Source organism: Enterobacter sp., from assembly GCF_977039595.1.
Genome location: NZ_CDRQYH010000010.1, coordinates 1 through 57,671, shown reverse-complemented (window position 1 = coordinate 57,671; position 57,671 = coordinate 1). Strand labels below are relative to the sequence as shown.

The window sequence follows — 57,671 nt, the reverse complement described above, 5'->3', positions numbered from 1 at the left end:
GCCCACCCAGCGGGCTGTCGTCGGCTTTGACCCAGCCGCGGTGCTGTTGCATGGCGGTTTCCACAATCGCCAGACCCAGCCCCGTGCCGCCGGATTCCCGGTCGCGCGCCTCATCGGTACGATAGAACGGACGGAAAATCTGCTCGCGATCTTCCGGGCTGACGCCAGGACCGTCGTCGTCGACAATGACGGTGATCCCGTCTTTATCCACCGAGAACGCCACCTCAATCTTCGTATGCGAGTAGCGCAGGGCGTTACGCACGATATTCTCCAGCGCGCTTTCCAGCGCGTTGGGGTTACCGTAGAGCGGCCACGGGCCCGGCGGGAAGTTGACGGTGAAGGATTTACCCATCTGCTCTGCTTCGAATGCCGCGTTGTCCAGCACCTCGTGCCAGAGATGATTCGCTTTCACCGTTTCGCTAACCAGCGCGTTTTTCTGCTGATTACGGGACATGACCAGCAGATCGTTGATCATGCTGTCCAGGCGGTGAGCTTCGGTTTCGATACGTTCCAGCTCTTTGCTTTCCCCGCTGCGGCGGCGCAGCAGCGCGGTGCCAAGCTGTAAGCGCGTTAGCGGGGTGCGCAGCTCGTGCGAGATATCCGACAGCAGGCGCTGCTGTGCGGTCATCATGCGATCGAGAGCGCTCACCATCTGGTTAAAACTGGTCCCGGCGGCAAGGAACTCCTGCGGTCCGGCTTCCAGTTCAGGGTGTTGTCGCAGGTTACCCTGTGCCACCTCATCGGCGGCATTCTTCAGCTTACGCGCCGGTTTTGCCAGGCTCCACGCCAGCCATAACAGCAGCGGCGAGCTGACCAGCATAGTAACAATCAGCAGCAGGAGAGGGCGGTCAAACAGCAGGTTGATGAAGTCGGACTGGGAGCTGCTCGCGGGGCGAATCAGGTAGAGCTGATAATTATCCTCTCCGTCCCTGACGGAGAAAGGCCCCACCATCTCTACGCGGCCATATTTCTTCTTCTGGGGATGATCGGCGTTATCCGCCTGGCCAATGAAGTTGCGGATAATCTGCATTTCATTACGATCGGCACCAATGACGCGGCCTTCGCTGGTCACCAGCAGCAGGCGTTGTCCGGGCGGGGCCCACTTGTCGATAGCGCGAAACAGCCTGCGCCACCACATTAAATCGTTCGGCGGATCGTTTGCCAGCTCGGCTTCAACATGTTGCTCGATCATCACGCCCTGACGTTGCTCGCTGTCGAGAAGCTCCGTCATCTGGCGTGAGTCGAGTTTTGGCAACATCAGTACGAGCATTAAAACCAGTGCCAGCGTCAGCCAGAAGATGGCGAAGATGCGGGCGGTTAAGCTTCCTATCATGAAGCGGAAACCATCAGATAACCGCGACCACGCAGGGTTTTAAACCATGGGTGACCGTCTTTACGCTCAGGCAGCTTACGGCGCAGGTTAGAGATGTGCATGTCGATGGCGCGGTCAAACGGGGTGAGGCGTTTGCCCAGCACTTCCTGGCTTAGATGTTCACGCGAAACCACCTGGCCGAGGTGCTGCGCCAGCAGATATAGCAGGGTGAACTCCGTGCCGGTTAGTTCCAGCGTCTGGCCATCAAAGCTCGCTTCCTGACGGCCCGGGTTGAGGCTCAGGGAGTCGACTTCTAGAGTAGGTGAGCTGTTGTCGGTATTTTGCTGCTGTTCGCTCCAGTGGGAACGACGCAGGATAGCGCGAATACGGGCAACCAGTTCACGGTCATTAAACGGCTTTGGTAAATAGTCATCCGCGCCCAGCTCAAGGCCGAGTACGCGATCAAGTTCACTGCCGCGCGCGGTCAGCATGATTACGGGAGTCTGGTGTGTCTGGCGAAGTTCTTTCAACGTATCAATACCGTTTTTCTTCGGCATCATCACGTCGAGCAAAAGTAAATCGATGCTATCGTCAAGGAGACTCAGCGCCTGCTCGCCATCATGGGCAACCAGGACGTTGAAACCTTCCATGTCGAGCAACTCCTTTAAAAGGGATGTGAGCTCTCGGTCATCATCAACTAACAGGATTTTATTCATTGTTTAAATACCTCCGAGGCAGAAATTACGACATCAAGGCTATCTAATCCATGACTTTACGTTGTTTTACACCCCCTGACGCATGTTTGCAGCCTGAATCGTAGACTGTCTCTCGTTGAATCGCGACACGAAAGATTTTTGGGAGCAAGTGATGCGCAAAGTTACCGCTGCCGTCATGGCCTCAACGCTGGCGTTCAGTGCGTTTAGCCAGGCTGCTGAAGCTATCATCAGCGATAACAGTCCCTTACAAGAGGGCGCAACGCAGAACAGCAGCCAAAGCCATATGTTTGACGGCATAAGTTTAACCGAACATCAGCGTCAACAGATGCGAGATCTGATGCAGAGGGCAAGACACGACCAGCCCCCTGTTAATGTTAGCGAAATGGAGACAATGCATCGCCTTGTCACCGCAGAAAATTTTGATGAAAGCGCTGTGCGCGCTCAGGCCGAAAAAATGGCACAGGAACAGGTTGCCCGCCAGGTAGAGATGGCGAAGGTTCGCAACCAGATGTTCCACCTGCTAACGCCCGAGCAGCAAGCGGTTTTGAATACGAAACATCAGCAGCGAATGGACCAGCTGCGTGAGGTTGCACGGATGCAGCGAAGCTCAGAAACGACGTTTTTCAGTAGCAATAGCAGTACCCGTAGTAACCAGTAAACCCTGTTTTCCTTGCCATAGACACCATCCCTGTCTTCCCCCACATGATGTGGGGGTTTTTTTTGCCCTGCATCTCGTCTGTTAACCGTTTTTTCATCCTTTGACTCCCCATGCTTCCGTTATACTAGCGGCATAACATGACAGGAGCGTTTATGAATCAATCCTATGGAAGACTGGTCAGCCGGGCCGCCATTGCGGCGACCGTCATGGCCTCCAGCCTGTTACTGATTAAAATCTTTGCGTGGTGGTATACCGGCTCGGTCAGTATTCTGGCGGCGCTGGTGGACTCGCTGATGGATATTGCCGCCTCGTTGACCAACCTGCTGGTGGTGCGTTACTCGCTGCAGCCAGCGGACGAAGAGCACACGTTTGGGCACGGCAAAGCGGAGTCGCTGGCCGCGCTGGCGCAAAGTATGTTCATTTCCGGCTCTGCGCTGTTCCTGTTTTTAACCGGCATTCAGCATCTCGTTTCGCCAACACCGATGAACGATCCCGGCGTGGGCGTTGTTGTGACGATAGTCGCGCTTATATGCACCCTTGTTCTGGTAACGTTCCAGCGCTGGGTTGTTCGCAAAACGCAAAGCCAGGCTGTACGGGCGGATATGCTTCATTATCAATCTGATGTTATGATGAATGGGGCTATTCTTATTGCGCTCGGTCTGGCCTGGTATGGCTGGCATCGCGCCGATGCGTTGTTTGCGTTAGGGATTGGTATCTATATTTTATATAGCGCCCTGCGGATGGGGTATGAAGCGGTGCAATCACTGCTTGACCGCGCCCTCCCGGACTCAGAACGTAATGAAATTTTTTCTATCGTGACCTCCTGGCCCGGCGTCAGCGGTGCACACGATCTTCGAACGCGGCAGTCAGGGCCGACCCGCTTTATACAGATTCATATTGAAATGGAAGACAACCTGCCACTGGTACAGGCTCACGTTATTGCTGAGCAGGTCGAGCAGGCGATTTTGCAGCGTTTTCCTGGTTCAGACGTCATCATTCACCAGGATCCCTGCTCGGTTGTACCCGGTCATGTTGGGCTTTCGTAATTCGTTGTAAAAAAGTGAGCCAGGCCAGCATTTTGTGTATAAATTACCGCCGTTTGGTCTGACCTGAATCAATTCAGCTGGAAGGGATTGATATACTATTTGCAGTATTCGTTGGTCGATAAGTTTCTTCCGGCAACAGATTTCAATTTTGCATTCCTAAGTTCAGAGGTAGTCATGATTAAGAAAATCGGTGTGTTGACAAGCGGCGGTGATGCGCCGGGCATGAACGCGGCAATTCGTGGTGTTGTCCGTGCAGCGCTGACGGAAGGCCTGGAAGTTTTTGGCGTTTATGACGGTTATCTGGGCCTGTATGAAGATCGTATGGTTCAGCTCGACCGCTACAGCGTGTCTGACATGATCAACCGTGGCGGTACTTTCCTCGGTTCTGCGCGCTTCCCGGAATTCCGCGACGAACACGTTCGTGAAGTGGCTATCGAAAACATGAAGAAACGTGGTCTGGACGCCCTGGTGGTTATCGGTGGTGACGGTTCCTACATGGGTGCAAAACGTCTGACCGAAATGGGTTTCCCGTGCATCGGTCTGCCTGGCACCATCGACAACGACATCAAAGGCACTGACTACACTATCGGCTTCTTTACTGCGCTCGGTACCGTTGTTGAAGCGATTGACCGCCTGCGTGACACATCGTCTTCTCACCAGCGTATCTCTATCGTTGAAGTGATGGGCCGTTACTGCGGCGACCTGACGCTGGCGGCAGCGATTGCGGGCGGTTGCGAATTTATCGTCGTGCCAGAAGTCGAATTTAGCCGTGAAGATCTGGTTGCTGAAATCAAAGCGGGCATCGCGAAGGGTAAAAAACACGCGATCGTCGCTATCACCGAGCACATCTGTGACGTTGACGAGCTGGCGAAGTACATCGAAGCCGAAACCAAACGCGAAACCCGCGCGACCGTACTGGGTCACATCCAGCGTGGCGGTTCCCCAGGCCCTTACGACCGTATTCTGGCGTCCCGTATGGGCGCGTACGCGATCGATCTGCTGCTGCAGGGCCACGGCGGCCGCTGCGTCGGTATTCAGAACGAAAAACTGGTTCACCACGACATCATCGACGCGATTGAAAATATGAAGCGTCCGTTCAAAGGCGACTGGCTGGACTGCGCGAAAAAACTGTACTGATCGGCTCTGTTGCCCGGTGGCGCTGCGCTTACCGGGCCTACAAAGGCACGACTCGTAGGCCGGGTAAGGCGTAGCCGCCACCCGGCTTTTTTATGCGTGGACGCTTTTTTATTCCACTACGTTATAGCCAATCTTTTTTTATTCTTTAATCCTCGATTCGCTTTCTGGCACGCTGCATTCATCAAAACACTACACATGAGAGCTGGGCGATGAATAAATGGGGCGTGGGTTTAACATTATTGCTGGCATCGACCAGCGTTCTGGCTAAGGACATTCAGTTATTAAACGTGTCATACGACCCGACGCGTGAACTGTACGGGCAATACAACAAAGCGTTTGCGGCGCACTGGAAGCAGGAAACCGGCGATAATGTCGTAGTTCGCCAGTCTCACGGAGGTTCTGGCAAGCAGGCGACCTCCGTCATCAACGGCATTGAAGCCGACGTGGTGACCCTGGCGCTGGCCTACGATGTCGACGCGATCGCCGAGCGCGGTCGCATCGACAAAAACTGGATCAAACGCCTGCCGGATAACTCCGCACCCTACACCTCGACCATCGTCTTCCTGGTGCGTAAAGGCAACCCGAAACAAATTAAAGACTGGAACGACCTGATCAAACCTGGCGTTTCTGTGATTACCCCGAACCCGAAAAGCTCCGGCGGCGCTCGCTGGAACTACCTGGGCGCATGGGGTTACGCGCTGCATCACAACAACGGCGACCAGGCCAAAGCGCAGGAGTTCGTGAAGGCGCTGTATAAAAACGTTGAGGTGCTGGACTCCGGCGCGCGTGGTGCCACCAACACCTTCGTCGAGCGCGGGATTGGCGACGTGCTGATTGCATGGGAAAACGAAGCGCTGCTGGCGACCAACGAACTGGGTAAAGACAAATTCGAGATCGTGACCCCGAGCGAATCGATTCTGGCTGAGCCGACCGTTTCCGTAGTCGATAAAGTGGTTGAGAAGAAAGATACCAAAGCGGTGGCGGAAGCTTACCTGAAGTATCTCTATTCGCCAGAGGGCCAGGAAATTGCGGCGAAAAACTTCTATCGTCCACGCGATCCGGCTGTTGCGAAGAAATACGAAAGCGTATTCCCTAAACTGAAACTCTTCACCATCGATGACGAGTTCGGCGGCTGGACGAAAGCGCAGAAAGAGCACTTCTCTAATGGCGGTACCTTCGACCAAATCAGCCAGCGCTAACCATTAGCCTGTGACACGGTGACCCGGCGTGAGAAATCCGCCGGGTTTTTTATTTGGTCATCATTTTGCGTTACTCTTTTGCCTCAATCGAAAACAGGGAACGCGTTGTGAAAAAAATTATCTTATTGATCCTCCTTGTCATCGCCCTTGCCGCTGGCGGTGTGTACTGGATGAAGGCGGGTAATCCGAATGCGTTAAGACATATCGTTCTCGACCAGTGTGTGCCTAATCAGATCCAAAATCGTAACCCGGCACCGTGTGCGCAGGTGAAAATGGATGCAGGCTATGTGATATTTAAAGACCGCAACGGGCCGCTGCAATACCTGCTGATGCCGACCTATCGCATCAACGGCACCGAGAGCCCGCTGTTGACCGAAGCGCATACGCCGAACTTTTTCTGGCTGGCGTGGCAGTCGCGCAGCTTTATGACCCTGAAGCGTGGAGCCGAGGTGCCTGACAGCGCCATTTCGCTGACGATTAACTCCCCGACAGGGCGCACGCAGAACCACTTTCATATTCATATCTCCTGCCTTCGCCCGGACGTGCGCGAGAAGCTCAACGCGGCACAGGGAGAAATCAGCACCCAGTGGCTGCCTCTTCCTGGGGGACTGGAAGGACATGAGTATCTTGCTCGTCGGGTGACGGAGAATGAACTGGTCCAGCGCAGCCCGTTTATGATGCTGGCAGAAGAGCTGCCGGAAGCGCGCGACCATATGGGGCGTTTCGCACTGGCGATGGCGCAGCAGTCTGATGGTTCGTTTGTGTTGCTGGCGACCGAGCGTAACCTGCTCACGCTTAACCGCGCGTCTGCGGAGGAACTGCAGGATCATCAATGCGCTATCCTGAAGTAACCCCACCATAAATCGCGTTTACTCGGGCCGCCTGTCACCGTAGACTTGCTGAAAAATTCTACAGGAGACAGGTATGTCGCTCTGGTCAACGTATCCTCTGCTGCTGCCCTCACTGATCGTTGGCGTCACCATCGTGCTGTGGGCGACGTCGCTATTGCCGGAATTCATCACCGCGCTGCTGTTTTTCACAGCGGCAATGACTGCGAAGATCGCCCCGCCGGAGGTCATCTTTGGCGGTTTTGCCTCGTCTGCTTTCTGGCTGGTCTTCAGCGGATTCGTGCTTGGCGTTGCGATCCGTAAAACTGGACTGGCAGACAGGGCCGCCAGGGCGCTGTCGGCAAGGCTCACCGACTCCTGGGGGTTGATGGTGGCGAGCGTGGTGCTGCTAAGCTACGCGCTGGCGTTTGTGATGCCGTCGAATATGGGACGTATTGCGCTACTGATGCCGATTGTCGCCGCGATGGCGAAACGCGCCGGTATCTCAGACGGCTCCCGCGCGTGGTTTGGTCTGGCGCTGGCGGTAGGGTTTGGGACTTTCCAGCTTTCGGCGACGATTCTGCCCGCTAACGTCCCTAATCTGGTAATGAGCGGTGCGGCGGAAGGTTCGTACGGCATCCATCTGAACTATGTCCCTTATCTGCTGCTGCACACGCCGGTGCTGGGCATTCTCAAAGGCCTGATTCTGATTGGCCTCATCTGCTGGCTATTTCCTGGCAACCCAAAACCGCCTAAGGAACAGGCGCCGTCTGAGCCTATGGGGCGGGACGAAAAGCGTCTTGCCTGGCTGCTGGCGGTGGTGCTGGGGATGTGGGTGACGGAGAGCTGGCACGGCGTGGGGCCCGCGTGGACGGGGCTGGCGGCGTCGATCATCGTTATGCTGCCGCGCATTGGTTTCATTACCGGGGAAGAGTTTTCTGCGGGGGTGAATATGCGCACCTGTATCTACGTTGCCGGTATTCTGGGGCTGGCGATCGTCGTGACGCAAACCGGTATCGGAACAGCGGTGGGCGAGGCGTTGCTTCGCATTATGCCGCTGGATACAGACCGACCGTTCACCAGTTTCCTGGCGCTGACCGGTATTACCACCGCACTCAACTTCATTATGACCGCCAACGGCGTTCCGGCGCTGTATACCACTCTGGCGCAGAGTTTTTCGGACGCGACCGGTTTCCCGCTGCTGTCGGTGATCATGATTCAGGTGCTGGGTTATTCCACGCCGCTGTTGCCCTATCAGGCGTCGCCGATTGTGGTGGCGATGGGGTTAGGAAAGGTGCCTGCCAGGGCGGGGATGGTGCTTTGTCTGGCGCTGGCTATTGCAACGTATCTGGTGCTGCTGCCGCTGGATTATCTGTGGTTTAGCCTGCTGGGACGGCTGTAAAAAAGCCCGGTGGCGCTGACGCTTACCGGGCCTAGAGAACCGTAGGGCGGGTTAGCGAAGCGCCACCCGCCACAAAGGCAATTACGCCTGTTTAGCCGCTTCTGCCGCTTTAACGATCACCGCGAAAGCGTCCGCTTTCAGGGATGCACCGCCAACCAGCGCGCCATCGATGTCTGGCTGGGTGAACAGCTCAGCAGCGTTGGAAGCGTTAACGGAACCGCCGTACTGGATAATCACTTGCTCAGCGATTTTGGCGTCAGCTTTCGCAATGTGGTCACGAATGAATTTGTGAACAGCCTGAGCCTGTGCAGGGGTTGCTGATTTGCCGGTACCGATCGCCCAGACTGGCTCGTAAGCGATAACCGCGCCTTCGAACGCTGCCGCGCCCTGGGTTTTCAGCACTGCGTCGATCTGACGTGCGCACACTTCTTCAGTTTTGCCCGCTTCGTTTTCTGCTTCGGTTTCACCGATGCACAGAACCGGGATCAGACCCTGCTCTTTCAGCACGGCGAATTTCTTCGCAATGAACTCGTCGGATTCTTTGTGATAGGTGCGACGCTCGGAGTGGCCGATGATGATGTATTTCGCGCCGATATCTTTCAGCATTTCAGCGGAGGTTTCACCGGTGAACGCGCCAGACAGGTTAACGTCAACGTTCTGCGCGCCCAGAATGATGTGGCTGCCGTCAGCGGCACGTTTAGCCAGATCCAGGTACATATCCGGCGGAGCGATAGCAACCGCGCAGCCGGTCACGCCAGCCAGCTCTTTACGCAGGTTCGCAACCAGTTCGTTTACCATGTGGCGGCTGCCGTTCAGTTTCCAGTTACCCATCACTAAAGGATGTCGCATTTCAATTCTCCACGCTAAATAAGCGAATTAAGGAATATGGCCACCCTGTCGGGCAGCATGGTCTGTGAATCAGTATAGAGATTTTCCCTCGAAAGGCTTTGCTTTTTGTCATTAATTCGCCCCGCCGAGAGTGTCAGATAGTGCCAGCTTAATCGGTTCAACAGCGAAGGTCAGTCCTTTTTCGCCGTTGTCCGCCACAACATAGCGGGTCGCGCCTTCGGTATCGGCGTAGTAACGCTTGTTTTTCCCGGCGGTAAGGAGTTTCTGCAGCTTTTGCTGGCTTTGCTTTTTCGTCAGTGCCGGGGTAAACGCCTGCAGGACCGCGCTCATATACTCAAGCGCTTTCGCCTTAGCGGCTTTCTGCTCTGGCCCCTGTATCGGCAGCCAGGTGATTTGCATGCTTTTGATTTTTAACGTTCCGCGCTCCAGCGCCGTCGAGGCATACAAATTCTCATTAATCTTGCTTGCCGCACGAGTCAGTGTGGGGGTATCGCGGGAGCCATCAATGGCGCGAAACTCATCCAGCGGCAGCGTGGGGTTGGCCTGATTGAAGGCTTCACGAAACTGGCTGATGGACTGATCGAACGACGGGGCGCCCGCCAGCAGATACGGCGCTGTGGTGGGGGCAGTGGTTTCGGCGGCGTGCAGGGGAAAACCCGCGCTGAGCACCGCTAAACACAGGAAAAGAGAATGTGCCGAACTTTTCATCAACATTGTCCCTGGCCGTAAGTGCTCATGATTAAAACGATATCTGGTCGGCTTGTCAAAAGGTCACAACTCCAGGGTAAAATGCGCGCTATACGATAATAAGGAACCTTACATGACCATACAGCAGTGGCTGTTTTCATTCAAAGGGCGTATTGGACGCCGTGATTTCTGGATCTGGATGGTGACGTGGGTTGTCGCCATGCTGCTTCTGTTTTTCGTTGCTTACAACGCATGGCTGAGCACGCAAACGGCGGCCTTCGCGCTGGTCTGCCTGCTATGGCCAACGGCGGCTGTTGTTGTTAAACGCCTGCACGACCGCGGTCGTTCCGGCGCGTGGGCATTTCTGATTATTCTGGCGTGGATGCTGGTTGCGGGGAACTGGGCGATGCTTCCGTCCATCCTGCCGTGGGTTGTGGGCAGGCTGCTGCCTTCGGTCATCTTCGTGATGATGATTGTCGATCTGGGTGCGTTTATCGGCACCCAGAGCGAAAACAAATACGGTAAAGATACCGTTGAGGTGAAATACCGCTGATCACCAGTAGTGTTCAGCGGTCATATGGCCCGGCCGGCGGCGAAGATGTTTCGTCATCTGCCGGGTATCCTTCAGAAGCTGCTGCGTGTCCCGTACCATCTGCGGGTTGCCACACAGCATGACGTGGCTGGTTTCAGCGTTCAGCGGCAAACCCACCGCCTCTTCCAGGGCTCCACTCTCAATTAACGCCGGCACGCGACCGGTCAGCGTTCCAGCTACGGTTTCGCGGCTGACCACCGTCTGAATCTTTAACTTGCCGCCGTACTGCTGCTCCAGCGCCTGCATCTGCGGCAGGTAGCTCAGGTCTGCAGCGTAGCGCGCAGCGTGCACCAGCACGATGTTTTTAAAGCGCTCCAGATCTTTGCCGTACTGCAAAATAGAGAGATAAGGGCCGATGGCCGTACCGGTTGCCAGCATCCAGAGCGTGTCACAATCCGGGATCTCTTCGAGCACAAAGAAGCCTGCCGCTTCACTCACAATTTGCACGTCGTCGCCGGGCTTAAGGGCGGCAAGGCGCGGGCTGAGCTTACCGTCAGGAACGGTGACCAGATAGAATTCGAGATCCGGGTTATCAGGCGCGTTAACGTAAGAGTAGGCGCGCTGCACGCGCTCTCCGTCGACATCCAGTCCCAGCTTCGCAAATTGCCCGGCTTTAAACGGGTGAACGGGAGCATGTACGGTGAGACTAAATAGCGCATCGGTCCAGAACTTTACCTTTGTGACTTTACCTGTTACCCAGTCCGCCATGATCTTCTCCTGTGCTGTTTCTCTGTTCTATCTTCCGTACTTGTGGTGACAATTTCCAGCCCGTCAGGGCCGGAAAGCTCTATCGATCAAACGGTTTTACAGAATGTGCGTCTGCACGTCCGGGTCTTTGCGGTCGAGATAGTGGATAGACTGGATACGACGAATGGTGCGTGATTTACCGCGGATCAGCAGCGTTTCGGTGGTCGCCATATTGCCCTTGCGGGTGATGCCGTCCAGCAGATCGCCTTTGGTGATGCCGGTCGCCGAGAAGACCACGTTATCGCTACGGGCCATCTCGTCCAGCGCGAGCACTTTATTGGCCTCGATGCCCATCGCTTCGCAGCGCGCCAGCTCATTTTCTCCGATACGGCGGTTCTCTTCGCTGTCGCCTTTCACCTCGTGGCGGGGCAGCAGACGGGCCTGCATATCGCCATCGAGCGCGCGGATCACTGCCGCAGAGACCACACCTTCCGGTGCGCCGCCGATGCCGTACAGCAAGTCTACTTCGCTGTCCGGCATGCAGGTAAGGATCGAGGCGGCAACGTCACCGTCCGGAATGGCAAACACGCGCACGCCGAGCTTTTGCATCTGCGCGATGGTGGCGTCGTGGCGCGGTTTCGCCAGAATCGTCACGGTGAGTTCGCTAAGGGGTTTGCCCAGGGCTTTGGCGACGTTGTGCAGGTTCTCTTCCAGCGGCAGGCTAAGGTCGATTGCGCCTTTCGCGCCAGGACCGACAATCAGCTTTTCCATGTACATATCCGGCGCGTTAAGGAAGCAGCCTTTATCGCCCACGGCCAGCACCGCCAGGGCGTTGGCCTGACCCATTGCGGTCATGCGGGTACCTTCGATCGGGTCGACGGCAATATCCACGGCATCGCCTTTGCCGGTACCGACTTTTTCACCAATATAGAGCATTGGCGCTTCGTCGATCTCGCCTTCGCCGATCACGATGGTGCCGTCGATGTTGACCTGATTAAGTACAATGCGCATGGCATGGACGGCTGCACCGTCTGCGGTATTTTTATCGCCACGACCCAGCCACTTATAGCCTGCAAGGGCTGCCGCTTCGGTGACGCGGGAAAACTCGATAGCAAGTTCACGTTTCATGAGGTACTCGTGCAATCAAAAGGAATTGCACGAAGTTTATCACAGTGTGGGGAGGGGTGTTTTAAGTCCCCTCTCCCCAAAGGGGAGAGGGTTAGGGTGAGGAGAAAGTTTGTCTTACTCCTCGTGTTCTTCCCACGCCAGGGCGCGTTTCACCGCTTTCTTCCAGCCGCTGTAGCGGAAGTTACGCTCGGTGGTTTCGATGCCCGGGCGGAACTCGCGTTCGATAACCGCTTTTTCCTGCAGCTCGTCCAGGTTCTGCCAGAAGCCTACCGCCAGACCGGCAAGGTACGCCGCACCCAGCGCCGTCACTTCACGCACTTCAGGGCGCTCAACGCGGGTGCCCAGAATGTCGGACTGGAACTGCATCAGGAAGTTATTCGCTACCGCACCGCCGTCCACGCGCAGAGCGTGCAGACGAATGCCGGAGTCCGCCTGCATCGCTTCCAGCACGTCTCGGGTCTGGTAGGCGATGGATTCCAGAGTGGCGCGAATAATGTGGTTAGAGTTCACGCCACGCGTCAGTCCGAAAATCGCGCCGCGTGCATACGGATCCCAGTAGGGTGCGCCCAGACCGGTGAATGCAGGCACCACGTACACGCCGTTGGTGTCTTTCACTTTGGTGGCGAAGTACTCGGAGTCGAATGCATCGCTGATCAGCTTCATCTCGTCACGCAGCCACTGGATAGACGCACCGGCCATGAACACAGCACCTTCCAGGGCATAGTTCACTTCGCCGCGCGGGCCGCAGGCGATGGTGGTCAGCAGACCGTTTTCTGATTTCACCGCTTTCTCACCGGTGTTCATCAGCATAAAGCAGCCGGTGCCGTAGGTATTCTTCGCCATCCCTTCCTTGACGCACAGCTGGCCGAACAGCGCCGCCTGCTGGTCACCGGCGATACCGGCAATAGGAATACGGGTGCCACCTTTACCGCCGATGTTGGTCTGGCCGTAAACCTCAGAAGACTTGCGCACTTCAGGCAGCATCGCGCGTGGGATATCCAGCGCGTCCAACATCTTGTCATCCCACTCCAGGGTGTTGATGTTGAACAGCATGGTACGCGAGGCATTGGTGTAATCGGTGACGTGGACGCGTCCCTGGGTCATCTTCCAGATAAGCCAGGTGTCAACGGTACCGAACAGCAGCTCGCCGCGTTTAGCACGCTCGCGTGAACCTTCCACGTGGTCGAGGATCCATTTCACTTTGGTGCCGGAGAAGTACGGGTCAACCACCAGGCCGGTGGCGCTGCGCACGTACTCTTCCATACCGTCGCGCTTCAGCTGTTCGCAAATCTCAGAGGTACGGCGGCACTGCCAGACGATGGCGTTGTAAATAGGCTTACCGGTTTCACGTTCCCAGACGATCGTCGTTTCACGCTGGTTGGTGATACCAATCGCGGCAATCTCGTCGGAACTGATATCGGCTTTCGCCAGCACTTCGACCAGCGTGGAGCTTTGTGACGCCCAAATCTCCATCGGGTCGTGTTCTACCCAGCCTGGACGAGGATAAATTTGCTCAAATTCGCGCTGTGACACGCTGACGATGTTCGCGTCATGATCCATTACGACAGCGCGGGAGCTGGTAGTGCCCTGGTCGAGCGCAACGATATATTTTTTTTCGGTCATGGTATGTGTCCCGTAGTCAGATTACAGCGAAGCTTTTTGTTGTGCGGTAGAAGTCGTTTCCTTCTCATCTTCCACACAGGTGTCGCACGGTAAGTGGCGACCAATTAATTTGCGGTAGCTAAAGGCACCCAGCGCAGCCCCGACAACCGGCGCAAACAGCGGCACCAGGAAGTAAGGAATGTCTTTGCCACCTGTGAAGGCGACGTCGCCCCAGCCTGCGATAAAGGCGAACGCTTTTGGTCCGATATCACGTGCCGGATTCATCGCGAAGCCGGTCAGCGGGCCCATTGATGCGCCAATTACCGCAATCAGCAAACCAATCAGCAGGGGTGCCAGCGGGCCGCGCGGAATGCCGTTTCCGTCGTCGGTCAGCGCCAGGATAACGCCCATCAGAATAGCGGTAATCACCATTTCAACTGCGAACGCCTGCACAAAATTGATGTGCGGGTTAGGGTAGGTTGAGAAGATGCCTGCCAGATCCAGACTTTCGACGCTGCCGCGTACCATATGATGCGTCTGTTCGAAGTCGATGAAAAGATTGTAATAAAGCCCGTAAACTAACGCCGCTGCGCAAAACGCGCCGGCAAACTGAGAAAGAATGAAAGGTACAACTTTGCGTCCGTCGAAGCACGCGAACAGCCACAGTGCGATTGTCACCGCCGGGTTAAGATGTGCACCAGAAACCCCTGCAGTCAGGTAGATGGCCATCGCCACGCCCAGACCCCAGATGATACTGATTTCCCACTGACCAAAACTGGCACCCGCCACTTTCAGTGCAGCGACACAGCCCACTCCGAAGAATATCAACAACCCGGTACCAAGGAACTCGGCAATGCACTGGCCTTTTAAGGTTGATGTCTGACTCATAATCGGAATCCTGAAGAAATTGATGTTTATTGTTAGCATGGCCGCCCGTGACAGCCACGATGCCCTGTAGACATAGTGTTAATTTATCGTTAACGAGCAAAAACGAGAAATATCGAAATCAAAATGTGTGCTCTGTGTCAATAAAATGAGCGTTTTCGCGCCATAAAGCACATTTTTGCAGCAGTACAGGATCAATGCAGGAATGTGAGCTGAATCATTTCATTAACGAATCAGTTAACAATTTAGGGGTATATGACGCGAACACACCAGGACCAGACCTAAAAGTGTTGCAAACCGCGATCTGCGCGGTGTGTCGCTGGACACAGAGCGCCGCGCTCCATACAATCGACGGTATATGTCGTGCGCGTTTATGTTAAAGCGTCGCCTTGCAATTCAGGAGAGGTAGCATCATGTCTTTAGAAGTGTTTGAGAAACTGGAATCGAAAGTACAGCAGGCGATTGACACCATCACCCTGCTGCAGATGGAAATTGAAGAGCTGAAAGAGAAGAACAACAGCCTGGCGCAGGAAGTTCAGAACGCGCAGCACGGCCGCGAAGAACTGGAGCGCGAAAACAACCAGCTGCGCGAACAGCAGAACGGCTGGCAGGATCGCCTGCAGGCGCTGCTGGGACGTATGGAAGAAGTGTGATCCCCGCTGGGATAAACCAGGGACAAAAAAACCGCCACATTGCTGTTGGCGGTTTTTTTATGGTCCACGCTTACGGTTTTATTACTCGATATCCAGCGGATCTTCGGAAAGGATAATGCCGGTATTATCAGCGTAGAGATGGTCGCCTGAGAAGAAGGTCACGCCGCCGAAATTGACGCGCACGTCGCTTTCGCCGATGCCGTCACCTGCCGCCCCTACCGGTATGGCTGCGATAGCCTGAATCCCGATATCCAGGTCTTCCAGATCGTCCACCTGGCGCACGGAACCGTACACCACAAGGCCTTCCCACTCGTTCTGGACGGCAATGCCGGCCAGTTCAGCATCAATTAATGCCCGGCGCACGGAACCGCCGCCGTCGACCACAAGAACGCGGCCGCGGCCGTTCTGTTCGAGCAGATCGTACAGCAACCCGTTGTCCTCGAAACATTTCACCGTGACGATTTGACCGCCAAATGATGACCGCCCACCAAAGTTGGAGAACAGCGGTTCAACGACGTTGACATCTTCCTGGTAGATGTCACAAAGCTCGGAGGTATCGTATTTCATAGGTTTAACGCTCAGTTGCTGCGAATGTGTTCAGTATATCGTGCGAAATGCGTTGTTGGCAAAATCATCAATTGTTAATTGATATTTGTCAGCTAACGCAGCGTCTGGCTTAACACAATCCCGATGACGAACAACAGGTTAGTCAGCAGCGCACCTTTTACCGTGCGCTCCAGCATCGGCGGCATGGCGGACGGGCTGAGTTCACGCATCACAAAGCGGGCCTGCTTAATCAGCAGCGGCGCGGCAAGCACAAACAGCCAGCCCCACAGGCTTTGCAAGGAAATCAGGTTAAACAGCGCCAGGCAAACCAGCGCGCCAATGAGCAGGCAGGCATGATAGCGGCGGGCATTAACCGGCCCCAGACGAACCGCCAGGGTATTTTTGCCGTTCTCGCGATCGCTGTCGATGTCGCGCAGGTTGTTGATGTTGAGCACAGCCGTCGCAAGCAGACCGCAGGTGGTCGCAGGCAGGAACAGGGCAGGGATCACCGTATGCGCCTGCAGGTACCAGCTTCCCATCACGCTCAGCCAGCCGAAGAACACCAGTACGGAGATATCCCCGAGTCCAATATAACCGTAAGGACGCGTGCCGACGGTGTAGGTGATGGCCGCGATAATGGCTAATAAACCCAGCACCAGGAAACCAATAAAATCGCTGGTGGTTTTAGACGCCACCGTTACCAGCGCCAGGCCGGATACGCAGATCAGCACCACGGTGATGATCAGCGCGCGTTTCATCTGCGCCTGGGTAATCACCCCTTTCTGCATTCCGCGCAGTGGCCCTATGCGGTCCGGCTTGTCGCTGCCTTTTACCGCGTCGCCGTAGTCGTTGGCGAGATTGGAGAGAATTTGCAGCAGGCCGGCGGTAATCAGTGCCAGCGCGGCAACCAGCGGATCGAAATAACCCTGCCACCAGGCAAGGGCGGTGCCGACGATAATCGCGGCAAAGGCCAGAGGAAGTGTTTTAGGGCGCAGACTTTCGAGCCACGCCTGCGTACGGCTGATGTCAGTCATAAGTATTTAGCCAATAAAAATGGGGGCATTAGCCCCCATTAAACGTGATGAGAATCCAGTAACCGCGATTATAGGATAAAACGGCTCAGATCTTCATCTGCCACTAACGCATCCAGATGTTTACTCACATATTCTGCGTCAATGGTAACGGTTTGACCGTTCAGGTCGCTCGCGTCATAAGAGATATCTTCGACCAGGCGTTCCAGCACGGTGTGCAGACGACGCGCACCGATGTTTTCGGTGGTTTCGTTCACCTGCCATGCAGCCTGGGCAATACGTTTGATACCGTCTTCGGTGAATTCGAGGTTCACGCCTTCGGTCGCCATCAGCGCTTTGTACTGTACGGTAGCAGAGGCGTTTGGCTCGGTCAGGATACGTTCGAAATCTTCGGTGGTCAGCGCCTGCAGCTCAACGCGGATAGGCAGACGGCCCTGCAGCTCCGGGATCAGATCCGACGGGCTGGCAACCTGGAAGGCACCTGATGCGATAAACAGGATGTGGTCCGTTTTCACCATGCCGTGCTTGGTGGAGACGGTGCAGCCTTCAACCAGCGGCAGCAGGTCGCGCTGAACGCCTTCGCGGGACACATCCGGGCCGGAGCTGTTGCCGCCGCGCTTACAAATTTTGTCGATTTCGTCGATAAACACGATACCGTGCTGCTCAACCGCGTCGATAGCATCCTGCTTCAGCTCTTCCGGGTTCACCAGCTTCGCCGCTTCTTCTTCAATCAGCAGCTTCATCGCGTCTTTAATTTTCAGCTTACGCGTTTTCTGCTTCTGGCCGCCCAGGTTCTGGAACATGGACTGGAGCTGGCTGGTCATCTCTTCCATGCCCGGAGGTGCCATGATTTCCACACCCATTGGCGCGGCAGCGAGATCGATCTCAATCTCTTTGTCATCCAGCTGGCCTTCGCGCAGTTTTTTGCGGAACGCCTGACGCGCGGCTGAAGGCTCAGCCTGCTGTTCTGCCTGGCCCCAGTTGTTTTTTGCCGGTGGGATCAGAACGTCGAGAATGCGCTCTTCGGCCATCTCTTCCGCGCGATAGCGGTTTTTCTCGATCGCCTGGACGCGCACCATCTTGATCGCCGAATCGGTCAGATCGCGGATGATGGAGTCCACTTCTTTACCCACATAGCCCACTTCGGTGAACTTGGTGGCTTCAACTTTGATGAACGGCGCGTTAGCCAGCTTCGCCAGACGACGGGCGATTTCGGTTTTACCGACGCCGGTCGGGCCGATCATCAGAATGTTTTTCGGGGTCACTTCGTGGCGCAGCTCTTCGTCAAGCTGCATACGACGCCAGCGGTTACGCAGAGCGATAGCCACGGAGCGCTTGGCGTTATCCTGGCCGATAATGTGTTTGTTCAGTTCGCTGACAATTTCGCGTGGGGTCATTTCAGACATGGGAGATCCTTACGCTTTGGAGGTCAATTCTTCGATGGTGTGGTTGTGGTTGGTATAAATGCAGATATCACCTGCAATATCCAACGCCTTCACCGCGATATCACGCGCGTTCATGTCGGTATTCTCCAACAGCGCGCGGGCTGCAGCCTGGGCATAAGGGCCGCCAGAGCCGATGGCAATCAGATCATTTTCCGGCTGAATGACGTCACCGTTACCGGTGATGATAAGCGAAGCGGTTTCATCGGCCACGGCCAGCAGCGCTTCGAGCTTGCGCAGCATGCGGTCGGTACGCCAGTCTTTCGCCAGCTCAACGGCAGCTTTCACCAGATGACCCTGGTGCATTTCCAGTTTGCGTTCAAACAGTTCAAACAGCGTGAAGGCATCCGCCGTGCCGCCTGCAAAACCGGCGATCACTTTGTCGTTGTAGAGACGGCGTACTTTCTTCACGTTGCCTTTCATGACGGTATTACCCAGCGTGGCCTGGCCATCACCGGCGATTACCACATGGCCGTTACGGCGTACACTTACTATTGTTGTCACGAGCAGACCCCCTGGTTACAGAATCGGGAAACAGAAGCCCTGAGCCTGTGCTCAGGGCTGAATTAAATGATAGATGGGGGGGATTTTGGGGGTTTCAACCCCCGGAGGCGAGTCGAATGCAGTTTGTGTGACCGGCGATTTTCAAACGCGAAATGGTGCCATCGGCATTTTCTTTGCCTTTGACCGGCCCAATCACCACGCGATTCCAGCCGTTATTGGTGGTAATACGCGAATCAAACCCTTCGAAGGCCAGCTGCGCACGCACCGTTTCCGCCTGCTCCGCGCCTTTGAACGAACCGCACTGCACCATCCAGCGGCGTTCGTCTTTTTTCTCAGCCGTCTGCTTCGGCGCTTCGGTCTCTTTGGTCACCGGCGCAGCCTGCTGAGTTTTCGGCTGCTGCGCGGTGGTATGCGCTGGCGTCTGAAGCAGATCCTGATACGGCTGAGCCGCCTGTTTCTGCGGCTGAGTTTTCGGCTGCTGCTGGACAGGCTGAGACTGCACCGTACGCGTCGGCTGCTGATACGGCTGTTCCGTTACCCGCGGCTGTGCCTTAGGCTGCTGCACCGGCTGGGTTTGTGCCCACTGCTGCTGTTGTTGCTGCTGGATCTGCTGTTGCGCCTGACGTCGCTGCAGCGTTTGCTGGCGCTGTGCCGGGGTCTGCTCATTCCACGGCACTTCGTTCAGCTGTGTAGGCTGCTGGCGCATATCGGCCTGCATTTGTGCCAGCAGCTGACGCTGTTCATCCGTTAGCTGATTCGCATTCTGCACTTCACCACCCGCAGAAGGTTCAGTTGGCGCACGTACCCCAGGCTGACGGCTTTCCAGCTCTTTGATATAGCGCCAGCGCTCTTCAGGCTTCGGAGGAAGGCCATTTCCGGCCACTTTACTTGCCTGAAGCGCCTCAGACTCTTCTTTTTTATGGTGCGTGATAAAGTACAGGCCACCAATAAAGGCGACGACTACAGCCGCAGCAATAGCGACCATTGCTGGCGAGACAGCAGGCAGGTTACGTTGCTTTTTCCTTGAGCTACTCTTTTTGCGTCGCGAAGGTGCCGGCTGGCCGCGACGTACATAATCTCGTTGTGCCACTATCGTTTCGCTGTATTTATTCGTTCGTCAGTCCGCCATGTTACTTAAGCGGCGGGGCTTTGACCAGATAAGGGTATCCGAAAGACGTTTACTTTAAGTCAATGCCTGGGTAGTGCCGCGGACGATCAGTTCACAGTCAAGCAACCGCGAGCCGCTGCTAACTGTTTGACCGTGAAGCTGATCCAGCAGAAGAAGCATCGCTTCGCGGCCGATTTGGTAGCGCGGCTGAGCGACCGTTGAGAGCGGCGGATCGCAAAATTCCGAAAGCGAAATATTATCGAAACCGATGATCGATAAATCTTTAGGTATGCGAAGGCCGCGGCGTTTGGCATACGATAATGCGCCCAGCGCCATCACGTCGCTGTGACAAAATACGGCGGTTGGCGGCTCAGGCAGGTCCAGAAGTTTCTCCAGCGCCTGTCCACCTGCAGCGAAGGTAAAATCGCCGCGCGCAATGTAGTGCGGATCGACGGTAGCGCCGGTACGGCGCAGCGCCTGAACGTAGCCCTGCAGACGGTAGTGACACAGCGGCATCTCTTCCGGTCCGGCGATGCAGCCAATACGCTTATGCCCCAGCTCCTGGAGATAATTTACGGCGTTGAACGCGGCGGTGAGGTTATCGATATGGACCGTCGGCAGCTCCAGCTCTGGCGCAAACTCGTTGGCCATGACCATCGGCGGTAAATTACGCTGTTCTTCAATGCTGGCATCAAACGGCAGACGAGAGCCAAGCAAAAGCATGCCGTCGATCTGCTTGGTGATAATAAGGTCGATGAAGGTTTTTTCCTGCTGATTCTGATGAGCACAGTCGCCAATCAGCACCAGGTAACCTTGTTCCGCCGCGGTGACTTCAATACCGCGGATAATCTCGCTGAAGAAGGGGTCACAGATGTCCGGCACAATCACCAGAATGGTGCGCGACTCGTTGCGTTTAACGTTACGCCCCATCGCCTGTGGGAAATAGCCCACTTCCAGCGCAGCCTGCTCCACCCGGTTACGGGTCGCCTGGGAGACTTTATCCGGGTTCATTAATGCGCGGGATACCGTTGCCGTAGAGACTTGTGCTTTCTGGGCAACGTCTTTCATGGTCGCCGGTGCAACCTCTTTCCTGGACTTCAACGTCTTCTCCTCGCCTGAACACCGAACTTCTGACATCACCATTTTTACAGATAGTTAATGGAATCGGTTACAGAATTTTCATAAAAAGTGTGAGGAGCGTTAAATTTTTCGATCCAGCTTCAGCCTTCGATAGGGTCGACGTCCAGCACCCACTTCACTTTTCGCGCTTCGGGCAGGGTGTTAATCAGCACCAGCGCGCCGCTAACAATATGCTGAAGACGAATGCGCGAGGGGTGCTGGAGCAAGATCTGCCAGCGGAAACGGCCGCCGCGTTTTGGCGCGAGGGCAGGCACCGGGCCCAAAATCCACAGCTGACTATCCACCAGCGGGCTGGCCTGCAGAAGGTTTCTCAGTTGCTGCAGGAAAAGTGGCGCCTGCTGGTTGTTATGATCTTCCGCGCGGATGATGACGTGACTGGTCCACGGCGGTAGCTGCATAGTCTGGCGCTCGGCCAGCGCCTGCTCGGCAAAGGCGTCATAGCCTTTGTGCAGCAGGGTTTGCAGCAGCGGGTGCTCCGGGTGGTGCGTTTGCAACACCACTTCGCCCTGTTTACCGGCGCGTCCTGCACGTCCGGCTACCTGGGTGTAAAGCTGGGCGAAGCGCTCGGCGGAGCGGAAATCTGCCGAGAACAGCGCGCCGTCCACGTCCAGCAGGGCGACCAGCGTCACGTCCGGGAAGTGGTGGCCTTTGGCCAGCATCTGGGTGCCAATCAGGATGCGCGCGCCACCGCGATGCACTTCCGCCAGCTGCTGTTCGAGCGCGCCTTTGCGGCTGGTGGTGTCCCGGTCGATACGCGAAATCGGCACGTCCGGGAAGAAGGGACCAAGCGCCTGTTCAAGCTGTTCCGTTCCCAGACCGACCGGCACGATATGCGTTGAACCACACGACGGGCACTGGCGCGGCACCGGACGCTGGCTGTCACAGTGGTGGCAGCGCAAATGCCGCTGGGCCTGGTGGAAGGTATAGTAGTGGTCGCAGCGCGGGCATTCGGCAATCCAGCCGCAGTCGTGGCACAGGAGGGCGGGGGCGAATCCGCGGCGGTTCAGAAACAGAATGACCTGATTCCCCGCCTGCAGGTGCTGGCGCATGCGGGTAATCAGTGCAGGCGCAAGCCCGGCCTGAACCTGCTGACCTTTCAGATCCAGCACGTGCTGAATGGCCGGACGAGCATTCCCCGCCCGACGCGTCAGGCGAAGCATGTGGTATTTACGCTGGCGCACGTTGTGCAGCGTTTCGAGCGCCGGCGTGGCGGAACCCAGAATAATGGGAATTTGCTCGCTGTGCGCGCGATAGACCGCCAGATCGCGGGCATGGTAGCGCCAGCCTTCCTGCTGTTTATAGGAGCTGTCGTGCTCTTCGTCGATCACGATAACGCCAAGATTTTTAAACGGCGTAAACAGCGATGAACGGGTGCCGATCACAATCGCCGCTTCGCCGTTTTTCGCTTTCAGCCAGGCGCTGAGGCGTTCGCTGTCGTTCAGGCCGGAGTGCAGCACCTCAACCGGCGCGTTAAAGCGTTCGCGAAATCGGGCGATGGTTTGCGGCGTCAGGCCAATTTCCGGCACCATCACCAGCGCCTGTTTCCCCTGAGCGAGCACGTTTTCCAGCACGCTCAGGTAGACTTCGGTCTTGCCGGAACCGGTGACCCCCGCCAGCAGCCAGGCAGAGAAACGATCGGAGGCGCTATGAATCGCGCCTACCGCGGTGGCCTGTTCGGTATTCAGACGCAGGCGATCCCCTGAAACGGAGAAACTCTCCCGCCAGTCGTTCAGAGCAGGCGCTTCGCTGGCCAGTTCGCTTAGCCCTTTCTTTCTTAATGCCTGTAGCGCCGTTTCGCTGACCTCAAGCTCGTCGACCTGATGCCGCCAGATTTTCCCCTGACGCAGCGCCGCCAGCGCCTGCTGCTGCTTCTGCGAGCGCTTCAGGCTGTTGATGTCGACGGCCTGGCCTTCCTCCGTGGCAAACCAGTACCACATTGGCGCATGGCTGGCGCTCTTGCCCTGACGCAGCATAATTGGCAGAGCGTGGAACAGGACGTCGCCGATCGGGTGATGATAATAATCCGCCGCCCACAGCAGCAGTCGCCATATGCTGGTGGAGTAAACCGGCTCGCTGTCCAGCACCTCAACGACTGATTTCAGCTCATTAAGCGGTAGCTCGCTTTTATCGCTGACGGAGACGACGATCCCCACGCGCTGCTGTTTGCCAAACGGCACGGTCACGCGGCAGCCCGCTTTGGCGCTCATGCTGTCGGGCAGCAGATAGTCAAAGGTGCGGGGAAGCGGAACGGGCAGGGCAACGTGAGCGACGGGCATCGAATCTTCCTGACTTGAAAAGTGGCGCGTTAGTATACACATTAGTAAAAGCGGCGTGCGGATCAGTTTGCATACGTTGGTCAAATTCTGTATGATTCGCCGCCTTTGGTGTACTTTACGCCAAAGAACTTACAATCAACATCGCGTGGTGTCTGGCGTTAGGGCTGGAAGAGCGACGCGGCCTTAACTGAGGTTCTCCCATGAAAAAAGATATTCACCCGAAATACGAAATGATTACTGCAAACTGTTCTTGCGGTAACTCTATCCAGATCCGCTCTACCGTGGGTCACGATCTGAACCTGGACGTGTGCGGCAAATGCCACCCGTTCTACACTGGTAAGCAGCGTGACGTTGCAACCGGTGGCCGTGTTGACCGCTTCAACAAGCGTTTCAGCATCCCGGGCGCTAAATAAGTTTCCCGAAAAAAAGGCACCGCAAGGTGCCTTTTTTGTATCCGCTTCTCAGTATTCCCACGTCTCCGGGTCAATACCCAGTTCACGCATGATCACCTTCGCCTCTTCCGGGATTTCATCACTACGCTCTTTGCGCAGATCTTCATCGTTCGGCAACGGTTGACCGGTAAACGCATGAAGAAACGCTTCGCACAGCAGTTCGCTGTTAGTCGCGTGGCGCAGGTTGTTCACCTGACGACGCGTACGTTCATCGGTGAGGATCTTCAACACCTTCAGAGGAATGGAAACCGTAATTTTCTTTACTTGCTCACTCTTCTTACCGTGCTCAGCGTATGGGCTGATATATTCGCCGCTCCATTCAGCCATGAGATACCTTTAATCCTCTCAGTCATTTATCTAAAGGTGCAAAACCTGTAACCACCCGTTTTGAACCGCAATCTTGTCTAGTTTACCGTAGAGACGATACCGTGGCACGGATATTGCCGCTGCAGCGTGCACTAAAGCATATAATTTTAACGGCTATTTGCGCATTGCTCAATCTATACGCAAAGAAGTTTAGATGTCCAGATGTATTGACGTCCATACCTTCAGTGTTTACTCTGGTGCCTGACTTTTCACCTCATTCGCCAGGAAGCCCTCACCATGACGCGTAAACAGGCCACTATTGCAGTGCGTAGCGGATTAAATGATGACGAGCAGTACGGCTGCGTTGTCCCGCCGATTCATCTTTCCAGTACCTACAACTTCACCGGATTTAATGAACCCCGCGCGCATGATTACTCGCGTCGTGGCAACCCTACACGTGACGTGACCCAGCGCGCGCTTGCGGAACTGGAAGGGGGCGCAGGGGCAGTATTAACCAATACCGGGATGTCCGCCATTCACCTGGTGACCACCGTGTTCCTGAAACCGGGCGATCTGCTGGTTGCCCCACACGATTGCTACGGCGGCAGCTATCGCCTGTTTGATAGCCTGGCAAAACGCGGCTGCTATCGCGTGCTGTTTGTCGATCAAAACGACGAACAGGCGCTGAAACAGGCTCTGGCAGAGAAACCAAAGCTGGTTCTGGTGGAAAGTCCAAGTAATCCATTGTTGCGCGTTGTCGATATTGCGAAAATTTGTCAGCTCGCAAGGGATGCGGGAGCGATAAGTGTAGTGGATAATACGTTCCTCAGTCCGGCCCTTCAGAACCCACTCGCACTGGGTGCCGATCTGGTATTGCATTCATGCACTAAATATCTGAACGGCCATTCTGACGTGGTGGCAGGCGTGGTGATTGCCAAAGATCCGGATGTTGTCACCGAACTGGCATGGTGGGCCAATAACATTGGCGTCACCGCGGGCGCCTTCGACAGCTATCTGCTGTTGCGCGGCATCCGCACGCTTTCGCCGCGCATGGACGTAGCGCAGCGCAATGCCCAGGCGATTGTCGATTTCCTGAAAACCCAGCCGCTGGTGAAAAAGCTTTATCACCCGTCGCTGCCGGAAAATCAGGGGCACGAGATTGCCGCGCGCCAGCAGAAAGGGTTTGGCGCGATGTTAAGTTTTGAACTGGATGGTGACGAGCAAACGCTGCGTCGCTTCCTGAGCGGGCTGTCATTGTTTACGCTGGCGGAATCCTTAGGTGGGGTTGAAAGCTTGATCTCCCACGCCGCAACCATGACGCACGCAGGTATGGCACCGGAAGCACGTGCCGCCGCCGGGATTTCTGAGACGCTGCTGCGTATCTCAACCGGCATTGAAGATTCTGAAGATTTAATTGCCGATCTGGAAAATGGCTTCCGGATCGCAGCCAAGGGGTAATCATGAGTGTGATAGCGCAGGCAGGGGCGAAGGGTCGTCAGCTGCACAAGTTTGGTGGTAGTAGTCTTGCTGATGTGAAATGTTACCTGCGCGTTGCAGGGATCATGACGGAATATTCACAGCCGGGTGACATGATGGTTGTCTCGGCAGCGGGCAGCACCACCAACCAGTTGATTAGCTGGCTGAAACTGAGCCAGACCGATCGCCTTTCTGCGCATCAGGTGCAACAGTCCTTACGTCGTTACCAGAGCGAGCTGATTGCCGGCCTGCTGCCTGCGGACGTGGCGGACGGGCTGATCGGTGCCTTCACCCATGACCTTGAGCGTCTGGCTGCCCTGCTGGACAGCGGTATTACCGATGCGGTGTATGCCGAAGTGGTGGGCCACGGTGAAGTGTGGTCCGCACGCCTGATGGCCGCCGTACTGCAACACCTGGGCGTGGAAGCGGCCTGGCTCGACGCGCGTGATTTCCTGCGCGCCGAACGCGCCGCGCAGCCGCAGGTGGATGAAGGGTTGTCCTACCCGCTGCTGCAACAGCTGCTGGTGCAGCACCCGGGCAAACGTATTGTCGTCACCGGCTTTATTAGCCGCAGCAACGCGGGCGAAACCGTGCTGCTGGGCCGTAACGGATCGGACTACTCGGCAACGCAGATTGGTGCCCTGGCGGGCGTGTCCCGCGTCACCATCTGGAGCGACGTGGCCGGTGTTTACAGCGCGGACCCGCGTAAAGTTAAAGATGCCTGTCTGCTGCCGCTGCTGCGCCTGGATGAAGCCAGTGAACTGGCGCGTCTGGCTGCGCCGGTACTGCACGCGCGCACGCTGCAGCCGGTTTCCGGCAGCGATATCGACCTCCAGCTGCGCTGCAGTTACACCCCGGATCAAGGCTCCACGCGCATTGAGCGCGTGCTGGCGTCCGGTACCGGGGCACGTATTGTCACCAGTCATGACGACATCTGCCTGATTGAGTTCCAGGTGCCTGCGGGGCAGGACTTCAAGCTGGCGCATAAAGAGATCGACACGATCCTGAAACGTGCTCAGGTGCGTCCGCTGGCCGTGGGTGTTCACAATGACCGCCAGCTGCTGCAGTTCTGCTATACCGCAGAAGTGGCGGACAGCGCGCTGAAAATTCTGGATGAAGCAGGCCTGCCGGGCGAACTTCGCCTGCGTCAGGGGCTGGCGCTGGTGGCGATGGTGGGCGCGGGCGTCACCCGTAACCCGCTGCACTGCCACCGCTTCTGGCAGCAGCTGAAAGGCCAGCCGGTGGAGTTCACCTGGCAGTCGGAAGAGGGCATCAGCCTGGTTGCCGTTCTGCGCAAAGGGCCAACCGAAAGTCTGATTCAGGGTCTGCATACCTCCCTGTTCCGCGCGGAAAAACGCATCGGCCTGGTGCTGTTCGGGAAAGGTAATATCGGTTCCCGATGGCTTGAGCTGTTTGCCCGCGAACAGGTGACGCTCTCGGCGCGTACCGGGTTTGAATTTATTCTTGCGGGCGTGGTAGACAGTCGCCGCAGCCTGCTGAACTACGAAGGGCTGGACGCCAGCCGCGCGCTTGCCTTCTTTAACGATGAAGCGGTTGAGCAGGATGAAGAGTCGCTGTTCCTGTGGATGCGTGCGCACCCGTATGACGATCTGGTGGTGCTGGACGTTACCGCCAGCGAACAGCTTGCCGATCAGTACCTTGATTTCGCCAGCCACGGTTTCCACGTCATCAGCGCCAACAAGCTGGCGGGGGCGAGCAGCACCGATAAATACCGTCAGATCCACGACGCGTTTGAAAAAACTGGCCGTCACTGGCTGTATAACGCCACCGTGGGCGCGGGCCTGCCGGTTAACCACACCGTGCGTGACCTGATTGAAAGCGGCGACAGCATTCTGGCGCTGAGCGGTATCTTCTCCGGCACGCTCTCCTGGCTGTTCCTGCAGTTTGACGGCACCGTACCGTTCACCGACCTGGTGGATCAGGCGTGGCAGCAGGGCTTAACGGAACCCGATCCGCGCGTTGACCTTTCCGGTAAAGACGTGATGCGTAAGCTGGTAATCCTGGCGCGTGAAGCTGGTTACGACATCGAACCGGATTCCGTACGCGTCGAATCTCTGGTGCCTGCCGGCTGTGAAGAAGGTTCTGTGGACCATTTCTTTGAAAATGGTGAAGAGCTTAACGAGCAGATGGTTCAGCGTCTGGAAGCGGCGAACGAGATGGGGCTGGTACTGCGCTATGTGGCGCGTTTTGAGGCTAACGGAAAAGCGCGAGTCGGTGTCGAGGCGGTGCGTCCTGAGCATCCACTGGCGGCGCTGCTGCCGTGCGATAACGTCTTCGCCATCGAAAGCCGCTGGTACCGCGATAACCCGCTGGTGATCCGCGGTCCTGGCGCCGGGCGCGATGTCACCGCAGGAGCAATTCAGTCCGACATCAACCGTCTGGCTAAGCTGCTGTAACCCGTCACCCTGGCCCTCTCCCCGCACAGTGGGAGAGGGCTCCAGTCAGGACAGATTAAACCAAACGGTTTTTCGCATCCGCTATCGCCTGCGCCACCTGCTTAGGCGACACGCCGCCTTTCGCGGCACGCTTATCCAGGCAAGACTGCAGCGCAAGAATCGGATACACATCATCCCCGATAACCGCGCTGAACTTCTGCAGGTCGGCCAGCGCCAGATCTTCCAGCGGTTTACCCTGACGAATAGCTTCCACTACCGCTTCACCCACAATATGGTGCGCTTCACGGAAAGGTACGCCTTTCGCCACCAGATAATCCGCCAGCTCGGTAGAGTTCGCATAGCCCTGCTGCGCCGCTTCCTGGCACCGTGGACGTTTCACCTGAATGCCGTCCAGCACCAGCGCGCCCATATGCAGACAGTCCAGCCAGGTGTCGAGCGCGTCGAACAATCCTTCTTTGTCTTCCTGCATGTCTTTGTTATACGCCAGAGGCAGCCCTTTCAGGGTCATCATCATGCCGGTCAGCGCGCCCTGCACGCGGCCACATTTACCGCGAATTAGCTCCAGCGCGTCCGGGTTTTTCTTCTGCGGCATCAGGGATGAGCCTGAGGTCACGCGGTCGGACAGCTCGACGAAGCCCGCTTCGCCAGAGTTAAAGAAGATCAGGTCTTCGGCAAAGCGCGACAGATGCACCATCCCGATCGAGGCATTGGAGAGCAGCTCCAGCACGTGGTCGCGGTCAGACACGCTGTCCAGGCTGTTACGGGTGGCGGAGGCAAAGCCCAACCAGCCTGCCAGCTGTTCACGGTCGATTTCGTAAGCGGTTCCGGCCAGCGCGCCGCTGCCCAGCGGGCTGACGTCCAGACGTTTAAGGGTGTCCTGCAGACGGCTTTCATCACGCGCCAGCATCTCGACGTAGGCCAGACACCAGTGCGCAAAGGTCACCGGCTGGGCGCGCTGCAGGTGGGTATAACCCGGCATCACCGCGTCCTGGTTGTTCTGCGCGGTCTCCACCAGTGCGCTCTGCAGCTGACGATTAGCCGCCAGCAGTTCGCCAACGGTATCTTTACACCACAGCTTCAGATCGGTGGCGACCTGGTCGTTACGGCTGCGTCCGGTGTGCAGCTTTTTGCCCAGCTGGCCGACCTTGTCGATAAGTTTGCCTTCCACCCAGCTGTGAATATCTTCAGCATCGCTTTCGAGGATCTGCTGCGGGTTAAGACGCACCTCTTCCAGCAGATTATTCAGCGCTTCTTCCAGCTGTAATTGTTCGTCTGCGGTCAGTACGCCAACCGTCACCAGCGCTTTGGACCAGGCCACAGAGCCGACAATATCCTGTTCGGCCAGGCGGTAGTCGAAGCGCAAAGAGTCGTTGAACTGTTTGAACCGCTGATCCGCTGCCTGTGTAAAACGCCCACCCCAAAGTGCCATAACATGCTTCCTTAATATCTTTGAATTTCATTGCCCGGTGGCGCTGCGCTTACCGGGCCTACAAAACGTTAAATCGATTACGCCAGAATACGCGTGCCAATCGGCGTGCCGTTGAACAGCGCAGGCAGTTGTTCAGCGTGACGCCAGGAGGCGATATCCACCGGGCGGCCCAGCGTGCGCGCGGCATCCAGCGCGGCGTTCACTTTGACGATCATGCCGTCGGTGATGATGCCCTGCGCAATCAGCTGCTCGGCTTTCTCTGCCGTCATTTCTGCGATGCGCTGGCCTTTTCCGTCCAGAATGCCGCTCACGTCGGAGAGAAGGATCAGATCCGCGCCCAGCGTTGCCGCGAGCGCGGTTGCTGCCTGGTCAGCGTTGACGTTCATCAGCTCGCCCTCTTCGGTCACGCCGATTGAGCTCACCACCGGCAGGAAACCCCCTTCCAGCAGCGTATTAATCAGCTTAGGCGAACCAGGCTGCGCCAGTCCAACGTGGCCGAGCTCTTCGTCGAGCTGGGTCACTTTTACGCTGTCGCCATCGCCCAGATAGAGGCCAACGGACGCGATGTGGTGTTTCTTCGCCCACGCCAGCAGCGTTTTGTTCGCCGTACCCGCCAGCGCGCCGGTAATGATGTCAATCTGGTCAGCAGGCGTCACGCGCAGGCCGTTTTTCTTTTTCACCGGCAGGTTGAGCCCTTTCATCAGCTCATCCACCACGCAGCCGCCGCCGTGCACAATCACCAGCGGACGTTGATGTGACTCGCGATAGTTCACCAGCGCGGTAAACAGACGCTCCAGCGCTTCTTCGCTATCCAGCAGTACACCACCGAGTTTGATAATTAATGGGTTCATCATCACACCTTAAATAAGAGCCTGCGTTTCCGGGAAACCGAAACGAATATTTGCACACTGCATTGCCTGTGCGGCAGCGCCTTTCAGTAAGTTATCTTCTGCGGCCACCACGATGAGATGCTCACCTTGAACGGCAAAGCCGATATCGCAGAACGGCAGACCGACCACGTTTTTCAGCGCCGGCACGCCTTTGTCGTACAGGCGCACCAGCGGTTTGTCCGCATACGCCTGCGTGAAGGCCTCGTTCACCTGCTCTTTGGTCACGCCCGGTTTCAGGCGGCAGGTGATGGTTTCGAGGATCCCACGCGGGAAGCTGCCCAGGTGCGGGGTGAAAATGACGTCCGCGCCCAGATGCGTCGTGATTTCAGGGTGATGACGGTGATTAAACACGCCATACGGCTGAAGGCTCACTTCGCAGAAGCTGTTGGAGATCGCCGCCTTGCGGCCTGCACCGCTCACGCCGCTGGTGGCGTTGATCACCGGCCACTGGCTCAGATCCAGCAGGCCTGCGTCGATCAGCGGCTTCAGGGAAAGCTGCGCCGCAGTCGGGTAGCAGCCCGGAACGGCAATCAGGTCAGCTTCTTTCAGTTTGTCTGCGCTCCACTCCGCCAGGCCGTACACCGCTTTTTCCAGCAGATCCGGATGCTGATGGGTGAAACCGTAATATTTTTCGTAGAACGCGCCATCATTAACGCGGAACGCGCCGGAGAGGTCGAAGACCACGCACCCAGCCGCCAGGAACTGCGGCGCCAGGTCGTGGCTGACCTCGTGCGCGGTGGCTAAAAACACCACGTCGACGCCGTCGGTAAACTCGCTGATGTCAGACATGGGCTGCAGCGGCAGATCGACCAGGCCCTTAAGCTGCGGATGCAAATCGGAAATTAACTTTCCTGCATCATTGCTTTGCGCTGACACGGTCAAAGCGGTTATGGTCATATGTGGATGGCGATTCACGTAGCTTACAAGCTCTGCGCCCGCATAACCGCTAGCGCCTACAATCAGCGTATTCAACATCGGGTTCCTTTATGCTCAACGTTAATGTATTTTTATTCACATTTATTGCATGAATATTGATACTATCACGACCTAAGGTGTGTCAACAATGAAAATGAACTTACCGCCATTTATCGAGATCTACCGCGCCCTGATTGCCACACCGTCCATCAGCGCAACGGAAGAAGCGCTGGATCAGAGCAATGAGTCTTTAATCAATCTGCTGGCGGGTTGGTTTAGCGATCTTGGGTTTAATGTTGAGGTTCAGCCCGTTCCCGGAACCCGCCACAAATTTAACCTGCTCGCCAGCACCGGAACCGGTGCGGGCGGCCTGCTGCTGGCCGGTCATACCGACACCGTCCCGTTTGACGATGGCCGCTGGACGCGCGATCCGTTCACCCTGACCGAGCACGACAACAAGCTCTACGGTTTGGGCACCGCCGACATGAAAGGCTTCTTCGCCTTTATCCTCGACGCGCTGCGTGACGTGGACGTGACGAAGCTGAAAAAACCGCTCTACATTCTAGCGACCGCTGATGAAGAGACCAGCATGGCGGGCGCGCGCTACTTCTCTGAAAACACGTCGATTCGCCCGGATTGCGCGATCATCGGCGAGCCGACGTCATTGCAACCTATTCGCGCGCACAAAGGCCATATCTCTACGGCCGTGCGCGTGCTCGGCCAGTCTGGCCACTCCAGCGACCCGGCGCGCGGCGTGAACGCCATTGAGCTGATGCATGACGCCATCGGTCGCATCATGGCCCTGCGCGACGATCTGAAAGAGCGCTATCACTATGACGCGTTCACCGTGCCGTATCCGACTCTGAACCTCGGCAGCCTGCACGGCGGCGATGCCTCGAACCGTATCTGCGCCTGCTGCGAACTGCATATGGACATCCGCCCGCTGCCGGGTATGACCCTCAGCGATCTCGACGGCCTGCTGAATGAGGCGCTGGCCCCGGTGAGCGAGCGCTGGCCGGGCCGCCTGACGGTCTCCGAACTGCATCCGCCGATCCCGGGTTACGAATGCCCGCCGGACCATCAGCTGGTTGAGGTGGTGGAAAAGCTGCTCGGTGAGAAAACCGACGTGGTGAACTACTGCACCGAAGCGCCGTTTATTCAGACGCTTTGCCCTACGCTGGTCCTTGGCCCCGGCTCCATCAACCAGGCGCACCAGCCGGATGAATATCTGGAAACCCGCTTCATCAAGCCAACCCGCGAACTGATTACTCAGGTTGTGCATCATTTCTGCTGGCATTAAAACCGCACCGTACACCCCATAGGGAGAAGACTGCCTGGTGCGGTCTTTTCCCCTTTACCCAAAGGGCAGTAAGGTCCTGGGCAGGGGATGTCTCACTCCCCATCATGAACTTTCTTCATCTTGTCTGAGCAAACCTCACCGTTATTGTTGATTATTTATGTTGACGTCCCTCTGCTTTTCCGTCATTTTTACATCTGGACGTCTAAACGTATAGAAGTTCACAAGACAACAGACAACGACATGTGATTGATAGAGGTAAGGTATGAGCTTTTTTCACGCCAACCAGCGGGAAGCACTGAATCAGAGCCTGGCCGAAGTAAACGGTCAGATTAACGTCTCTTTTGAATTTTTCCCGCCGCGCACCAGTGAAATGGAGCAAACCCTGTGGAGCTCTATCGATCGTCTCAGCAGCCTGAAGCCGAAGTTCGTTTCCGTGACTTACGGCGCTAACTCCGGCGAGCGCGATCGTACGCACAGCATTATCAAAGGCATCAAAGATCGTACCGGTCTGGAAGCTGCGCCGCACCTCACCTGTATTGACGCGACCCGCGACGAGTTACGGGCTATCGCCCAGGATTACTGGAATAACGGCATCCGTCATATTGTCGCACTGCGCGGTGATCTGCCGCCGGGCAGCGGTAAGCCGGACATGTATGCCGCCGATCTGGTCGCGCTGCTGAAAGAAGTGGCTGATTTTGATATCTCCGTTGCCGCTTATCCTGAGGTGCATCCGGAAGCGAAAAGCGCCCAGGCCGATCTGCTTAACCTCAAGCGTAAAGTGGACGCCGGCGCGAATCGCGCCATTACCCAGTTCTTCTTCGATGTCGAAAGCTATCTGCGCTTCCGTGACCGCTGCGTCTCCGCGGGCATCGACGTTGAAATTATCCCGGGTATTCTGCCGGTCTCTAACTTTAAGCAGGCGAAGAAATTCGCTGATATGACCAATGTCCGTATTCCGCTGTGGATGTCCAAAATGTACGAAGGGCTGGACGATGACCCGGAAACCCGCAAGCTGGTGGGGGCTAATATCGCGATGGACATGGTGAAAATTTTAAGCCGTGAAGGAGTAAAAGATTTCCACTTCTACACGTTAAATCGCGCGGAGATGAGCTACGCTATTTGCCATACCCTGGGCGTTCGCCCCGCGTAAAACACCAAAAGCCCTCTTATATTGAGGGCTTTTTAACAGGGTAAAAAGTTAAAAGGTATCAGCTATCGAATCTGTGGATTAATTCAACTATAACTTATTGCTAGTGGTGTATATCGTAACGGTAACACTGTAAAAGGGAGCATAGCGATGAGCACGTCAGACGAGACCAATAAAGCGGCATCAGTCGGCAAATGCCCGTTCCACCAGGGCGGCGTCGATCACAGCGCGGGCGCAGGTACAGGCAGCCGCGACTGGTGGCCAAAACAACTCCGCATCGATCTTCTTAACCAACATTCCAATCGTTCGAACCCGCTGGGTGAAGACTTCGACTACCGCAAAGAATTCAGCAAACTTGATTACTCCGCCCTTAAAGGCGACCTCAAAGCACTCTTAACCGACTCTCAACCGTGGTGGCCTGCCGACTGGGGCAGCTATGCGGGCTTGTTTATCCGTATGGCCTGGCACGGCGCGGGTACCTATCGCTCCGTTGACGGACGCGGTGGGGCTGGACGCGGTCAACAGCGCTTTGCGCCGCTGAACTCCTGGCCGGATAACGTAAGCCTGGATAAGGCGCGCCGTCTGCTGTGGCCCATCAAGAAAAAATACGGACAAAAAATTTCCTGGGCTGACCTGTTTATCCTCGCGGGTAACGTGGCGCTGGAAAACTCGGGTTTCCGCACCTTTGGTTTTGGTGCCGGACGTGAAGACGTTTGGGAACCGGATCTGGACGTGAACTGGGGTGATGAGAAAGCCTGGCTGACCCACCGTGACCCGGAAGCGCTGGCGAAGCGTCCGCTGGCTGCCACCGAAATGGGCCTGATCTACGTCAATCCGGAAGGGCCAAACGCCAGCGGCGAGCCGCTGTCAGCGGCGGCAGCGATTCGCGCCACCTTTGGCAACATGGGTATGAACGACGAAGAGACCGTGGCGCTGATTGCAGGCGGCCATACCCTCGGAAAAACCCACGGCGCGGGTGAAGCCACCCACGTGGGTACTGACCCGGAAGCCTCACCGATTGAAGCGCAGGGCCTCGGCTGGGCGAGCACGCTCGGCACGGGCGTGGGCGCTGATGCCATAACCTCCGGTCTGGAAGTCATCTGGTCACAAACTCCGACCCAGTGGAGCAACTACTTCTTCGAGAACCTGTTCAAATTCGAATGGGTACAGACCCGCAGCCCGGCGGGAGCGATTCAGTTTGAAGCCGTGGATGCGCCGGAAATCATGCCTGACCCGTTCGACCCATCCAAAAAACGTAAGCCAACGATGCTGGTTACCGACCTGACACTGCGTTTTGACCCGGAATTCGAAAAGATTTCCCGCCGCTTCCTGAACGACCCGCAGGCCTTTAACGAAGCCTTCGCGCGCGCGTGGTTCAAATTGACCCACCGCGATATGGGACCAAAATCGCGTTACCTCGGCCCGGAAGTACCGAAAGAAGATCTGATCTGGCAGGACCCGCTGCCGGAGGCGGTATTCAAACCTACCAAAGAGGACATTGAAAGCCTGAAGGCGGAAATTGCGGCCTCTGGCCTCTCTGTGAGCGAGCTGGTTTCTGTGGCCTGGGCGTCGGCATCGACCTTCCGCGGTGGCGATAAGCGTGGCGGCGCCAACGGTGCGCGTCTGGCGCTTGCTCCTCAGCGTGACTGGGACGTGAACGCCGCAGCGGTTCGTGCGCTGCCGGCTCTGGAAGCTATCCAGCGCACCACCAACAAAGCCTCTCTGGCCGACATTATCGTGCTGGCGGGCGTGGTAGGCGTTGAGCAGGCCGCAAAAGCGGCAGGCGTTTACGTCAACGTTCCGTTTACGCCGGGCCGCGTGGATGCGCGTCAGGATCAGACGGATATCGAGATGTTTAACCTGCTCGAACCGGTTGCTGACGGCTTCCGCAACTATCGTGCGCAGGTGGATGTGTCCACGACGGAATCCCTGCTTATTGATAAAGCCCAACAGCTGACGCTGACCGCACCGGAGCTGACGGTGCTGATCGGCGGCCTGCGCGTGCTGGGTGCCAACTTTGATGGCAGTAAGAACGGCGTGTTCACCAACCGCGAAGGCGTGCTGAGCAATGATTTCTTCGTGAACCTGCTGGACATGAATACCCAGTGGAAGGCGACCGACGAATCTAATGAGCTGTTTGCCGGAAGCGATCGCGCCAGCGGTGAAGTGAAATATACCGCCACCCGCGCCGATCTGGTCTTCGGTTCAAACGCCGTCCTGCGCGCGCTGGCAGAGGTTTATGCCAGTGATGATGCACACGAGAAGTTTGTCCGCGACTTCGTTGCAGCATGGGCGAGGGTGATGGATCTGGACCGGTTTGACGTGAAGTAACCCTTGTGCCGGGTGGCGGCTACGCCTTACCCGGCTTACGGGCAAAAAAATCCCCGCCGATGCGGGGATTTTTATTCATGCCAGTTACTCCCACTCCTGCAGGAACCGCTGCCCATACTGGTCAGCCACCAGCAGCGCCGCGTAAACCTGATCCGGCGACACGCCGCCAGGCATATTGTGGATGGTTTCTCCTTCCGCACAGGACGCCTCTGCGATCAGCCGCATTTTGGCCGGAATATCTTCTTTAATATTTAGCTGTGCCAGCGTAATCGGCAGCCCAACGCTGTGGCAAAGCGCCGCGACGGTCCCTATTTCTTCTACCGGCGCGTTTTCCAGCACCAGCTGCGTCAGCGTACCAAACGCCACTTTTTCACCGTGATAGAAGTGGTGCGCGTCCGGTACCGCCGTCATACCGTTATGAATAGCGTGTGCCGCCGCCAGTCCGCCGCTTTCAAATCCTACGCCGCTAAGATAGGTGTTGGCTTCGATAATGCGTTCCAGCGCCGGTGTTACTACATGCTGTTCCGCTGCAAGCATGGCCTTTTCACCCTCTTCAATCAGCGTGTTGTAGCACAGCTCGGCCAGCGCGAGAGCAGCCTGCGTACATTTGCCGCCCGCCATGGTGGTCGCACCGCTGCGCGAGCAGGCGCGTGCTTCAAACCAGGTCGCCAGCGCATCGCCAATCCCGGCGGCCAGCAGACGTGCCGGCGCACCTGCTACCACTTTGGTATCCACAATGACCATGTTCGGGTTGTGCGGCAGCATCAGGTAGCGATCGAACTCGCCGCTATCGGTGTAGATAACGGAAAGGGCGCTGCACGGCGCATCGGTGGAGGCAATAGTCGGTGCAATGGCGACGGGCACGTCCATAAAGTGAGCCAGCGCTTTGGCGGTATCCAGCGTTTTACCGCCGCCGATGCCCAGGACTGCCAGGCAGTCGGCGCCGTCGGCCAGTTTTTTCAGGCGATCGATTTCATTTTGTGAACACTCGCCGCCAAATGGCGCTATTTCGGCATAGAGTTCCGCATTTTTAAAACTCTGACGCAGGGTCTCTTCGGCAAAACCCAGCACAAATTTATCGCCGACAACCAGCCAGCGATTGGCCAGGGGTTTCAGATAGTCGCCGAGACGGGTAAGCACATCAGCGCCCTGGATATATTTTCCCGGCGATTGAATGATACGGTCCATAACAGTTCTCCCTTAGAGATTGAGGCTACCAAACGCGTTTTTCCAGTCTTGCTCGAACTTCTCTACGGCTGACTCTACCGCTGGCGTGCCGAGCATTTGTTGCGCTACGTCTAAGGGAAGCGTGATTGCCTCGCATCCTGTCAACAAGCAGTCCAGCGCCTGACGCGGCGTTTTGAAGCTGGCGGCCAGCACTTTGCTTTCCGGCGCGTGCAGTTCCAGCAGGGATTGCAGCTCCTGGACCATGCGAATGCCATCACCGCCCTGAGCGTCAACGCGGTTTACATACGGCGCGACATATTTCGCGCCTGCCAGTGCGGCAAGCAAACCCTGCGCAGCGCTGTAAACGGCAGTCCCCAGCGTGGTTATCCCCTCTTTTTTCAACGCTTTAATCGCGATAAGCCCCTGAGCGGTCACCGGGATTTTCACCACGATGTCCGGGATGGCGTTACTCAAACGTTTGGCTTCCTCCACCATGCCTTCTGCGTCGCGGCTCATGGTTTGAGCAAACAGCGTGCCTTCTGGCCCGATGGCTTTTTGCAGGCGCGGCAGCACGTCCCAAATGGATTCACGGCTGGCGGCAATGATGCTCGGATTGGTGGTGACGCCCGCTATGGGAAAAATGCGCGCCAGGCGTTCAACTTCCGCCACGTTGGCGGTATCCAGGTACAGTTCCATCACTCTTCCTCGTTTTACAGTTCTAATTCGTGTTGTAGCAGGGAAGCAATCGCCTCCCCGGAGCTGGCGTTAACCAGCGCGTTGCGGAAATCTTCATGCATGATGCGGCGTGCCAGGCGGGAAAAAATACGCATATGCTGATCGCCCGCGGCATGTTTGTTCAGCGTCAGCATGATGATGAATTGTGCTTCCTCATCCCCCCACGTGACGGGGGCTTTCAGGCGTGCAACGCTAATGGTGGATTGCTCAATGTGCTCCGATTTGCAGTGCGGAATGGCAAAGCTAAAGCCGAGACCGGTGGAGAAGACGGCTTCGCGCGCCCACAGATCGGCCTCCAGCTTGCGGGGATAGCGGCAACGTCCTGCAAGCAGCAGGTTATCGGTCATTCCTTTCATGACCTCTTCTTTACTGTTCCAGTCATTGTCCAGTGAAATGCAGCGTGGTATGACCAGCGGTGTGTCCTGCTGATTCATGCGGAACTGCGCCAGCAGGTGTTCCACTTCAAGCGAAGTGCGACACGCCATAGCCTGATTCAGCAACTGGCGGCAGGCGCGGCTATCAAGCTGTGCCAGGCGCGCTTTGGTTGCCGGAATGGCGGGCGACCCCATGCTCAGCTCATCCAGACCCAGACCCACCAGCAATGGCAACACCGAACCTTTTGCACCCAGTTCGCCGCACAGGCCAATCCATTTACCCTGGCGATGGACGGCTTGCACCGCGTAATCCAGCGCCCGCAGGAAGGCCGGGTTAAGGCTGTTGTAATGGCGTGTGACTTTGGCGTTGTCGCGGTCAACGGCCAGCAGATACTGCGTCAGGTCATTGCTACCGATGCTAAAGAAATCAATCTCTTCGCAGCACTGATCGATGATAAACATTACAGAAGGCACTTCCAGCATGATGCCGAGCGGGATTTTCTCATCAAACGGAGTATGTTCCGCGCGGAGCTGTTGTTTCGCTTCGGCAAGTTTCTCTTTCACCCACAGGATCTCTTCCATGGAAGAGATCATCGGGATCATTATCTTCAGGCTGCCGTGAGCAGAGGCGCGCAGGATCGCCCGAAGCTGGGTGGAGAAAAGCACTGCATATTCTTCGTAAATACGTACGGCGCGGTAGCCGAGGAACGGGTTATTTTCGGCCGGGATATTCAGATACTCCACCGGTTTATCGCCGCCGATATCCATGGTCCGCACGATGATGCTGCGCCCGTTTGCGCTTTCCAGCGCCTGGCAGAAAATGTTGTAGAGCTCGTTTTCACCGGGCGCGCTGCTGCGGTCCATATAAAGCATTTCGGTGCGAAACAGGCCAACGCCTTCGGCGCCGTTCGCAAATGCTGCCTGCGCTTCCACCGCATGGGCGATGTTAGCGGCAATCTCAACGCGCAGGCCGTCTGCGGTTCTGGCTTCCCGGTCAAGCCAGATGCCCTGCTGCTCGCGTAGTGCCTGTTGTACCCGTGCTTCCTGTCGGTAGTAGCGTGTTACCGCATCGCTGGCATTGACCACGACCGCACCGGCATTGCCATCGATAAATACGGGCTTATTGCGCCACTGCAGCAGGCTTTCGCTGTCGACGCCCACTAGTGTCGGAATATTAAAGGAGCGTGCAAGAATAACGGTGTGCGAGGTTGTTCCACCGCTTTTTAGCAGTAGCCCCTTAAGCAAAGTTTTATCGAGTTCCAGGAACTGGCCGGGCGTGAGGTCGTCGGCAAGGCAGACGCTCGGCTGAGTGAGTTGTCCCGGTGCCGGAAAGCGTTGTTCACCATAAATTTGTTGTAAAAGTTGATAGCAAACATCGCGCACATCCAGCACACGTTCCTGTAAGTAGCTGCTGCTGGAGCGAGAGAACGCATCGCAGAAATGGTTGGCTGTGGCGATTATCGCTTGCGCGCAGCTTAGCCCCTGGCTCACGCCAGCAAGAAGATGCTGATGCAGAGAGGTATCCGTCGCCAGAGATCTGTGCGCGTCGAGAATTGCGCTGGCGGTGCTGTCGCTGTCCAGCGCACGAAGTTCAATGTTTTTCACCAGCAGGGTGAGTCCGTTGTCCAGCGCTGACTGTTCATCTTCTACGCTTTTCGCGTCGGGTAAATCCGTCAGTGCATTGAGATCCAGCGAGGTCAGCAACGTCAGCACGCCCTGGGCACTACCGCTGCACACAGGCAGGGCGCGAAAGAGCGTTGGATTAAGGCGTGCGAGAGATTCTGGCAGCGGATCGCGCTCAGTATTGATGGCTTCTGCGAGCGGCGCATCACAGTGTGGAAATTCTTCCCGGAGCCATTGTTCTAGTTGTTGATGGGCGTTCTGCTCATCTTCACCGTGGATCACCAGACGACAGGCGTCGCCTGCCAGCGTATCGGTACCAATAAGTGCCAGTGCGCTCTTGGCATTCCCTTTACGGTCTGTGCGCAGGTTGTGCCATTCGATTTGTGAGATAAACGTATTGCACAGCGTCTCCACATGACTTGCCGGACGCGCGTGAACACCGTTGGGTAATTCACAGGTAAATTCCACTACGAGAGCCATACACACTCCTGAAATCAATCCTTATTCATTGGGCAACAGCATACGAGTGTGTTGATGACGCGCGCCATGTGATAAATCTGCCAAAAGCTGGACAAATGTAATATCACGTGAAAAGTGAGATTTGACTCACAGGTTGTGGTGTTTTGTCTTATGCGTGCCGTTGATCAGAAATGTGGAGGCGGATCTCATTTTTATTTCGACATTACAAAAATCCAGTAAATGGCCTTTTTGTCTCCTGTTAGCCGTCTTCCTGATTGCCTATTGTTTGCCACAACATCTTTGTGGTTTTAGGCCAGGAGCGACATATGAAAGAGTTGGTGCATATTCTCAAGAACACGCGGCAGCATCTGATGACCGGGGTATCACACATGATCCCGTTCGTGGTCGCAGGCGGTATTTTGCTGGCGGTCTCGGTCATGCTGTACGGCAAGGGTGCGGTCCCGGATGCTGCAACCGATCCCAACCTCAAAAAGCTATTCGATATCGGCGTAGCAGGGTTGACGCTGATGGTGCCTTTCCTGGCCGCCTATATTGGCTATTCCATTGCCGAGCGCGCAGCGCTGGCGCCTTGCGCTATTGCCGCGTGGGTCGGTAACAGCTTCGGTGCGGGTTTCTTCGGCGCCATTATTGCCGGGATCCTCGGCGGGATTGTCGTCTGGTATCTGAAAAAACTGCCGGTCCCGAAAGTGCTGCGATCCGTCATGCCTATCTTCATCATCCCTATCATCGGCACCTTTGTTACCGCAGGCATCATGATGTGGGGTCTGGGTGAACCAGTTGGCGCGTTGACGACGGGCTTAACCCAGTGGCTGCAAGGGATGCAGCAGGGCAGCATCGTAGTGTTGGCCGTCATCACGGGGTTGATGCTGGCCTTCGACATGGGCGGCCCGATTAATAAAGTCGCCTATGCCTTCATGCTGATCTGCGTTGCACAGGGCGTCTACACCGTGGTGGCGATTGCGGCAGTCGGTATCTGTGTGCCACCGCTGGGATTAGGCCTGGCGACGCTGATTAATCGCAAGAATTTTACCGGTGAAGAGCGTGAAGCGGGTAAGGCCGCATTAGTGATGGGCTGCGTGGGGATCACCGAAGGGGCCATTCCGTTCGCCGCTGCCGATCCTCTGCGTGTCATTCCCTCCATCATGCTGGGATCCGCATCTGGCGCAGTGACGGCCGCCGTGATGGGCGCGCAATGCTATGCCGGCTGGGGCGGGCTCATCGTTCTCCCTGTGGTGGAGGGCAAACTCGGCTACATCGCGGCGGTTGCCGTGGGGGCTGTGGTGACGGCCATTAGCGTTAACGTGCTGAAGAGTATTGCCCGCAAGAATGCAAAACAGGTCGTGGAAAAAGAGGACGACCTGGATCTGGATTTCGAAATTAACTGAGTGAGGAAGAGAACATGACCCGAATTATTGCAGTAACAGCATGTCCGTCAGGCGTTGCCCATACCTACATGGCGGCCGAAGCGTTGGAAAGTGCCGCCAAAGCTAAAGGTTGGGAAGTGAAGGTTGAAACGCAGGGGTCAATTGGCCTGGAGAACGAACTAACGGCAGAAGACGTTGCCGCCGCAGATATGGTGATCCTGACCAAAGATATCGGCATTAAGTTCGAAGAGCGCTTTGCCGGGAAAACCATTGTACGCGTCAATATCAGCGACGCGGTAAAACGCGCTGACGCCATCATGAACAAAATTGATGCCCACCTGGCGCAAACCGCCTGACGCTTTCCCGCCCTTAGGGGCGGGCTCGTTTTCCGTTACAGGAGTTCCCTCATGACGAATCGTACCCAGCGTTTGAAAGACGCTCTTTTTGCCAGTCCACGTGAAATCTCGCTTGAGCGTGCTTTGCTCTATACCGCCAGCCATCAGCAGACGGAGGGCGAGCCGGTTATCCTCAGGAGAGCAAAAGCCACGGCGTACATTCTGGACCATGTGAACATCGCGATTCGTGATGAGGAACTGATTGCGGGAAACCGGACCGTTAAACCGCGTGCGGGCATTATGTCTCCTGAGATGGATCCGTACTGGCTGCTTAAGGAGCTGGACCAGTTTTCCACACGCCCGCAGGACCGCTTCGAGATCGGCGAAGCGGATAAGCAGATTTACCGTGACGTGCTGTATCCCTACTGGGAAAAACGGTCGATGAAGGATTTCATCAACAGCCAGATGACGGATGAGGTGAAAGCCGCCGTGGGGACGCAAATTTTCAGCGTCAATCAGACGGACAAAGGGCAGGGGCATATCATTATTGATTATCCGCGCCTGCTGAATAACGGGCTGGGTGCGCTGGTGGCGCAAATGCGAGAATATTGTGCCCGCGATGCCCAGAACATGTTCTATGCCGCCGCGCTGATTCTGCTTGAAGCATCCCAGCGTCATATTCTGCGCTATGCCGCGCTGGCTGAAAGGCTTGCGTCCGGCTGTGATGAAGCTTCACGGCGTGAAGAACTATGTAAGATTGCCGAAATCTCGCGTCATAACGCGCAGCATAAGCCGCAAACGTTCTGGCAGGCGTGTCAGCTGTTCTGGTATATGAACGTCATTTTGCAATACGAATCTAACGCCAGCTCGCTTTCTATCGGGCGCTTCGACCAGTATATGTTGCCGTTTTATCAGGCTTCACTCTCGCAGGGGGACGATCCCGAATTTCTGAAAGAGCTACTGGAATCGCTGTGGGTGAAATGCAATGACGTGGTGCTTTTACGTTCGACCAGTAGCGCACGTTATTTTGCTGGTTTTCCGACGGGTTATACCGCGTTGTTGGGCGGCTTAACGGAGAGCGGTCGGAGCGCAGTGAATGTACTTTCCTTCCTGTGCCTGGATGCTTACCAGAGGGTTCAGCTTCCGCAGCCGAACCTCGGCGTACGGGTTAACGAACTTATCGACCGACCTTTCCTGCTTAAAACGGCGGAGACGATCCGCCTGGGCACCGGTATCCCGCAGATTTTCAATGATGAAGTGGTGGTGCCTGCTTTCCTTAATCGGGGGGTGTCGCTGGAAGACGCGCGCGACTACGCGGTGGTTGGCTGTGTAGAACTGTCGATTCCGGGTAAAACCTACGGTCTGCATGATATCGCGATGTTTAACCTGCTGAAGGTAATGGAAATCGCGATGCAGGAGAACGAAGGTAACGCAGCGCTGAGTTATGAAGGCCTGCTGGACCATATCCGCGCCAAAATTAACCACTATATTGCGCTAATGGTTGAGGGGAGCAATATCTGCGATATCGGCCATCGCGACTGGGCACCGGTGCCGTTACTCTCTTCATTCATAAGCGATTGTCTGGAATCAGGGAAAGATATTACCGAGGGTGGCGCGCGCTATAACTTTTCTGGCGTTCAGGGGATCGGGATAGCCAATCTGAGTGATTCACTGCACGCCCTGAAAGGGCTGGTTTTTGAACAGCATCGCTTAAGTTTTGATGAGCTATTAGCCGTATTGAACGCTAACTTTGCCACGCCAGAGGGCAAAAAAATCCGCGCACGGTTGATTAATCGCTTCGAAAAATACGGCAATGATATCGATGATGTCGACAACATCAGCGCTGAACTGCTGCGCCATTACTGTAAAGAGGTCGAAAAATACCGGAACCCGCGCGGCGGGCACTTCACTCCGGGGTCTTATACCGTGTCGGCACACGTGCCGCTCGGGGCGGTGGTGGGGGCCACGCCCGATGGCCGCTTTGCCGGCGAACAGCTGACAGACGGTGGGCTTTCGCCGATGCTTGGGCAAGATATGCAGGGCCCAACGGCGGTACTTAAATCGGTAAGCAAGCTGGATAACTATCTGCTATCTAACGGTACGCTGCTAAACGTTAAATTTACCCCTGCGACGCTGGAAGGCGATGCCGGGCTGCAAAAGCTGGCTGATTTCCTTCGCGCTTTCACCCAGCTTAAGTTGCAGCATATCCAGTTCAACGTGGTGAACGCGGAGACATTGCGTGAAGCGCAACAGCGTCCACAGGATTTTGCCGGGCTGGTGGTACGCGTTGCTGGCTACAGCGCCTTCTTTGTTGAGTTATCGAAGGAGATCCAGGATGACATTATCCGCCGCACAGCGCATCAGCTGTGACGTGGTTGAAGCGCGCGCCGAGGTGGCGCGTATTTTCAATATTCAGCGCTACTCATTGAATGACGGACGCGGCATCCGTACGGTTGTCTTTTTTAAAGGCTGCCCTCACCGCTGTCCGTGGTGTGCGAATCCAGAGTCGATTTCGCCGAAAATCGAGATGGTGCGCAGAGAGAGTAAATGTCTTAACTGCGCCCCCTGTTTACGGGACGTTGATGAGTGCCCCTCCGGCGCATTTGAGCCTATCGGGCGGGACGTTACGCTGGATGAGCTGGAAAAAGAGGTCATGAAAGACGATGTCTTCTTTCGTTCCTCGGGAGGCGGAGTGACGCTTTCGGGTGGGGAAGTATTGCTGCAGGCACCTTTCGCGACACGGCTACTACAAAGGCTGCGTCGATTCGGCGTGCATACGGCCATCGAAACGGCAGGCGATACCCCTTTGTCCCGATTAATGCCGCTGGCTCGCCAGTGTGATGAAGTGCTGTTTGATTTGAAGATCATGGACGCGGATCTGGCCCAATCGATTGTGGTAATGAATCTTCCCAGAGTGCTGGATAATTTCCGCCAGCTGGTGGCTGACGGGATAAACGTGATTCCCCGCGTGCCGCTTATTCCGGGCTATACGCTCAACGAAACGAACATGACGCGCGTACTGGATTTCCTGCTACCTTCAGGAATACGACAGCTGCATTTATTGCCCTTTCATCAGTATGGGGAGCCAAAATACCGTCTGCTGGGACAGGAGTGGGGCATGCGGCAAGTTATCCCTCCGACAGAAGATGAGGTGTCAGCGATGCGTCAACGGGCAGAGCGAGAAGGTTTCAATGTTACCCTGGGAGGCTGAATATGACAGTGATAACGGGACGTCATCTGGTGGCGGTGACCGCGTGCGTCAGTGGCGTCGCGCATACCTATATGGCTGCCGAACGGCTGGAAAAGCTCTGCCAGCAGGAGAGGTGGAGTGTTAACATCGAGACGCAGGGAGCGCTGGGCATCGAGAGCGAGCTTACGGAAGACGACATTCAGCGTGCCGATGTCGTATTGCTGATTACCGATATAGAACTGGCGGGCAGTGAGCGTTTCGAGAATGCGCGCTACGTGAAGTGCGGTATTAGCGCCTTTTTACGTGATCCACAAAAGGTGATGGGGGCGGTGCGTAAGATATTAGCCGCTCCGCAGCATACTCAGGTCATTCTGGACTAGCGGTCTTCCCGGTGAGCTGGCTGTGATACTGACGACGGTATTCTGACGGCGAACGCTCGGTATTTTTACGAAACAACCGGCAGAAATAGTTGCTGTCAATAAATCCGCAGGCATGCGCCACCTCTTTCACTTTTAAATCATACCCTTTCAGCAACTGGCGAGCGTGTTCCAGCCGGGTATGCGTCAGGTATTCATTGAAACCCACTGCGCCCGTTTTCTGAAACAGATGCGACAGGTAGTTTGGGGAGATATAAAAAGCCTGCGCGACGGATTCCCGGGTAAGCGGGGTGGCGTAGTGTTCGTCAATATAGATCCGAATCGCTTCAAATAAAGCCTGACTGCGGGAGGCGGTTTGGATCTGGCTACCCAGCAGGTCGACGCAGTGGCTAAGCAGGCTGGCGATAATCAGCCGCGCGGTTTGTTGCTCATGGGGCTGCATCTGTATTTCATGAAGCGTCTGTAAGAGTAGCGATCCAATACGCGGACCACGGCGGGCAACGTTCTGCTTTGCCAGGTTACGAACGTCTACGCCATCCCAGTGTATAAGGCTAAACCCAAGCTGCTGTTTGCCAAACAGGATGCTCAGCGTTGTTGCGGGGGCTTGCCATTGTGGATTATTCCAGCCGCCAGCCGGGACGTATAAAACATCCCCCTGCTGTAATACGCAGCCAGCCAGGTCTTTCATAGATCCTTCGATCGCGATCTCCAGACGTGGAAAATCGACCTGCAAGGCAAGTTCGGGGGCGGAGGTCGCGGGGTTTGCAAAATGCACCTCATGCAGCGGCGTTGTGCCGTTGATCAGGTCATTCAGGATGTAGGTAATGTCGTGGTGCATGGTGTTGATACCAGGGCATTGCCGGGTGGCGCTAACGCTTACCCGGCCTACTTATCGTAGGCCCGTGCAAGCGCAGCGCCGCCGGGCGTAAAGCATTAGCCGGTGTTACGCATACCCGCCGCAACGCCCGCAATCGTCACCATCAGCGCCTGTTCAACACGCGGATCCGGCTCTTTCCCTTCTTCTTCCGCCAGACGCGAACGGTGCAGCAGCTCTGCCTGCAGGACGTTCAGCGGGTCGGTGTAAATGTTACGCAGTTGAATAGACTCGGCAATCCACGGCAGGTCCGCCATCAGGTGTGAGTCGTTGGCGATGTCCAGAACCACTTTGATGTCGCCTTCCAGCAGTTCGCGCAGCTCTTTGCCCAGCGCCCACAGCTCAGGTTTCACCAGACGCTGATCGTAGTATTCCGCCAGCCACAGGTCAGCTTTCGAGAAGACCATCTCCAGCATGCCCAGACGGGTAGAGAAGAATGGCCAGTCGCGACACATGGTCTCCAGCTCGCTCTGTTTGCCGTCTTCCACCACTTTTTGCAGCGCGGCACCGGCACCCAGCCAGGCGGGCAGCATCAAACGGTTTTGCGTCCAGGCGAAGATCCACGGGATCGCGCGCAGAGACTCTACGCCACCGGTTGGGCGACGCTTCGCAGGACGTGAGCCCAGCGGCAGTTTACCCAGCTCCTGCTCAGGCGTGGCCGAGCGGAAGTAAGGAACGAAATCTTTGTTTTCACGTACGTAGCCGCGGTACAGATCGCAGGAGATGTCAGACAGTTCGTCCATGATATGGCACCAGGACGCTTTCGGCTCCGGCGGCGGCAGCAGGTTTGCTTCCAGGATAGCGCTGGTATAAAGCGACAGGCTGCTGATGGTCACTTCCGGCAGACCGTATTTGAAGCGGATCATCTCGCCCTGCTCGGTGACGCGCAGGCCGCCTTTCAGGCTTCCCGGCGGCTGTGACAGAAGGGCTGCATGTGCAGGTGCGCCGCCACGGCCAATTGAGCCACCGCGTCCGTGGAACAGGGTCAGCTCGATACCGGCTTTCTCGCAGGTTTTGATCAGGGCGTCCTGCGCCTGATACTGCGCCCAGGATGCCGCCATCACGCCTGCATCTTTCGCGGAATCGGAATAGCCAATCATCACCATCTGTTTGCCCTGGATAAAGCCGCGGTACCAGTCGATATTCAGCAGCTGGGTCATGACGTCGTTGGCGTTATTCAGGTCGTCGAGGGTCTCAAACAGCGGGGCGACCGGCAGGGCGTAGTCGATTCCCGCTTCTTTCAGCAGAAGGTGAACGCCCAGCACGTCGGAAGGGGTCTTCGCCATAGAGATCACATAGGCGGCCACCGATCCTTTCGGCGCGTCCACGATCGCTTTACAGGTGTTGAGCACTTCGCGGGTTTCGTTGCTTGGCTCCCAGTTGCGCGGCAGCAGAGGGCGCTTCGAGTTCAGCTCGCGGATCAGGAAGGCCTGTTTGTCGGCTTCGGACCAGCTTTCATAGTCGCCGATGCCGAGGTAGCGGGTCAGCTCGCCCAGCGCTTCGGTATGGCGGGTACTTTCCTGACGTACGTCGATACGCACCAGCGGCACGCCGAAACACTTCACGCGGCGCAGGGTGTCGAGCAGTTCGCCGTTAGCGATGATGCCCATCCCGCAGGCCTGGAGTGATTTATAACAGGCGTACAGCGGCTCCCAGAGCTGTTCGTTCTGGCTGAGCAGGCCTTCTGGTTTTGGCAGGCGCTGACCTTTCAGACGCGCTTCCAGCCACGCCTGAGTGGCCATCAGCTGACCGCGCAGTTTTTTCATCAGGAAACGGTACGGTTCGCTGGCACCCTCTTCACCTGCCAGCGCGCGTAGTTCCGGCGTCGCTTCAACCATCGACAGCTCGGAGATCAGCACCTGAATGTCTTTCAGGAACAGGTCGGTCGCTTTCCAGCGGCTCAGCAGCAGGACGTGACGGGTAATTTCCGCGGTCACGTTCGGGTTGCCGTCGCGGTCGCCGCCCATCCAGGAGGTGAAGCGGACCGGAACGAAATCGACCGGCAGGCGGTAGCCAAGGTTCTCTTCCAGCTGTTCGTTCAGCTCGCGCAGGTAGTTCGGCACCCCTTCCCACAGGCTGTTTTCCACCACCGCAAAGCCCCATTTAGCTTCGTCCACCGGGCTTGGGCGATGCTTACGAATTTCATCGGTGTGCCAGGACTGGGCAATAAGCTGGCGCAGACGGCGCATCAGCTGGTTGCGTTCGTAGTCGGCAATGTCTTTATTATCCAACTGCTTCAGACAGTTGTTCACTTCCACCATTTTGTGGATCAGGGTGCGACGGGTAATTTCGGTTGGGTGTGCGGTCAGCACCAGCTCCAGCGAAAGCGACTCTACCGCTTTTTTGATGGTGGCCTCGTTGAGGTCTGGCTGGTCTTTCAGTTTACGCAGGGTGCGGGCAATGACTTCCGGGTTGCTTGCCGCTTCGCCATTCGGCGAAATGCTGTGGTATTGCTCAGCGGTATTGGCCAGGTTCAGGAACTGGCTGAATGCGCGCGCAACGGGCAGCAGCTCATCGTTAGAGAGGTTCTGCAAGGTGGTGAGCAGCTCCTGACGACTGGCCTCGTTACCGGCACGGGAAGATTTAGACAGCTTGCGGATGGTTTCAACGCGGTCGAGGATGTTCTCCCCCAACGCGTCTTTGATGGTATCTCCAAGCACTTTGCCGAGCATACTGACATTACTACGCAACGCGGAATATTGTTCGTTCATAAAAACCCAGTCACCCCATCATTTTTGTTTATGCCCAGGCGAAAATCTTCTGGACATTATTTTGTCATCTCCCTTTATAAAGCCACGTAAAACCCCCGTCGTCAATTGCTGCGAAAACGGTTCAGCAAACGAATAAATGCGGGCAATTTACGAAATTTAATTCGCATTGCGTCAGATAAGAGATGCTTATGAAAATGTATGGGGGAAAGGGAGTAAACATTAAAAACGATCGCTTCGGTTGCCATTTTGTTTTTATATCCGGCCTTTTTTACGCAAAAAAAAGCGGACCACGGGGTCCGCAAAAGTTCACGTTGGCTTTAGTTGTTCGAGTTTTGAGAGAAACTCGCTGACGGAGCGGGGACGTCAAGGGTCAAACACGTGCCGCCTCGTCTATGTGGTGTATTATTCAACAGAATGCTTGATAGGGATAATCGTTCATTGCTATGCTATCTATCGCCATGAACTATCGTGGCGACGGAGGATGAATAATGAATATTCGTGATCTTGAATACCTGGTAGCGTTAGCCGAGCATCGTCACTTTCGCCGCGCGGCAGACTCCTGCCACGTCAGCCAGCCCACGCTGAGCGGCCAGATCCGCAAGCTGGAAGACGAGCTGGGCGTGATGCTGCTGGAGCGCACCAGCCGTAAGGTTCTGTTCACACAGGCAGGTCTTCTGCTGGTGGATCAGGCGCGCACGGTGCTGCGCGAGGTCAAAGTGCTCAAGGAAATGGCAAGCCAGCAGGGGGAGGCAATGTCCGGCCCGCTGCATATTGGCCTGATCCCAACCGTTGGCCCGTACCTGTTGCCGCACATCATTCCGATGCTGCACCAGACGTTCCCGAAACTCGAAATGTACCTGCACGAAGCGCAAACCCATCAGCTGCTGGCGCAGCTGGACAGCGGCAAGCTCGACTGCGCTATTCTGGCACTGGTAAAAGAGAGTGAAGCCTTTATTGAAGTACCGCTGTTCGATGAGCCGATGATGCTGGCGATCTATGAAGATCACCCGTGGGCGAACCGCGATCGCGTGCCGATGGCCGATCTGGCCGGTGAAAAGGTGCTGATGCTGGAAGATGGCCACTGCCTGCGCGACCAGGCTATGGGCTTCTGCTTCGAAGCGGGTGCCGATGAAGATACCCATTTCCGGGCAACCAGTCTGGAAACGCTGCGTAATATGGTGGCGGCGGGAAGCGGTATTACGCTTCTGCCCGCGCTGGCGGTGCCGCACGAGCGTAAACGTGATGGCGTGGTCTATCTGCCGTGCATTAAGCCGGAACCGCGTCGTACGATTGGCCTGGTTTATCGTCCGGGTTCACCGCTGCGCAGCCGCTATGAGCAGCTGGCAGAGGCCATCCGTGGTTCGATGGATGGCCATTTCGACAGCGCGTTAAAACAGGCGGTTTAAGCCGTTCAGCGCAGCTACCCGATAGGCTTCCGCCATGGTCGGGTAGTTAAAGGTGGTGTTAACAAAGTATTCAATGGTGTTACCACCGCCTTTCTGCTCCATTATCGCCTGGCCGATATGAATGATTTCCGCCGCGCGTTCACCAAAGCAGTGAATACCGAGGATCTCTTTCGTCTCGCGATGGAAGAGGATCTTCAGCGTTCCCACGCTCATCCCCACGATTTGCGCCCGCGCCAGATGTTTAAACTGCGCACGACCCACCTCGTAAGGCACCTTCATTGACGTCAGCTGCTGCTCGGTTTTCCCGACTGAACTGATTTCCGGGATGGTATAGATGCCCGTCGGAATATCTTCAATCAGGTGCGCCGTTGCTTCACCCTTCACCAGCGCCTGAGCGGCAATTCGACCCTGATCGTAGGCGGCAGAGGCCAGGCTCGGGTAGCCAATCACGTCGCCAACCGCGTAGACGTGCGGCAGGGCGGTCTGATACATGCTGTTGACCTTGAGCTGACCACGGCTGTCGGTCTCAAGCCCGATATTTTCCAGCTGCAGGGGATCGGTGTTGCCGGTACGGCCGTTGGCGTACAGCAGGCAGTCTGCTTTCAGCTTCTTGCCGGACTTCAGGTGCATGATCACCCCGTCGTCACAGCCTTCAATTTTCTCGTACTCTTCGTTGTGACGAATCACCACGCCGCTGTTCCAGAAGTGGTAGGAGAGGGAGTCAGACATCTCCTGATCGAGGAAAGCCAGCAGGCGGTCGCGGGTGTTGATCAGGTCAACTTTGACGTCCATCCCGCGGAAGATCGACGCATATTCGCAACCAATGACCCCTGCGCCATAAATAATGACGTGGCGGGGTTCATGGTGCAGGCTCAGAATCGAATCGCTGTCGTAGACGCGCGGGTGCGAGAAATCGACGTCGGCGGGATGGTACGGGCGTGAACCGCAGGCAATCACAAATTTTTCAGCCGTGATGGTTTCAACCGAACCGTCGTGGCATTCGAGTGCCAGGGTATGTTCATCCACAAAATGCGCGTTGCCCTGCAAAATTTCACAGTGGTTACGCTCATAAAATCCCTGACGCATGCGTGTCTGCTGGTTAATAACGGTATCCGCGTGATTCAGGATGTCAGCAAAAGAGGAACGAAGAAGTCGGGAGTGGTCGCTGTAAAGAGGGTTCTGGTTAAATTCGATAATGCGGCTAACGGCGTGGCGGAGGGCTTTCGAAGGGATGGTGCCCCAGTGGGTGCAACCGCCGCCGACATTATGGTAGCGCTCGATGACCGCTACTGTGGCTCCCTGTTTCACCAGACCCATAGCAGCACCTTCGCCGCCGGGGCCGGAACCAATAACTATTGCGTCGTAATCGTAGGAATGTGGCATGGTAAGGCTTACCTGTTCTTATACATAAAAGCAACAGAATCATAACATCATTGCCAGAGTAACCCAATTATCGTTGTGCTTTTTTCCGGCAGTGGAGCACAAACCGCACGTAAACAATCATTCACAAAGTCAGACAAACAGATTAATTTTATTCTCTGGTATAGTGCCATCAGGCCTTTGGAAGGATTCAACTATCGTGATGGGCGTAAGAGCACAACAAAAAGAGAAAACCCGGCGTTCGCTGGTGGAAGCCGCATTCAGTCAACTGAGTGCTGAGCGGAGTTTTGCCAGTTTGAGCCTGCGCGAAGTCGCACGCGAGGCCGGGATTGCGCCAACGTCCTTCTATCGTCATTTCCGTGATGTGGATGAACTGGGCCTGACCATGGTCGACGAGAGCGGTCTGATGCTGCGTCAGCTGATGCGCCAGGCGCGTCAGCGTATCGCCAAAGGGGGCAGCGTGATCCGTACCTCCGTGTCGACATTTATGGAATTTATCGGCAATAACCCCAACGCATTTCGTCTGCTTCTGCGCGAACGTTCGGGCACGTCGGCGGCGTTTCGTGCCGCCGTCGCGCGTGAAATTCAGCACTTCATCGCGGAACTTGCCGACTATCTTGAACTCGAAAACCATATGCCGCGTGCGTTTACTGAAGCACAGGCTGAGGCGATGGTGACGATAGTGTTCAGCGCGGGTGCCGAAGCGCTGGACGTCAGCATTGAACAACGCAAGCAGCTTGAAGAGCGACTGGTATTGCAGCTCAGGATGATCTCCAAAGGCGCGTACTACTGGTATCGCCGTGAACAAGAGAAACTGGCACATCAAACCGAAGAGTGAAGGTGAGTAATGAAACATTCAGGTCAGGATAAAGGGACGCTGTTGCTGGCATTGATCGCTGGCTTATCCATTAATGGTACGTTCGCCGCTATTTTTAGCTCCATCGTGCCGTTTTCGATTTTCCCGCTTATTGCGCTGGTGCTGACGGTTTACTGCCTGCATCAACGTTACCTGAACCGCACCATGCCGGTGGGGTTACCGGGGCTGGCCGCCGCCTGCTTTATTTTGGGCGTATTGCTGTATAGCACGGTGGTGCGCGCGGAGTATCCGGATATCGGCTCTAACTTCTTCCCTGCGGTACTGTCTGTGGCGCTGGTGTTCTGGATTGGCTCGCGCATGCGTAGCCGCAAGAGCCAGTTACCGGAGTAGAGAATTTTGTAGGGCAGGTAAGCGAAGCTCCACCTGCCAAAAATGCCGGATATTTACTTAGCCGTCAGAAGTACGCCGCACTCCATATGGTGCGTATACGGGAACTGATCGAACAGTGCCAGACGTTCAACCTTGTGCGTCTGGCCTAACGTTTCCAGGTTCTTGCACAGGGTCTCCGGATTACAGGAGATGTACAAAATACGCGGGTACGCCTGCACCATCTTCTCGGTTTCGCTGTCCAGGCCACTGCGCGGCGGGTCGACAAAAATCGTCTCACACTGGTAACTCTTCAGATCGATCCCTTCCAGGCGGTTAAACTGGCGTACGCCGTTCATCGCCTGCGTGAATTCTTCCGCGGCCATACGAATGATCTGCACGTTGTCGATATGGTTAGCGGCAATATTGTACTGCGCGGCGGCTACCGACGGCTTGGCGATTTCCGTTGCGAGGACGCGGTCGAAATTACGCGCCAGCGCCAGCGAGAAGTTGCCGTTACCGCAGTAGAGCTCAAGCAGATCGCCCGTTGACCCTTCTGTCGCCTTCAGCGCCCACTCCAGCATCTGCACGTTCATCGCGGCATTCGGCTGGGTGAAGCTGTTTTCCACCTGACGATAAACCATCTCTTTACCCGCCACAGGCAGGCGCTCGTCTACGTAGTCCTGATCCAGCATGATTTTGGTTTTTGTCGCCCGGCCAATCAGGTGAACGTTGATGTTCTGCGCCCGTAGCGCATCGCGCAGCGCTTCTGCCTGCTCGCGCCACTCGTCGTTCAGGGCTTTGTGGTACAGCAGGGAAACAATCGCCTGATTGCTTTGCGTGGTCAGGTAGTCAATCTGGAACAGCTTGTTACGCAGCATCGGATTGTTGCGCACGCCGTCCATTATCAGCGTCATCAGCTGGTTGATAAGCTCACTCGCTGCCGGGAAGCTGTCCACGCGGATACGGGACTTCGTCTGCTGATCGAAAATGATGTGGTACAGGTCGTCACCGTCGTGCCAGATGCGGAATTCGGCGCGCATGCGGTAGTGGCTGACTGGAGAGCGGAACACCTCGGGAACGGGCGCGTTGAAAGGCGTCATCATACTTTGCAGGCGGACAACTTTTTCTGCCAGCTGCGCGTCGTACTGTTCTGTCGGGAGGTGTTCTGGGGTCATGATGCGTCCTGAGTGATAAAGAATTACGCGGCGATTGTAGGCATTGTTCAGGGGATGTCCAGATTTAATGGGCAATAGCTGTCTGGACATCCATACGTGTCTAATTGTAGCATTCTGTTTCCGGTCTCCTGAGAGTGAAAAGGGAATCCAGTGTAAATCTGGAGCTGACGCGCAGCGGTAAAGACTGGCGGGATGAGCGTTGTAGACACTGTGAAAATGGGAAGTCTTCATCCTTATATAGCCACCTAGCCCGAAGACCTGCCGGGATCACGTCGCATTTGGTTTCATCATCGCGTGCTATCGATGAGGCCTGCGGCATCCTTCTTATATTGTGGATGCTTTAACAATGATTAAAAAAGTATCGCTGTTGACGGCGTTGTCCGTCACGGCATTTTCGGGCTGGGCGCAGGATAGCGCAGACTCGTTGGTGGTGACGGCAAATCGTTTTGAACAACCGGCAAAAACTGTTCTGGCACCGACGTCCGTGGTGACGCGCGAAGATATTGAACGCTGGCAGGCCAGAAGCGTGGTGGAAATCATGTCACGTCTGCCTGGCGTGGATATCGCGCAAAGCGGTGGAATGGGCTCGAACTCTTCGACTTTTATTCGCGGAACGGAATCTCGCCATGTGCTGGTGCTGATTGACGGTATTCCTTTGAATAACGTCGGGATCAGCAACGTTCCCGATCTGAGCCAAATCCCGACCTCGCTGATTCAGCGTATTGAGTACATCCGTGGTCCGCGTTCGGCCCTGTATGGCTCCGATGCGATTGGCGGCGTGATCAACATCATCACCGGACGTGACAAGCCGGGTGCGGAAATCTCAGCGGGCGTCGGCTCTAAGGGTTATCAGACCTATGACGGCGCTTTCCAGCAGGTGCTGGATAAAACCAAAATCACCATGGCGGGTAACTACACCTATACCCGTGGTTTTGATATTGATGCCAAAGATGCTCCGCGCCAGCCGGACCGCGATGGCTTTATGAGTAAATCGCTGTACGGCTCTGTGGAACAGCAGATTACCGACAGCGTGAGCGGCTTTTTCCGTGGCTTTGGTTATGACAACCGCACCGCGTACGACGGTTACGATCACTACGACGACAACTTTATGGTGGATGGACGACCTGATACTCGCCAGCTCTATAGCCAGAACTGGGATACCGGTCTGCGTTACAACCAGGGGATTTTCCAGTCACAGCTGGTCGCGGGTTACGGTCGCAGTAAAGATCAGAACTATGATCCGAAGAAAGGGCGTTACGCTGATTCCGCCACCATGGATGACGTGAAGCAGTACACCACCCAATGGCTCAATACCGTGGAGGTCGGTCACGGCAACATTGGCGCAGGTCTGGACTGGCTAAAGCAGAAGACGCAGGCCGGAACGGGCTACCTGGATAAAGGTTACGAGCAACGCAATACCGGCGTGTTTGTTTCGGCAATGCAGCAGTTCAGCAGCGTGACGCTGGAAGCGGCGGCGCGTAATGATGACAACTCCAACTTTGGTAACCATGGCACATGGCAAACCAGCGCGGCGTGGGAGTTTGTGGATGGCTATCGCGTGATTGCCTCCTACGGTACCGCATTTAAAGCACCAACCATGAGCCAGATCCACAGCGCTTCTTACGGTAATCCGGACCTCAAACCGGAGGAGAGTAAACAGTGGGAAGGGGGCTTTGAAGGTCTGACGGGACCGGTCAACTGGCGTATCACCGGCTATCGCAATGACATTGATAATCTTATTAACAGCGATCCGCATACGTATCGTTACTACAACGTCGACGAAGCACGTATTAAAGGTGTGGAAGCGACGGCACAGTTCGATACTGGCCCGGTCAGACATCAGATTTCCTATGATTATGTCGACCCGCGTAATGCCAAAACCAACGAAGTACTGGCCCGCCGTTCTAAGCAGCAGGTTAAGTACCAGCTTGACTGGCAGGTATGGGATCTCGACTGGAACCTTGCCTACCGTTATCTGGGCACCCGCTATGATGTCGCGATTGATCCTGACACCTATTCGTCAGAACGCGTGAAAATGGGCGGTGTAAGCCTGTGGGATGTCGCAGTTTCGTATCCTGTCACCTCACACCTTACAGTTCGTGGTAAAATAGCCAACCTGTTCGATAAAGATTACGAGACAGTTTATGGCTACCAAACTGCAGGACGGGAATACACCTTGTCTGGCAGCTACACCTTCTAATCCGCGTCCCACCGTGCTGGTGTTTGATTCCGGCGTCGGTGGGCTTTCGGTCTATGATGAGATTCGGCATCTCCTGCCGGATCTCCATTACATCTACGCCTTCGATAACGTCGCTTTCCCGTATGGGGAAAAGAGCGAAGATTTTATTGTTGAGCGTGTAGTTGAAATCGTCACTGCGGTACAAAAACGCTATCCCCTTGCGCTGGCCGTCATCGCCTGTAATACGGCGAGCACCGTTTCTCTTCCCGCCCTGCGTGAAAAATTCCAGTTCCCGGTTGTGGGCGTCGTCCCTGCAATAAAGCCTGCCGCGCGTCTGACGGCGAACGGCATAGTGGGTTTGCTGGCAACGCGAGGCACGGTAAAGCGTCCTTATACCCGCGAGCTGATCGACCGTTTTGCTAACGAATGTCAGATTGCGATGCTGGGCTCGGCCGAGCTGGTGGAGATGGCCGAAGCGAAGCTGCATGGAAAGGCGGTATCACTCGACGAGCTGCGTCGTATTCTTCGTCCGTGGCTGCGGATGCCCGAACCTCCGGATACCGTTGTGCTGGGCTGTACCCACTTCCCGCTATTACAGGAAGAGTTATTGGAGGTGTTACCGAAGGGGACGCGCCTGGTGGATTCGGGTGCGGCTATCGCTCGTCGTACTGCCTGGCTGCTGGAACACGAAGCGCCGGATGCGAAATCTACCGATGCGAATATCGCGTTTTGTATGGCTATCACGAAAGAGACTGAGCAACTTTTACCCGTTTTACGCCGTTATGGCTTTGAAACGCTCGAAAAACTGGCGCTATAGCACGGTTTTGAGCAAAAAAGAGACGGTTGAAAGTTTTTTTTAAAAGAGGGGTTGTCAACGTCTGAGAACTCCCTATAATGCGCCTCCACTGACACGGAACAACGGCTTACAGGCCGCCGGGTTAGCGGGGTTCAGAGATGAACGCCAGCAGAGAAAAGCGAAAATAATCACTTGACTCTGAATGAGGAAAACGTAATATACGTGACCT

Annotated in this window: 50 protein-coding genes and 1 riboswitch (1 of these 51 running past the window's edge); of the genes, 24 read left to right on the top strand and 26 right to left on the bottom strand. The window is 56.1% G+C overall.

What is annotated here, in order from left to right; translation table 11 throughout:
* Together cpxA and cpxR are read right to left on the bottom strand one after the other, a co-directional pair.
* Window positions 1-1,333, bottom strand: partial view of an envelope stress sensor histidine kinase CpxA gene (gene cpxA, locus ACWYRJ_RS05360; RefSeq protein WP_045329509.1) — the 5' portion only. Its footprint begins 41 nt before the window's first position; the window shows 1,333 of its 1,374 coding nt (coding positions 1-1,333); the start codon lies at window positions 1,331-1,333; its stop codon lies off the left edge, out of view.
* A complete protein-coding gene (gene cpxR, locus ACWYRJ_RS05355) occupies window positions 1,330-2,028 on the bottom strand; it encodes an envelope stress response regulator transcription factor CpxR (protein ID WP_006179159.1) in 699 nt (232 codons plus the stop codon). The genes cpxA and cpxR overlap by 4 nt, the downstream gene beginning before the upstream one ends.
* A 151-nt stretch (window positions 2,029-2,179) precedes the next feature.
* Between cpxR and cpxP the strand changes: the two genes are divergently transcribed.
* The 6 genes from cpxP (at window position 2,180) to ACWYRJ_RS05325 (ending at window position 8,297) form a co-directional block, all read left to right on the top strand.
* Complete coding sequence (cpxP, locus tag ACWYRJ_RS05350) at window positions 2,180-2,686, top strand: cell-envelope stress modulator CpxP (protein ID WP_111963954.1); 507 nt, start codon at window positions 2,180-2,182, stop codon at window positions 2,684-2,686.
* A gap of 152 nt (window positions 2,687-2,838) precedes the next feature.
* Window positions 2,839-3,732, top strand: coding sequence for a CDF family cation-efflux transporter FieF (gene fieF / locus ACWYRJ_RS05345; protein ID WP_023309697.1), 894 nt, complete (start codon window positions 2,839-2,841; stop codon window positions 3,730-3,732).
* A 174-nt stretch (window positions 3,733-3,906) separates the two neighbouring features.
* Window positions 3,907-4,869 (top strand): 6-phosphofructokinase, encoded by a 963-nt coding sequence (gene pfkA, locus ACWYRJ_RS05340; protein WP_023309696.1) that lies wholly within the window; start codon window positions 3,907-3,909, stop codon window positions 4,867-4,869.
* Between the two features lie 209 nt (window positions 4,870-5,078).
* Window positions 5,079-6,068, top strand: a complete 990-nt coding sequence (locus tag ACWYRJ_RS05335; RefSeq protein ID WP_455507528.1) for a sulfate ABC transporter substrate-binding protein — start codon at window positions 5,079-5,081, stop codon at window positions 6,066-6,068.
* A gap of 107 nt (window positions 6,069-6,175) precedes the next feature.
* Window positions 6,176-6,919 carry a CDP-diacylglycerol diphosphatase gene (locus ACWYRJ_RS05330; RefSeq protein WP_455507527.1) on the top strand — a complete coding sequence of 248 codons (744 nt, stop codon included), beginning with the start codon at window positions 6,176-6,178 and terminating at the stop codon, window positions 6,917-6,919.
* 73 nt (window positions 6,920-6,992) lie between these two features.
* The gene (locus tag ACWYRJ_RS05325) at window positions 6,993-8,297 is read left to right on the top strand and encodes an SLC13 family permease (RefSeq protein ID WP_455507526.1); all 1,305 of its coding nucleotides are present in this window, start codon (window positions 6,993-6,995) and stop codon (window positions 8,295-8,297) included.
* Window positions 8,298-8,378: 81 nt separating this feature from the next.
* Here ACWYRJ_RS05325 and tpiA read toward each other — a convergent pair whose 3' ends face one another.
* Together tpiA and ACWYRJ_RS05315 are read right to left on the bottom strand one after the other, a co-directional pair.
* The gene (tpiA, locus tag ACWYRJ_RS05320) at window positions 8,379-9,146 is read right to left on the bottom strand and encodes a triose-phosphate isomerase (RefSeq protein WP_223580771.1); all 768 of its coding nucleotides are present in this window, start codon (window positions 9,144-9,146) and stop codon (window positions 8,379-8,381) included.
* A gap of 111 nt (window positions 9,147-9,257) precedes the next feature.
* On the bottom strand, window positions 9,258-9,854 hold the full coding sequence (locus tag ACWYRJ_RS05315; RefSeq protein WP_455507525.1) for a DUF1454 family protein: 597 nt from the start codon (window positions 9,852-9,854) through the stop codon (window positions 9,258-9,260).
* Window positions 9,855-9,966: 112 nt separating this feature from the next.
* On the opposite strand from ACWYRJ_RS05315, the gene ACWYRJ_RS05310 reads away from it, so the two are divergent.
* Entirely contained in the window at window positions 9,967-10,386 is a 420-nt protein-coding gene (locus tag ACWYRJ_RS05310) for a DUF805 domain-containing protein (protein WP_023293600.1), read from the top strand.
* Here ACWYRJ_RS05310 and fpr read toward each other — a convergent pair whose 3' ends face one another.
* The 4 genes from fpr to ACWYRJ_RS05290 form a co-directional block, all read right to left on the bottom strand.
* The gene (gene fpr / locus ACWYRJ_RS05305; protein ID WP_455507524.1) at window positions 10,387-11,133 is read right to left on the bottom strand and encodes a ferredoxin--NADP(+) reductase; all 747 of its coding nucleotides are present in this window, start codon (window positions 11,131-11,133) and stop codon (window positions 10,387-10,389) included.
* A gap of 96 nt (window positions 11,134-11,229) precedes the next feature.
* Entirely contained in the window at window positions 11,230-12,240 is a 1,011-nt protein-coding gene (glpX, locus tag ACWYRJ_RS05300; RefSeq protein ID WP_455507523.1) for a class II fructose-bisphosphatase, read from the bottom strand.
* Window positions 12,241-12,354: 114 nt separating this feature from the next.
* On the bottom strand, window positions 12,355-13,863 hold the full coding sequence (glpK, locus tag ACWYRJ_RS05295) for a glycerol kinase GlpK (RefSeq protein ID WP_023309688.1): 1,509 nt from the start codon (window positions 13,861-13,863) through the stop codon (window positions 12,355-12,357).
* A gap of 21 nt (window positions 13,864-13,884) precedes the next feature.
* Window positions 13,885-14,730 (bottom strand): MIP/aquaporin family protein, encoded by an 846-nt coding sequence (locus ACWYRJ_RS05290; RefSeq protein ID WP_047174104.1) that lies wholly within the window; start codon window positions 14,728-14,730, stop codon window positions 13,885-13,887.
* Between the two features lie 410 nt (window positions 14,731-15,140).
* On the opposite strand from ACWYRJ_RS05290, the gene zapB reads away from it, so the two are divergent.
* Window positions 15,141-15,380, top strand: coding sequence for a septal ring assembly protein ZapB (zapB, locus tag ACWYRJ_RS05285; RefSeq protein WP_010436935.1), 240 nt, complete (start codon window positions 15,141-15,143; stop codon window positions 15,378-15,380).
* 81 nt (window positions 15,381-15,461) lie between these two features.
* Here zapB and rraA read toward each other — a convergent pair whose 3' ends face one another.
* The 7 genes from rraA to priA all read right to left on the bottom strand — a co-directional run bounded on the left by rraA (window position 15,462) and on the right by priA (window position 23,427).
* The gene (rraA, locus tag ACWYRJ_RS05280; protein ID WP_023309687.1) at window positions 15,462-15,947 is read right to left on the bottom strand and encodes a ribonuclease E activity regulator RraA; all 486 of its coding nucleotides are present in this window, start codon (window positions 15,945-15,947) and stop codon (window positions 15,462-15,464) included.
* Between the two features lie 92 nt (window positions 15,948-16,039).
* On the bottom strand, window positions 16,040-16,960 hold the full coding sequence (gene menA, locus ACWYRJ_RS05275) for a 1,4-dihydroxy-2-naphthoate polyprenyltransferase (protein WP_455507522.1): 921 nt from the start codon (window positions 16,958-16,960) through the stop codon (window positions 16,040-16,042).
* Between the two features lie 68 nt (window positions 16,961-17,028).
* A complete protein-coding gene (gene hslU / locus ACWYRJ_RS05270) occupies window positions 17,029-18,363 on the bottom strand; it encodes an HslU--HslV peptidase ATPase subunit (RefSeq protein ID WP_008501803.1) in 1,335 nt (444 codons plus the stop codon).
* 9 nt (window positions 18,364-18,372) lie between these two features.
* Window positions 18,373-18,903, bottom strand: a complete 531-nt coding sequence (hslV, locus tag ACWYRJ_RS05265; RefSeq protein ID WP_008501802.1) for an ATP-dependent protease subunit HslV — start codon at window positions 18,901-18,903, stop codon at window positions 18,373-18,375.
* A gap of 94 nt (window positions 18,904-18,997) precedes the next feature.
* On the bottom strand, window positions 18,998-19,993 hold the full coding sequence (gene ftsN / locus ACWYRJ_RS05260; RefSeq protein WP_111963962.1) for a cell division protein FtsN: 996 nt from the start codon (window positions 19,991-19,993) through the stop codon (window positions 18,998-19,000).
* A 93-nt stretch (window positions 19,994-20,086) separates the two neighbouring features.
* Window positions 20,087-21,112 carry a DNA-binding transcriptional regulator CytR gene (cytR, locus tag ACWYRJ_RS05255; protein WP_024909190.1) on the bottom strand — a complete coding sequence of 342 codons (1,026 nt, stop codon included), beginning with the start codon at window positions 21,110-21,112 and terminating at the stop codon, window positions 20,087-20,089.
* Between the two features lie 119 nt (window positions 21,113-21,231).
* A complete protein-coding gene (priA, locus tag ACWYRJ_RS05250) occupies window positions 21,232-23,427 on the bottom strand; it encodes a primosomal protein N' (protein ID WP_455507521.1) in 2,196 nt (731 codons plus the stop codon).
* A gap of 200 nt (window positions 23,428-23,627) precedes the next feature.
* Here priA and rpmE point away from each other — a divergent pair, with 200 nt between their 5' ends.
* Window positions 23,628-23,840: a 50S ribosomal protein L31 gene (gene rpmE / locus ACWYRJ_RS05245; RefSeq protein WP_003862040.1), complete on the top strand. Its 213-nt coding sequence runs from the start codon at window positions 23,628-23,630 to the stop codon at window positions 23,838-23,840.
* A 48-nt stretch (window positions 23,841-23,888) separates the two neighbouring features.
* Here the strand turns inward: rpmE and metJ are convergent, their stop codons facing one another.
* The gene (metJ, locus tag ACWYRJ_RS05240) at window positions 23,889-24,206 is read right to left on the bottom strand and encodes a met regulon transcriptional regulator MetJ (RefSeq protein ID WP_015966498.1); all 318 of its coding nucleotides are present in this window, start codon (window positions 24,204-24,206) and stop codon (window positions 23,889-23,891) included.
* Between the two features lie 276 nt (window positions 24,207-24,482).
* On the opposite strand from metJ, the gene metB reads away from it, so the two are divergent.
* On the top strand, window positions 24,483-25,643 hold the full coding sequence (gene metB, locus ACWYRJ_RS05235) for a cystathionine gamma-synthase (RefSeq protein WP_045909121.1): 1,161 nt from the start codon (window positions 24,483-24,485) through the stop codon (window positions 25,641-25,643).
* Between the two features lie 2 nt (window positions 25,644-25,645).
* Window positions 25,646-28,078: a bifunctional aspartate kinase/homoserine dehydrogenase II gene (locus ACWYRJ_RS05230; protein WP_115876989.1), complete on the top strand. Its 2,433-nt coding sequence runs from the start codon at window positions 25,646-25,648 to the stop codon at window positions 28,076-28,078.
* A 55-nt stretch (window positions 28,079-28,133) separates the two neighbouring features.
* Here ACWYRJ_RS05230 and argH read toward each other — a convergent pair whose 3' ends face one another.
* The 3 genes from argH to argC form a co-directional block, all read right to left on the bottom strand.
* The gene (argH, locus tag ACWYRJ_RS05225) at window positions 28,134-29,507 is read right to left on the bottom strand and encodes an argininosuccinate lyase (RefSeq protein WP_039264229.1); all 1,374 of its coding nucleotides are present in this window, start codon (window positions 29,505-29,507) and stop codon (window positions 28,134-28,136) included.
* 77 nt (window positions 29,508-29,584) lie between these two features.
* The gene (argB, locus tag ACWYRJ_RS05220) at window positions 29,585-30,361 is read right to left on the bottom strand and encodes an acetylglutamate kinase (protein ID WP_090420882.1); all 777 of its coding nucleotides are present in this window, start codon (window positions 30,359-30,361) and stop codon (window positions 29,585-29,587) included.
* A gap of 6 nt (window positions 30,362-30,367) precedes the next feature.
* Entirely contained in the window at window positions 30,368-31,372 is a 1,005-nt protein-coding gene (gene argC / locus ACWYRJ_RS05215; protein WP_032662767.1) for an N-acetyl-gamma-glutamyl-phosphate reductase, read from the bottom strand.
* Window positions 31,373-31,460: 88 nt separating this feature from the next.
* Here argC and argE point away from each other — a divergent pair, with 88 nt between their 5' ends.
* From argE to katG, 3 genes are all read left to right on the top strand, one after another.
* On the top strand, window positions 31,461-32,612 hold the full coding sequence (gene argE / locus ACWYRJ_RS05210) for an acetylornithine deacetylase (RefSeq protein ID WP_047653031.1): 1,152 nt from the start codon (window positions 31,461-31,463) through the stop codon (window positions 32,610-32,612).
* Window positions 32,613-32,874: 262 nt separating this feature from the next.
* On the top strand, window positions 32,875-33,762 hold the full coding sequence (metF, locus tag ACWYRJ_RS05205) for a methylenetetrahydrofolate reductase (RefSeq protein ID WP_064673068.1): 888 nt from the start codon (window positions 32,875-32,877) through the stop codon (window positions 33,760-33,762).
* A 147-nt stretch (window positions 33,763-33,909) separates the two neighbouring features.
* The gene (katG, locus tag ACWYRJ_RS05200; RefSeq protein ID WP_149367359.1) at window positions 33,910-36,090 is read left to right on the top strand and encodes a catalase/peroxidase HPI; all 2,181 of its coding nucleotides are present in this window, start codon (window positions 33,910-33,912) and stop codon (window positions 36,088-36,090) included.
* An 84-nt stretch (window positions 36,091-36,174) separates the two neighbouring features.
* Here the strand turns inward: katG and gldA are convergent, their stop codons facing one another.
* The 3 genes from gldA to ptsP are packed head-to-tail and all read right to left on the bottom strand — an operon-like array spanning window position 36,175 to window position 40,469.
* Window positions 36,175-37,278, bottom strand: coding sequence for a bifunctional L-1,2-propanediol dehydrogenase/glycerol dehydrogenase (gldA, locus tag ACWYRJ_RS05195; RefSeq protein WP_455507520.1), 1,104 nt, complete (start codon window positions 37,276-37,278; stop codon window positions 36,175-36,177).
* A 12-nt stretch (window positions 37,279-37,290) separates the two neighbouring features.
* Window positions 37,291-37,953, bottom strand: coding sequence for a fructose-6-phosphate aldolase (fsa, locus tag ACWYRJ_RS05190; RefSeq protein ID WP_111963969.1), 663 nt, complete (start codon window positions 37,951-37,953; stop codon window positions 37,291-37,293).
* Window positions 37,954-37,967: 14 nt separating this feature from the next.
* The gene (gene ptsP / locus ACWYRJ_RS05185) at window positions 37,968-40,469 is read right to left on the bottom strand and encodes a phosphoenolpyruvate--protein phosphotransferase (RefSeq protein WP_455507519.1); all 2,502 of its coding nucleotides are present in this window, start codon (window positions 40,467-40,469) and stop codon (window positions 37,968-37,970) included.
* A gap of 305 nt (window positions 40,470-40,774) precedes the next feature.
* Here ptsP and ACWYRJ_RS05180 point away from each other — a divergent pair, with 305 nt between their 5' ends.
* The 5 genes from ACWYRJ_RS05180 to ACWYRJ_RS05160 are packed head-to-tail and all read left to right on the top strand — an operon-like array spanning window position 40,775 to window position 45,738.
* Window positions 40,775-41,854, top strand: a complete 1,080-nt coding sequence (locus ACWYRJ_RS05180; protein WP_111963971.1) for a PTS fructose transporter subunit EIIC — start codon at window positions 40,775-40,777, stop codon at window positions 41,852-41,854.
* A gap of 14 nt (window positions 41,855-41,868) precedes the next feature.
* Window positions 41,869-42,189: a PTS fructose-like transporter subunit IIB gene (locus ACWYRJ_RS05175; protein ID WP_111963972.1), complete on the top strand. Its 321-nt coding sequence runs from the start codon at window positions 41,869-41,871 to the stop codon at window positions 42,187-42,189.
* A gap of 51 nt (window positions 42,190-42,240) precedes the next feature.
* Window positions 42,241-44,538 (top strand): formate C-acetyltransferase, encoded by a 2,298-nt coding sequence (locus tag ACWYRJ_RS05170; RefSeq protein WP_455507518.1) that lies wholly within the window; start codon window positions 42,241-42,243, stop codon window positions 44,536-44,538.
* A complete protein-coding gene (locus ACWYRJ_RS05165; protein ID WP_455507517.1) occupies window positions 44,504-45,379 on the top strand; it encodes a [formate-C-acetyltransferase]-activating enzyme in 876 nt (291 codons plus the stop codon). The genes ACWYRJ_RS05170 and ACWYRJ_RS05165 overlap by 35 nt, the downstream gene beginning before the upstream one ends.
* 2 nt (window positions 45,380-45,381) lie before the next feature.
* Window positions 45,382-45,738, top strand: coding sequence for a PTS fructose-like transporter subunit IIB (locus tag ACWYRJ_RS05160; RefSeq protein ID WP_455507516.1), 357 nt, complete (start codon window positions 45,382-45,384; stop codon window positions 45,736-45,738).
* Here ACWYRJ_RS05160 and ACWYRJ_RS05155 read toward each other — a convergent pair.
* Complete coding sequence (locus ACWYRJ_RS05155; RefSeq protein WP_455507515.1) at window positions 45,725-46,573, bottom strand: helix-turn-helix transcriptional regulator; 849 nt, start codon at window positions 46,571-46,573, stop codon at window positions 45,725-45,727. The two genes, ACWYRJ_RS05160 and ACWYRJ_RS05155, sit on opposite strands and share 14 nt — an antisense overlap.
* Window positions 46,574-46,668: 95 nt before the next feature.
* Window positions 46,669-49,320, bottom strand: coding sequence for a phosphoenolpyruvate carboxylase (ppc, locus tag ACWYRJ_RS05150; RefSeq protein ID WP_047653049.1), 2,652 nt, complete (start codon window positions 49,318-49,320; stop codon window positions 46,669-46,671).
* A gap of 488 nt (window positions 49,321-49,808) precedes the next feature.
* On the opposite strand from ppc, the gene oxyR reads away from it, so the two are divergent.
* Window positions 49,809-50,726, top strand: a complete 918-nt coding sequence (oxyR, locus tag ACWYRJ_RS05145; RefSeq protein ID WP_455507514.1) for a DNA-binding transcriptional regulator OxyR — start codon at window positions 49,809-49,811, stop codon at window positions 50,724-50,726.
* Here oxyR and sthA read toward each other — a convergent pair.
* A complete protein-coding gene (sthA, locus tag ACWYRJ_RS05140) occupies window positions 50,709-52,109 on the bottom strand; it encodes a Si-specific NAD(P)(+) transhydrogenase (RefSeq protein WP_455507513.1) in 1,401 nt (466 codons plus the stop codon). The genes oxyR and sthA overlap by 18 nt on opposite strands.
* A gap of 196 nt (window positions 52,110-52,305) precedes the next feature.
* Here sthA and fabR point away from each other — a divergent pair, with 196 nt between their 5' ends.
* Both fabR and ACWYRJ_RS05130 read left to right on the top strand, forming a co-directional pair.
* Window positions 52,306-52,944, top strand: coding sequence for an HTH-type transcriptional repressor FabR (fabR, locus tag ACWYRJ_RS05135; RefSeq protein ID WP_008501784.1), 639 nt, complete (start codon window positions 52,306-52,308; stop codon window positions 52,942-52,944).
* Between the two features lie 9 nt (window positions 52,945-52,953).
* On the top strand, window positions 52,954-53,313 hold the full coding sequence (locus ACWYRJ_RS05130) for a YijD family membrane protein (RefSeq protein ID WP_455507512.1): 360 nt from the start codon (window positions 52,954-52,956) through the stop codon (window positions 53,311-53,313).
* A gap of 53 nt (window positions 53,314-53,366) precedes the next feature.
* Here the strand turns inward: ACWYRJ_RS05130 and trmA are convergent, their stop codons facing one another.
* Entirely contained in the window at window positions 53,367-54,467 is a 1,101-nt protein-coding gene (gene trmA / locus ACWYRJ_RS05125; protein WP_111963978.1) for a tRNA (uridine(54)-C5)-methyltransferase TrmA, read from the bottom strand.
* Between the two features lie 104 nt (window positions 54,468-54,571).
* Window positions 54,572-54,747, top strand: a riboswitch (cobalamin riboswitch).
* 66 nt (window positions 54,748-54,813) lie between these two features.
* Here trmA and btuB point away from each other — a divergent pair.
* Together btuB and murI are read left to right on the top strand one after the other, a co-directional pair.
* Entirely contained in the window at window positions 54,814-56,667 is a 1,854-nt protein-coding gene (gene btuB / locus ACWYRJ_RS05120) for a TonB-dependent vitamin B12 receptor BtuB (RefSeq protein ID WP_455507511.1), read from the top strand.
* Entirely contained in the window at window positions 56,612-57,463 is an 852-nt protein-coding gene (gene murI / locus ACWYRJ_RS05115) for a glutamate racemase (RefSeq protein ID WP_163365098.1), read from the top strand. The genes btuB and murI overlap by 56 nt, the downstream gene beginning before the upstream one ends.
* Window positions 57,464-57,671: the final 208 nt, after the last annotated feature.

Excerpts from the sequence above, each read along its gene's own strand:
- cpxR (WP_006179159.1), bottom strand. The coding sequence starts at position 2,028 with ATGAATAAAATCCTGTTAGTTGATGATGACCGAGAGCTCACATCCCTT.
- cpxP (WP_111963954.1), top strand. The coding sequence starts at position 2,180 with ATGCGCAAAGTTACCGCTGCCGTCATGGCCTCAACGCTGGCGTTCAGT.
- fieF (WP_023309697.1), top strand. The coding sequence starts at position 2,839 with ATGAATCAATCCTATGGAAGACTGGTCAGCCGGGCCGCCATTGCGGCG.
- pfkA (WP_023309696.1), top strand. The coding sequence starts at position 3,907 with ATGATTAAGAAAATCGGTGTGTTGACAAGCGGCGGTGATGCGCCGGGC.
- ACWYRJ_RS05335 (WP_455507528.1), top strand. The coding sequence starts at position 5,079 with ATGAATAAATGGGGCGTGGGTTTAACATTATTGCTGGCATCGACCAGC.
- ACWYRJ_RS05325 (WP_455507526.1), top strand. The coding sequence starts at position 6,993 with ATGTCGCTCTGGTCAACGTATCCTCTGCTGCTGCCCTCACTGATCGTT.
- tpiA (WP_223580771.1), bottom strand. The coding sequence starts at position 9,146 with ATGCGACATCCTTTAGTGATGGGTAACTGGAAACTGAACGGCAGCCGC.
- ACWYRJ_RS05315 (WP_455507525.1), bottom strand. The coding sequence starts at position 9,854 with ATGAAAAGTTCGGCACATTCTCTTTTCCTGTGTTTAGCGGTGCTCAGC.
- ACWYRJ_RS05310 (WP_023293600.1), top strand. The coding sequence starts at position 9,967 with ATGACCATACAGCAGTGGCTGTTTTCATTCAAAGGGCGTATTGGACGC.
- fpr (WP_455507524.1), bottom strand. The coding sequence starts at position 11,133 with ATGGCGGACTGGGTAACAGGTAAAGTCACAAAGGTAAAGTTCTGGACC.
- glpX (WP_455507523.1), bottom strand. The coding sequence starts at position 12,240 with ATGAAACGTGAACTTGCTATCGAGTTTTCCCGCGTCACCGAAGCGGCA.
- glpK (WP_023309688.1), bottom strand. The coding sequence starts at position 13,863 with ATGACCGAAAAAAAATATATCGTTGCGCTCGACCAGGGCACTACCAGC.
- ACWYRJ_RS05290 (WP_047174104.1), bottom strand. The coding sequence starts at position 14,730 with ATGAGTCAGACATCAACCTTAAAAGGCCAGTGCATTGCCGAGTTCCTT.
- zapB (WP_010436935.1), top strand. The coding sequence starts at position 15,141 with ATGTCTTTAGAAGTGTTTGAGAAACTGGAATCGAAAGTACAGCAGGCG.
- rraA (WP_023309687.1), bottom strand. The coding sequence starts at position 15,947 with ATGAAATACGATACCTCCGAGCTTTGTGACATCTACCAGGAAGATGTC.
- menA (WP_455507522.1), bottom strand. The coding sequence starts at position 16,960 with ATGACTGACATCAGCCGTACGCAGGCGTGGCTCGAAAGTCTGCGCCCT.
- hslU (WP_008501803.1), bottom strand. The coding sequence starts at position 18,363 with ATGTCTGAAATGACCCCACGCGAAATTGTCAGCGAACTGAACAAACAC.
- priA (WP_455507521.1), bottom strand. The coding sequence starts at position 23,427 with ATGCCCGTCGCTCACGTTGCCCTGCCCGTTCCGCTTCCCCGCACCTTT.
- rpmE (WP_003862040.1), top strand. The coding sequence starts at position 23,628 with ATGAAAAAAGATATTCACCCGAAATACGAAATGATTACTGCAAACTGT.
- metJ (WP_015966498.1), bottom strand. The coding sequence starts at position 24,206 with ATGGCTGAATGGAGCGGCGAATATATCAGCCCATACGCTGAGCACGGT.
- metB (WP_045909121.1), top strand. The coding sequence starts at position 24,483 with ATGACGCGTAAACAGGCCACTATTGCAGTGCGTAGCGGATTAAATGAT.
- ACWYRJ_RS05230 (WP_115876989.1), top strand. The coding sequence starts at position 25,646 with ATGAGTGTGATAGCGCAGGCAGGGGCGAAGGGTCGTCAGCTGCACAAG.
- argH (WP_039264229.1), bottom strand. The coding sequence starts at position 29,507 with ATGGCACTTTGGGGTGGGCGTTTTACACAGGCAGCGGATCAGCGGTTC.
- argB (WP_090420882.1), bottom strand. The coding sequence starts at position 30,361 with ATGATGAACCCATTAATTATCAAACTCGGTGGTGTACTGCTGGATAGC.
- argC (WP_032662767.1), bottom strand. The coding sequence starts at position 31,372 with ATGTTGAATACGCTGATTGTAGGCGCTAGCGGTTATGCGGGCGCAGAG.
- argE (WP_047653031.1), top strand. The coding sequence starts at position 31,461 with ATGAAAATGAACTTACCGCCATTTATCGAGATCTACCGCGCCCTGATT.
- metF (WP_064673068.1), top strand. The coding sequence starts at position 32,875 with ATGAGCTTTTTTCACGCCAACCAGCGGGAAGCACTGAATCAGAGCCTG.
- katG (WP_149367359.1), top strand. The coding sequence starts at position 33,910 with ATGAGCACGTCAGACGAGACCAATAAAGCGGCATCAGTCGGCAAATGC.
- gldA (WP_455507520.1), bottom strand. The coding sequence starts at position 37,278 with ATGGACCGTATCATTCAATCGCCGGGAAAATATATCCAGGGCGCTGAT.
- fsa (WP_111963969.1), bottom strand. The coding sequence starts at position 37,953 with ATGGAACTGTACCTGGATACCGCCAACGTGGCGGAAGTTGAACGCCTG.
- ptsP (WP_455507519.1), bottom strand. The coding sequence starts at position 40,469 with ATGGCTCTCGTAGTGGAATTTACCTGTGAATTACCCAACGGTGTTCAC.
- ACWYRJ_RS05180 (WP_111963971.1), top strand. The coding sequence starts at position 40,775 with ATGAAAGAGTTGGTGCATATTCTCAAGAACACGCGGCAGCATCTGATG.
- ACWYRJ_RS05175 (WP_111963972.1), top strand. The coding sequence starts at position 41,869 with ATGACCCGAATTATTGCAGTAACAGCATGTCCGTCAGGCGTTGCCCAT.
- ACWYRJ_RS05170 (WP_455507518.1), top strand. The coding sequence starts at position 42,241 with ATGACGAATCGTACCCAGCGTTTGAAAGACGCTCTTTTTGCCAGTCCA.
- ACWYRJ_RS05165 (WP_455507517.1), top strand. The coding sequence starts at position 44,504 with ATGACATTATCCGCCGCACAGCGCATCAGCTGTGACGTGGTTGAAGCG.
- ACWYRJ_RS05160 (WP_455507516.1), top strand. The coding sequence starts at position 45,382 with ATGACAGTGATAACGGGACGTCATCTGGTGGCGGTGACCGCGTGCGTC.
- ACWYRJ_RS05155 (WP_455507515.1), bottom strand. The coding sequence starts at position 46,573 with ATGCACCACGACATTACCTACATCCTGAATGACCTGATCAACGGCACA.
- ppc (WP_047653049.1), bottom strand. The coding sequence starts at position 49,320 with ATGAACGAACAATATTCCGCGTTGCGTAGTAATGTCAGTATGCTCGGC.
- oxyR (WP_455507514.1), top strand. The coding sequence starts at position 49,809 with ATGAATATTCGTGATCTTGAATACCTGGTAGCGTTAGCCGAGCATCGT.
- sthA (WP_455507513.1), bottom strand. The coding sequence starts at position 52,109 with ATGCCACATTCCTACGATTACGACGCAATAGTTATTGGTTCCGGCCCC.
- ACWYRJ_RS05130 (WP_455507512.1), top strand. The coding sequence starts at position 52,954 with ATGAAACATTCAGGTCAGGATAAAGGGACGCTGTTGCTGGCATTGATC.
- trmA (WP_111963978.1), bottom strand. The coding sequence starts at position 54,467 with ATGACCCCAGAACACCTCCCGACAGAACAGTACGACGCGCAGCTGGCA.
- btuB (WP_455507511.1), top strand. The coding sequence starts at position 54,814 with ATGATTAAAAAAGTATCGCTGTTGACGGCGTTGTCCGTCACGGCATTT.
- murI (WP_163365098.1), top strand. The coding sequence starts at position 56,612 with ATGGCTACCAAACTGCAGGACGGGAATACACCTTGTCTGGCAGCTACA.